Source organism: Streptomyces sp. NPDC110618 (genome assembly GCF_055657065.1).
The window spans coordinates 1-57671 of the sequence record NZ_JBVKBN010000021.1 but is presented as its reverse complement, the minus strand read 5'-3'; the positions used below and the strand labels follow the sequence as shown (position 1 = coordinate 57671).

35 protein-coding genes and 1 pseudogene (1 of these 36 running past the window's edge) are annotated in these 57671 nt (G+C 72.2%); 17 read left to right on the top strand and 19 right to left on the bottom strand.

Annotated elements, in window-relative coordinates:
* On the top strand, positions 1–226 hold the 3' portion of the coding sequence (locus tag ACZ7L7_RS29625) for a hypothetical protein (protein WP_453599725.1). It extends 455 nt beyond the left edge of the window; 226 of the gene's 681 nt are visible here — the last part of the coding sequence; the start codon falls outside the window, past its left edge; its stop codon occupies positions 224–226.
* Between the two features lie 17 nt (positions 227–243).
* Here the strand turns inward: ACZ7L7_RS29625 and ACZ7L7_RS29620 are convergent.
* Positions 244–573: pseudogene (locus ACZ7L7_RS29620) on the bottom strand (GNAT family N-acetyltransferase); the annotation flags it as partial.
* A gap of 185 nt (positions 574–758) precedes the next feature.
* Here ACZ7L7_RS29620 and ACZ7L7_RS29615 point away from each other — a divergent pair.
* The gene (locus ACZ7L7_RS29615; RefSeq protein WP_472077640.1) at positions 759–4016 is read left to right on the top strand and encodes an ATP-binding protein; all 3258 of its coding nucleotides are present in this window, start codon (positions 759–761) and stop codon (positions 4014–4016) included.
* 10 nt (positions 4017–4026) lie between these two features.
* On the opposite strand, the gene ACZ7L7_RS29610 is transcribed toward ACZ7L7_RS29615, so the two are convergent.
* A complete protein-coding gene (locus ACZ7L7_RS29610; RefSeq protein ID WP_285514647.1) occupies positions 4027–5463 on the bottom strand; it encodes a PLL family lectin in 1437 nt (478 codons plus the stop codon).
* Positions 5464–5668: 205 nt separating this feature from the next.
* Between ACZ7L7_RS29610 and ACZ7L7_RS29605 the strand changes: the two genes are divergently transcribed.
* On the top strand, positions 5669–7348 hold the full coding sequence (locus tag ACZ7L7_RS29605) for a carboxylesterase/lipase family protein (RefSeq protein ID WP_471431191.1): 1680 nt from the start codon (positions 5669–5671) through the stop codon (positions 7346–7348).
* 50 nt (positions 7349–7398) lie between these two features.
* Here the strand turns inward: ACZ7L7_RS29605 and ACZ7L7_RS29600 are convergent, their stop codons facing one another.
* Positions 7399–10653 (bottom strand): hypothetical protein, encoded by a 3255-nt coding sequence (locus ACZ7L7_RS29600; protein ID WP_471431189.1) that lies wholly within the window; start codon positions 10651–10653, stop codon positions 7399–7401.
* 510 nt (positions 10654–11163) lie between these two features.
* Here ACZ7L7_RS29600 and ACZ7L7_RS29595 point away from each other — a divergent pair.
* On the top strand, positions 11164–12411 hold the full coding sequence (locus tag ACZ7L7_RS29595) for a globin domain-containing protein (RefSeq protein ID WP_285514606.1): 1248 nt from the start codon (positions 11164–11166) through the stop codon (positions 12409–12411).
* Between the two features lie 34 nt (positions 12412–12445).
* Here the strand turns inward: ACZ7L7_RS29595 and ACZ7L7_RS29590 are convergent, their stop codons facing one another.
* The 3 genes from ACZ7L7_RS29590 to ACZ7L7_RS29580 all read right to left on the bottom strand — a co-directional run bounded on the left by ACZ7L7_RS29590 (position 12446) and on the right by ACZ7L7_RS29580 (position 16322).
* Positions 12446–12787: a fic family toxin-antitoxin system, toxin component gene (locus ACZ7L7_RS29590; protein ID WP_285514607.1), complete on the bottom strand. Its 342-nt coding sequence runs from the start codon at positions 12785–12787 to the stop codon at positions 12446–12448.
* 100 nt (positions 12788–12887) lie between these two features.
* Positions 12888–15044: a bifunctional lysylphosphatidylglycerol flippase/synthetase MprF gene (locus ACZ7L7_RS29585; protein ID WP_471431187.1), complete on the bottom strand. Its 2157-nt coding sequence runs from the start codon at positions 15042–15044 to the stop codon at positions 12888–12890.
* 138 nt (positions 15045–15182) lie between these two features.
* Positions 15183–16322 carry a PucR family transcriptional regulator gene (locus tag ACZ7L7_RS29580; protein WP_285514609.1) on the bottom strand — a complete coding sequence of 380 codons (1140 nt, stop codon included), beginning with the start codon at positions 16320–16322 and terminating at the stop codon, positions 15183–15185.
* 131 nt (positions 16323–16453) lie between these two features.
* Between ACZ7L7_RS29580 and ACZ7L7_RS29575 the strand changes: the two genes are divergently transcribed.
* Positions 16454–17464, top strand: coding sequence for a ferredoxin reductase (locus ACZ7L7_RS29575; RefSeq protein ID WP_453599920.1), 1011 nt, complete (start codon positions 16454–16456; stop codon positions 17462–17464).
* Between the two features lie 7 nt (positions 17465–17471).
* Positions 17472–18590 carry a fatty acid desaturase family protein gene (locus ACZ7L7_RS29570; protein ID WP_285514610.1) on the top strand — a complete coding sequence of 373 codons (1119 nt, stop codon included), beginning with the start codon at positions 17472–17474 and terminating at the stop codon, positions 18588–18590.
* Positions 18591–18720: 130 nt separating this feature from the next.
* Here the strand turns inward: ACZ7L7_RS29570 and ACZ7L7_RS29565 are convergent, their stop codons facing one another.
* Both ACZ7L7_RS29565 and ACZ7L7_RS29560 read right to left on the bottom strand, forming a co-directional pair.
* Positions 18721–19326 carry a dihydrofolate reductase family protein gene (locus ACZ7L7_RS29565; RefSeq protein WP_285514611.1) on the bottom strand — a complete coding sequence of 202 codons (606 nt, stop codon included), beginning with the start codon at positions 19324–19326 and terminating at the stop codon, positions 18721–18723.
* A 232-nt stretch (positions 19327–19558) separates the two neighbouring features.
* Positions 19559–20173 (bottom strand): class I SAM-dependent methyltransferase, encoded by a 615-nt coding sequence (locus ACZ7L7_RS29560; RefSeq protein WP_285514612.1) that lies wholly within the window; start codon positions 20171–20173, stop codon positions 19559–19561.
* A 553-nt stretch (positions 20174–20726) separates the two neighbouring features.
* Between ACZ7L7_RS29560 and ACZ7L7_RS29555 the strand changes: the two genes are divergently transcribed.
* The 8 genes from ACZ7L7_RS29555 to ACZ7L7_RS29520 all read left to right on the top strand — a co-directional run bounded on the left by ACZ7L7_RS29555 (position 20727) and on the right by ACZ7L7_RS29520 (position 37247).
* Complete coding sequence (locus ACZ7L7_RS29555; protein ID WP_285514613.1) at positions 20727–21935, top strand: ATP-binding protein; 1209 nt, start codon at positions 20727–20729, stop codon at positions 21933–21935.
* Positions 21936–22112: 177 nt separating this feature from the next.
* A complete protein-coding gene (locus tag ACZ7L7_RS29550; protein WP_285514614.1) occupies positions 22113–22868 on the top strand; it encodes an SDR family NAD(P)-dependent oxidoreductase in 756 nt (251 codons plus the stop codon).
* A 39-nt stretch (positions 22869–22907) separates the two neighbouring features.
* Positions 22908–23909, top strand: a complete 1002-nt coding sequence (locus ACZ7L7_RS29545) for a TauD/TfdA family dioxygenase (protein WP_285514615.1) — start codon at positions 22908–22910, stop codon at positions 23907–23909.
* A gap of 46 nt (positions 23910–23955) precedes the next feature.
* Complete coding sequence (locus ACZ7L7_RS29540; RefSeq protein ID WP_472077639.1) at positions 23956–34578, top strand: amino acid adenylation domain-containing protein; 10623 nt, start codon at positions 23956–23958, stop codon at positions 34576–34578.
* Positions 34579–34627: 49 nt separating this feature from the next.
* Positions 34628–35398, top strand: coding sequence for a CatB-related O-acetyltransferase (locus ACZ7L7_RS29535; RefSeq protein WP_471592907.1), 771 nt, complete (start codon positions 34628–34630; stop codon positions 35396–35398).
* Entirely contained in the window at positions 35395–36600 is a 1206-nt protein-coding gene (locus ACZ7L7_RS29530; protein WP_472077638.1) for a cytochrome P450, read from the top strand. Before ACZ7L7_RS29535 ends, ACZ7L7_RS29530 begins: the two co-directional genes overlap by 4 nt.
* Before the next feature lie 39 nt (positions 36601–36639).
* Positions 36640–36852, top strand: a complete 213-nt coding sequence (locus ACZ7L7_RS29525; RefSeq protein ID WP_285514619.1) for an MbtH family protein — start codon at positions 36640–36642, stop codon at positions 36850–36852.
* Positions 36853–36887: 35 nt separating this feature from the next.
* The gene (locus tag ACZ7L7_RS29520) at positions 36888–37247 is read left to right on the top strand and encodes a nuclear transport factor 2 family protein (RefSeq protein ID WP_453606945.1); all 360 of its coding nucleotides are present in this window, start codon (positions 36888–36890) and stop codon (positions 37245–37247) included.
* 81 nt (positions 37248–37328) lie between these two features.
* Here the strand turns inward: ACZ7L7_RS29520 and ACZ7L7_RS29515 are convergent, their stop codons facing one another.
* From ACZ7L7_RS29515 to ACZ7L7_RS29465, 11 genes are read right to left on the bottom strand one after another with little or no spacing between them, the layout of a single operon-like run.
* Positions 37329–41873, bottom strand: coding sequence for an amino acid adenylation domain-containing protein (locus ACZ7L7_RS29515; protein WP_472077637.1), 4545 nt, complete (start codon positions 41871–41873; stop codon positions 37329–37331).
* Positions 41870–42943, bottom strand: a complete 1074-nt coding sequence (locus ACZ7L7_RS29510; protein WP_472077636.1) for a branched-chain amino acid aminotransferase — start codon at positions 42941–42943, stop codon at positions 41870–41872. The genes ACZ7L7_RS29515 and ACZ7L7_RS29510 overlap by 4 nt, the downstream gene beginning before the upstream one ends.
* Before the next feature lie 23 nt (positions 42944–42966).
* Entirely contained in the window at positions 42967–44331 is a 1365-nt protein-coding gene (locus ACZ7L7_RS29505) for an amidase family protein (protein WP_472077635.1), read from the bottom strand.
* Positions 44328–45617: a glutamate synthase-related protein gene (locus tag ACZ7L7_RS29500; RefSeq protein WP_285514624.1), complete on the bottom strand. Its 1290-nt coding sequence runs from the start codon at positions 45615–45617 to the stop codon at positions 44328–44330. The genes ACZ7L7_RS29505 and ACZ7L7_RS29500 overlap by 4 nt, the downstream gene beginning before the upstream one ends.
* Positions 45614–46627 (bottom strand): asparagine synthetase A, encoded by a 1014-nt coding sequence (locus ACZ7L7_RS29495; protein ID WP_285514625.1) that lies wholly within the window; start codon positions 46625–46627, stop codon positions 45614–45616. The genes ACZ7L7_RS29500 and ACZ7L7_RS29495 overlap by 4 nt, the downstream gene beginning before the upstream one ends.
* A gap of 16 nt (positions 46628–46643) precedes the next feature.
* The gene (locus tag ACZ7L7_RS29490) at positions 46644–47897 is read right to left on the bottom strand and encodes a methylaspartate mutase (RefSeq protein WP_472077634.1); all 1254 of its coding nucleotides are present in this window, start codon (positions 47895–47897) and stop codon (positions 46644–46646) included.
* The gene (locus ACZ7L7_RS29485) at positions 47894–48379 is read right to left on the bottom strand and encodes a cobalamin B12-binding domain-containing protein (protein ID WP_285514627.1); all 486 of its coding nucleotides are present in this window, start codon (positions 48377–48379) and stop codon (positions 47894–47896) included. Before ACZ7L7_RS29485 ends, ACZ7L7_RS29490 begins: the two co-directional genes overlap by 4 nt.
* Positions 48376–49413: a 2-ketoarginine methyltransferase gene (locus ACZ7L7_RS29480; protein ID WP_285514628.1), complete on the bottom strand. Its 1038-nt coding sequence runs from the start codon at positions 49411–49413 to the stop codon at positions 48376–48378. Before ACZ7L7_RS29480 ends, ACZ7L7_RS29485 begins: the two co-directional genes overlap by 4 nt.
* Positions 49414–49419: 6 nt before the next feature.
* Positions 49420–50418, bottom strand: coding sequence for a pyridoxal phosphate-dependent aminotransferase (locus ACZ7L7_RS29475; protein ID WP_453606956.1), 999 nt, complete (start codon positions 50416–50418; stop codon positions 49420–49422).
* Positions 50387–51199, bottom strand: a complete 813-nt coding sequence (locus tag ACZ7L7_RS29470; protein ID WP_453606959.1) for a thioesterase II family protein — start codon at positions 51197–51199, stop codon at positions 50387–50389. Before ACZ7L7_RS29470 ends, ACZ7L7_RS29475 begins: the two co-directional genes overlap by 32 nt.
* Positions 51186–54314, bottom strand: coding sequence for an amino acid adenylation domain-containing protein (locus tag ACZ7L7_RS29465; protein ID WP_472077633.1), 3129 nt, complete (start codon positions 54312–54314; stop codon positions 51186–51188). The genes ACZ7L7_RS29470 and ACZ7L7_RS29465 overlap by 14 nt, the downstream gene beginning before the upstream one ends.
* Positions 54315–54578: 264 nt before the next feature.
* Between ACZ7L7_RS29465 and ACZ7L7_RS29460 the strand changes: the two genes are divergently transcribed.
* From ACZ7L7_RS29460 to ACZ7L7_RS29450, 3 genes are all read left to right on the top strand, one after another.
* Positions 54579–55172: an ArsR/SmtB family transcription factor gene (locus ACZ7L7_RS29460; RefSeq protein ID WP_285514632.1), complete on the top strand. Its 594-nt coding sequence runs from the start codon at positions 54579–54581 to the stop codon at positions 55170–55172.
* 33 nt (positions 55173–55205) lie between these two features.
* Positions 55206–56486, top strand: a complete 1281-nt coding sequence (locus ACZ7L7_RS29455) for an MFS transporter (protein ID WP_285514633.1) — start codon at positions 55206–55208, stop codon at positions 56484–56486.
* 289 nt (positions 56487–56775) lie between these two features.
* Entirely contained in the window at positions 56776–57567 is a 792-nt protein-coding gene (locus ACZ7L7_RS29450) for a helix-turn-helix domain-containing protein (RefSeq protein WP_285514634.1), read from the top strand.
* Positions 57568–57671 lie beyond the last annotated feature (104 nt).

Genomic DNA, 57671 nt, shown 5'->3' with positions numbered 1-57671 from the left:
GAAGGTCGTCGTGGGCGGCACACTCGCGACCGACCTGGGTACGAACACCCCGGACGTCAACACGTTCGTCAAGCACCTCGCCGAGATGGAGGGCAACGGCGAACTCGGCGGCCCCAGGTCCCCGCAGTTCTACTTCCGGATCGACGGCACGTCCGACGACGTGAACACGATGCCGGACAACGAGTCCCACATCATCTACCTCCACCAGGTCAACGACGGCGACTGAGGAGGCCGACGTCGGTTTCACTCCCAACCGCCCTCCCCGCGAACGTCCGCAATCCTCTTCACATGTGGGAGGAACCGGGCACCTGGCCGGCGCAGCATGAAGGCATCGATCGGGTCCTGGTCCTCGACGGTGAATCCATGCCGTTCGTACAGCCGTTGGGCGGGGCTGCCCCGCAGGACGTTCAGGCGGACCGGCACATCGTCGGCGTCGGCCCGCTTCGGCAAGGTGCGCAGGACAGCCGATCCGAGGCCCTGGCCCTGGCCCTGGAGGTCAGGGCTGAGGCAGAAGTGTTCCAGCCACAGCCCGCTGTCCGCCGTCCGCAAGGTGACACAGCCCGCGAAGTCCCCATCAGTTGATCATGTGGGTGCGGTCAGCGGTGCGGGCCGGGCCGTACCTACGCATGCTTTGGTGGATTTGATCCAGTTTTCGAACAGCAACTACGCTTCCGTTCGCATGTGACGGCTGTGGCCGGAGGGGTCGCAGACGGTGCGGGGGTGGTGGGCATGGATTGTTCGGGGCGTGGGTGCCGGGCGTGAGCGGACCGTTGTCCGGGCTGCTGTTGGGGCGTGAGGACGTCCTGCGTGCGGTGCGGGGGCATGTGGAGCGGGCGGTCGGCGGTCACGGTGGTGTGCTGCTGGTGACCGGTGAGGCGGGCATCGGCAAGTCGTCGCTCGCCGGCTGTGTCGTGGAGGAGGCGCGGGGCCGGGGCGGAGGCCTGACGGTGCTGCGCGGGGCGTGCTGGGACGCGGACGGCACTCCTGGGCTGTGGCCGTGGATGCAGGTTGTCCGGACCCTGCGCAGATCCGTACCGGCCCAGACGTGGCAGGCGGCCTCTGATGCGGCCGCGGTCGCCTCGGAGGTCCTGTGCGGGGGCACCGGCGGGGGCGGGTTGGGGCCCGGGGGCGTGGATCAGTTCCAACTGTTCGACGCGGTCACGACGCTCCTGACCGCTGCCGCCCAGCAACAGCCGGTGCTGGTGGTGCTGGAGGATGTGCACTGGGCGGATGCGGCGTCGGTGGCGTTGCTGGACTTCGCCGCGCAGCATCTGTCGCTGGAGCGGGTCCTGGTCCTGGCCACGTGCCGGGATGTGGAGATCGAGCGGCCCGACCATCCGCTGCGCGACCGGCTGCGCTCCCTGATGACGCGGGCCGTGACGCTCGCGCTGTCGGGGCTGGGAGCGGCGGATGTCGCCGAGCTGATGCACCGTACGGCGGGCAGGGCACCGGACGACGGGCTGGTCGCCGAGGTGTTGCGCCGTACCGGGGGAAACCCGTTCTTCGTCCAGGAGATCGCCCGCCTGTGGGCGGGCGGTCATGAGGTGACGGCGGTGTCACCCGGCCTGCGCGCCTCGCTCCAGGAGCGTCTGCGCCTGTTGGAGAGTCCTGTGGCGGACTGCCTGGGCGCGGCGTCGGTGCTGGGGCGTCGGTTCTGCCCCGACGTCCTGGCCCGGGTGCTGGATTGCCCGTCGGCGCAGGTACGCGGCTGGCTGGCCCAGGCGGCCAATGCTCAGCTGGTCGAGCAGCAGAGCCCGGGGATGGTGGTCTTCAAGCACGATCTGGTGCGCGAGACGCTCTACGGGGACCTGGACGCACAGCGGGTCCGCTGCCTCCACGCCGCCGCGGTGAACGCACTGCGCGAGACGGCCGGGGCCTTGGCGGACGTGATACTCCCCGTGGAGCTGGCCCGCCATGCCCACCTCGCCTTCGAGGAACTGGACCGGGACGAGGCGGTGGAGTTGATGCTGTCGGCGGCGCGGCACGCGGAGCACCGGCTGGCGCACGAGGAGGCGGTGGGCCATTACGGGCGTGCTCTGGACCGCCTTGCCGGAGCGGACCCCGCCCGACGCGTGCTGGTCGGCCTTGATCTCGGGCTCGCACTCCAGGTGACCGGTGAACAGGAGGGCTCCTGGCGGGTGTTCGAGGGCGCCGCCACACTGGCAAGGTGCCTGGCCCGGCCGCTGCTGATGGGACGCACCGCACTCACCCTCTACGGCGCCGACGGCCGCGGCGACACGACCCGGCTGAGGCAGAGTGCCCTGGGCTGGGCGCACACGCAGTTCACCGCTTCCGGCACGACCACGACCCCGACGGCATCGAAAGCCGAAGCGCGTACGGCGGCCGGGGGACGGGTCGGCTCCTGCGACTGTCACGGCACCGAACTCCAGCTCTCCGAGTCCGACTTGGCCCGTGGCGTGGCGGCGGCAGTGGTCGCCCAGGCCCGTGCCGAGGGCGACGACGATGCCCTGCACGTCGGCCTGTGGGCGCGCATGCAGGCGGAGTGGGGTCCGCAGGCCGCGGGCGGCCGACGCGACCTGGCCGCCGAGCTCGTCCAGGTGTCCCGGCGACGCGGCGACCGCTGGACGGAGCATGTGGCGATGTCGATGTGCTGGGTCGCGGCGCTGGAGGCGGACGACCCGCACTTCCTCGAAGCCTTGCACGCCATGGTGGCTGTGGCCGCCGCCGACGGCTCCGCCCGGCTGCGGCTGACCTCCGTCATCGACCGCTGTGTCGTCCACGCCATGGCGGGCCGGTTCGCCGAGGCGGAGCGACTACTGGTCGAGTCGGAGTCCCTGAGCGTTTCCGGCCCCAGCTACCTCCGGCACTTCCAGGCCCATCACCGGTGGGCCTTGTTCGTCCTGCGGGGCGAGTTCGCCGAGGCCAGACGGTCACTGGAGACTTTGCGAAGCGGAGAGCACCCGTACGCTCACGTCCTGGAGGCCCTCACCGGCCTGGAGGCGGGGGAGAGGCCGACTGGTCCCGTTCCCCGGCCGGGTGTGGGGGCCGACGAGGACACGGCACTGTTCCGGATCCTCGCTCCGCTCTGGCTGCGCTGCCAGGCGCAGGCTGCTGCCGCTTCGGGCGAGCCGGCGTGGTGCGACGACGCCCGTGCCGCGCTGGCCCCGTACGAGGGCCAGTGGCTGGTCTCGCTGCTGGGCTGGGACATCAGCGGTCCGGCGACGCTGTGGCTGGGCGTCCTCGACGCCGCCCGCGGGGACTGGGACAGCGCGGTGCACCACCTCACCGCGGCCCTCCGGTCGGCCGAGCGGCTGCACGCGCCGCCCTGGGCGCTACGGGCCCGCATCGAACTGGTCCGCGCGCTCGTCGAACGGGGCCCCGGCAGCGGCCATGACCTTGCGGCGCTGCTGAAGGAGGCGACGTCGCAGGCGCAGCACCTGGGCATGACCCACCTGCTCACCCGCATCGAGCACCTCCCCACGCATGCGTCCGACAGGCAACCGCCCTTCCCGTCCTGCGAGTTCCGCTGCGACGGCCAGGTGTGGCACCTGACATACGAGGGCCACACCGTGCACCTGCCGGACGCCAAGGGTCTGCGCGACCTGCACGCGCTGCTGAGCCTGCCCGGCCAGGACATTTCCGCGGTCCGCCTGTTGAACCCTCAGGACGAAACAGTGGCTGCCGCGCACGGGGTGGGCGCCGACGAGGTCCTGGACGAGGAGGCCCGCCGACGCTACCGCCGGCACCTGGAACGACTGGAGACAGAGATCGACCGCGCGGTCGAGAGGGGCGACGACGCCCGCGCGGCCGCCTACGACCGGGAACGCGCCGCCCTGCTGGACGAACTGCGCCGACACGCGGGCCTCGCGGGCCGCCCACGCCGACTGGGCGACCCGCGCGAACGCGCCCGCAAGAACGTCACCGCCCGCATCCGCGACACCCTGCGCCGTCTCGACGAACAGCATCCCGCCCTCGCTGCCCACCTGCGCCGCACCGTCGCCACCGGGACGATGTGCCGCTACACCCCGGATGAGGACATCCACTGGCACCTGTGAACCGGAGACATCACAGCGGCTGCCAGTCGTGCCAGGTGCTGCCGGGCTGGTGCTGCCAGCGGTGGTGGACTCCGCCGGGGTTGTTGGCGACGATCTCCAGTCGTCCGTCGCGGTTGCGCAGTGCCTGGATGAAGTAGCCGCCGCCTCCGAAGTCCTGCCAGGTGCGCCAGGCTCCGGACTGGTCGACCTGGTAGTTGTGCTGGAGGAGGTCGTCGTTCATGGCGAACACCTCCAGCCGCCCGTCATGCGACGCGACCGAGGCGAGCCGCGCGTCGGCGGGCCCGCCCAGCGGCTGCCAGTCGTGCCAGTCGCCGCCGGGTGTGTTCTGCCAACGGTGGTGCACGCCGGAGGAGTTGGAGGCGAAGACCTCCAGCCGCCCGTCACGATTGGTACCCACCGCGAGATGCTGGCCACCGCCTCCGAAGTCGACCCACTGGCGCCACGTGCCCGACAGGTCGGTCTGGCAGGTGTGCTGGAAGATGACGTCGGTGAGGGCGAAGACTTCGAGCCGCCCGTCGGAGGCGGGCGCGACCGAAAGCCGTGCGTCGGCGGGGCCGCCGAGGGGCTGCCAGTCGTGCCAGGTGCCGCCGGGCGTGTGGTGCCAACGGTGGTGCACACCCGAAGGGTTGGAGGCAAAGACTTCCAGCCGTCCGTCATGATTGCTGCCCACGGCCAGGTGCTGGCCGCCGCCTCCGAAGGTGTACCAGTCGGCCCATTCGCCGGACGTCTTCGCCTGGTAGCGGTGCATGAAGGTCTGCCCGTTCATGGCGAACAGCTCCAGCCGCCCGTCCGGTGCCGCAGACAGTGCGATGGTCGCCGACGGGGGACCTCCGAAGGCCCGCCACCCCGACCAGGCGCCGCCCACCGTCACTTGGTAGGTGTGGTAGATCTGGTCGATCGCCGCATGGAACACCTCCACGCGCCCGTCCGCGGACATCCCCACCGCCAGCCGCTGCCGCCGGTCCGGCACCACCGGGGCGTTCCACCAACTGGTCTCCTTGCGGGCGCCGGCCCAGGAGAAGCTGAAGTGGATGTGGTCGGTGTGGGGGTTGGCGCCGCGGTAGGGCTGCCAGCCGGCGTCAGGACGGTTGGCCATCCAGATGCGCCGGTTCCAGATCATGTACATGATGCCGAAGCGGCGAGCGAGGGCGTGGGGGTTGCCGTGCCGGTCGGTGGCGTGGAGCCATCCGATCAGGTCGTCGGCGAGGTGGCTCTGGCTGTGGACACTCACGCCCCAGTCCCAGGCGCGGCCTTCCTTGTGCTCGCTCTGGCCACCGCTGCCGCAGGCCCTGCTGATCCCCATGCTGGTCGTGCCGGGGTAGGCGGTGAGCACAAGGTCGCGGAAGGCGAGCAGGCCGGGTTTTGCGACGGGGTCGCAGTCGCGTTGCGGGTCGTAGGGCGCGTAGGGGTCGATGCCGGGGCCGAAATCGGGTGTCGTCGGCGCCATGCCGGGCTCCTTCGGACTGGTCCCCCGCCCGGTGCGAGGGGCTCTACCCCTGATGCGCGTGATCGCAGGACGCGGCCCGCCAGACGCGATCACGCGCCTCTTCCACGACGAACCCGTCCGGCCGGGGCCGCGAGCCACAGCCGATCAGGCGCGCTCCCGGGCGCGCCGCGCGCCGCAACCCCTGGCCACCAGGAAGGCTCATGCCGTGACCAACCGCAAAACCCGCCGACCGCACGCCGCCGCGATGACGGTGTGCGCCCTCACACTCCCCGCGCTGCTGTCCACCCTCACTACCCCCGCGGTACACCCCGCCGACGCGACCGCCGACGCCCGTCCCCGTGCCGCGGCCGACGCCGTCGGCGGCGAGACGGTACGCACACAGGCGGGCCTGGTGCGCGGAACCCGCTCGGGCCCGTACCGGATCTTCCGTGGCATCCCCTACGCGGCCGCGCCCGAGGGACGTCGCCGATGGGCCCCGCCCCGGCCCGCACAGCCCTGGAAGGGCATCAGGGACGCCACGAAGCCGGGCCCGCTGTGCCCGCAGGTGCCCTCTCCGTACGCGCAGATCGCCAGCACCAACGAGGACTGCCTGGTCCTCGACGTCACCACACCACCGGCCGCCGACCGGAGGCGGCCCGCGCCCGTACTCGTATGGATCCACGGGGACGGCGCCGTGGGCGGCGGCTCCTTCTTCGACGGACGGCGACTTGCGGGGCAGGGGCTGGTGGTCGTCAGCATCAACTACCGCCTCGGCGTCTTCGGCGGGCTGGCCCTGCCCGGGCTGGAAGGCTCCGGCACCTTCGGACTCCAGGACCAGCAGGCGGCGCTGAGGTGGGTGAGGGACAACGCGCGCGCCTTCGGCGGCGATCCCGGCAACGTCACCGTGGCGGGAGTCTCGTTCGGCGCGTCCGCCATCGCCGGGCACCTGACGTCCCCCGGGTCCAAAGGCCTCTTCCACCGGGCGATCATGGCCAGCGGCGAAGGCATGATGGACATGCCGGCCGGCGCGATGGGCCCGGGCGTGCCGGGGTACCCCTGGTACGTCTGGCGCAGCGGCCGCGAGATGGAGGACATCACGACCGAGATGACCTCCTCCCTCGGCTGCCGTGACGACCGGCCCCAACGCACCCTGGCCTGCCTGCGCGCCCTGCCGGTCAAGACGATCCTGAAAGTGCCGTACATCATGAACGCCTTCCAGGCCTTCGGCTACGGCAACCCCACCCTGCCCCAACTGCCCCCGACCGCCCTGCGCGCGGGCCGCTTCCACGCCGTACCCGTCCTGTCGGGCGCGACCCTCGACGAACACCGCACCTTCGTCGGCATGCTGTACGACGCGGTGGGCAAGCGGTTCACCGAGGACGACTACATCCGCGCGCTGCGCACCGCGTTCGGTCCACGCGCCGCCCGGCGGGTCCGGGCCGAGTACCCGCTGAGCGCCTTCCCTTCTCCCGCCCTGGCCTGGGCCACCGTGATCACCGACCGCATGTGGGCACGCGGCACCCACACCCTGCACGACACCCTGGCGCAGCAAGTCCCGGTCCACGCCTACGAGTTCGCCGACCGGGAGGCGCCGATGTTCCTGCCGCTGCCGGGCAGGTTCGACTTCGGCGCCTTCCACGCGGGAGACATTCCTTACCTGTTCGAGGACGAGGCCGCCGAGCCACTGTTCACTCCGGCGCAGCGCAGACTGTCGGCGGCGATGACCACGTACTGGTCCTCCTTCGCCCGCACCGGCACACCGCACGGCCCAGGGCTTCCCGCCTGGCCGACGTATCGCCCGGAGGACACGAACGGGCCCTACACCCAGTCCCTGGCCCCGGACCGCATCGGGCCGGTCGACTACCACCGCACGCACAACCTCGCGTTCTGGAGCCGTATGCCCTGACCTGGGACCGCTCTCGGCCACGCACCCGTGGCCGAGAGCGCCCGCACCACTCAGTCCGCTTCCTGCGCGTCGGATCCGGGCGTCGCCGTGTCCGTCCTGAGCTGCACCGGTCGTTTCAGTGTGTCGATCAGGTCGTTGAATCGCCGGGCGACCAGTCTTCCCTCGGTGGGCTCGACGAGGGAGCGAGCGGCCTTCGGATCGAGCTGGCGGCGCATCGAGTGCATGCTCATCTCGGAGAGCACCCAGCCCAGCGGTGCCGCGACCTGCGGCTCAGTGCGCGGCGCGACAAGGAAGCTCCGGACGGGCGACGCCGCGGGACGTGTCGTCCCCGGCACCGGACCGGTGAACCGCACCAGGGCGGCCTGTTGCAGGGTCGCCAGGCGGGCCGCGGTGGTGTGCGCCCGGTTGCCGACGAGGGGGGCCACGAGTTCGTTCACCGGATCGACGTCGGGGTCGGGCGTCTGCACGGAGTAGTGGTTGTCCAGGAGAACGGCGAGAGGCACGACGTAGGCCGCCTTCTCGTCCTGCGGGCAGGCGGTGGGCCGGCGCTCGGAGTCGGCGGCCTCGGCATCGAGTCGCGCCGTCACACAACGGTTGTGCGCGGCGACCTCTGGCTCGACGGCGGACCACAGCTCCAGCAATCCCGCCATCCCGCTGGCCTCCAGATAGCCGCCGTCGATCGTGGAGATCGCCGGCGGGTCGTTCTGACCCCCGTGCGCGCAGCCGTACATCGTGCCGCTGGGCGAGATGTAGGTGAAGCGGGCCGAGAGGTGGGCGGCGGTCGACATCCGCAGCCCCTGGTCCAAGTCCTCCGCCCGGCAGTCCTGCGGGTCGTTGAACGCGGAGGCGTCGACCGTGGCAGTGGCGAGCTGGTCGCCGTTGGCGGCGATGGTGGGCTTCTGGCAGCGCAGCCGCTCGTCGGACTGCACCTTGCCGGTGAGCGGTTGCGCGGCGACGGCGACGCGGCAGCCGGTGACCACGTCGGTGCCGTTCATCAGGAGGAAGGGCCGCCACTGTTCCGTTCGTGCGGTGGCCGAGGTCAGTTCGCGCTTCCAGCCGTCCCAGTCGGCCTCCCAGGCGCTTTCGAAGACAGCGGCCCGGTCGCCGACGGTGCGGCCGAAGACGTCGTTGAGGCCGTGGAAGGCGTGGGTGCCGTCCCTGTACAGCAGGGCAGCGATGTCCGCGGCCAGGGCGTCCTCGTCGGCCAGGTCGCGCACCTTGTCACTGCTCGTCTCGGTTGTCCCGCTGGTCAGGGTGTATGCCGCGAGTCCGAGGCTTCCCCCGGAGACCCCGCTCAGAGCGAAGACGGAGGACGGAGCGCAGGGGGAGCTGTCCGCCAGCCGGTCCATCGCCGTACTCGTCCAGTAGGCCGCGCGGATCCCTCCGCCCGCGGCGGCGACGAGGACCATGGGGATGGCCTCGCCCTTCTTCACCTGCCAGCACTTCGCGGCCTGCTGGTACCAGGCCGCGAAACGCTGTTGGGCAAAAGGCTGTTGACTGGACGACTGCCCTGTCGGGACCGCCGCCTGCGGGCGCTGGTCCGTCTTCTGCAATTGGACCGCGTGGTAGAGCCCGGAGTTGTCGAGCATGGACTGGGTCGCCAGGACAGCGACCGCGGGCAGCCAGATCGGGGTGAATCTGAACCGCAGCACACTGAACGCCCTGTACGGCTCGCGCTTTTCGGTGTGACGGATGAACAGCGCGGCCAGCAGGACCACCGTGGTGAGCCCGAGCGACAGGGCACCGAGGGTGCGAAGCCTTGCTCCCCAGAAGAGCGGATCCCACGCCGTTGCCACCCCGAGCGCACACACGACCGCGAGCAGGACCGTCGCCACGCGCCGCGGGATCTGCCGCAGTCGCGGCTCGTACGCCAGCGGCACGGTTGGTGTGGGACACAGCTTGGTTTCGGCCTTTTCGAGCAGCCAGTAGCACAGGGGCGGGACGAGGAGGGCCAGCGCCATTCCGACTGCGAACCACGTCCACAGCGCGCGGGTGCTGACTCCGGTTTCGACCACTGGTTGGACCAGAACGGGTTTGGTGAACGCCCGCACCAGGCCCAGTCCGGCGATCACCAGCGGAACCACGGTGAGCGCGCGGCCGATGGTCTCGGTCTTCACCCGGTCCGCGGGTGGCCGCACCGGCTGCTGGGGGACCGGGGAGGTGGCGAAGGCACTGAGCAGGAGGGCAACGGTCATGACGACGGGAATGGCCAGCGCGCCTGCGTTGCGTGCCCCCTGCCAGCGCCACGGGCCGTCGGACCAGACGGGTCCGACGGCGAGGACGACGAGCACCACGGCGAACACGCACAGCGTCAGAACGAGGAAGCGCAGCCTTGTACGCGCCTCGCGCCGGGTTCCCTCCAGGCCGTCCAGGAGGGCCCACCGTCCCGCCACCCACAGCGCGACGCACAGGCCTGTCAGTGTCAGGACAGGGCCGGCCATGTCGCCCACGTAGCCTTTCGCGCTGGCCCACCAGCCGTCGTGCACCTGGGTGTCGACCCAGGCCCGCTGGATGTCCGGGACCTGCTCCAACGGGCCCCCGCCGGGCAGGACGATCAGGGCGGCCAGCACGATCAGCGTGATCAGTTGCACGCGGTGGCGGGTCCAGCATCGCGAGGCTGTGGAAGTTCCCGCCAGCCAGTTGCCGAGCCAACTCCTCAGTACCTGGGGAAGGACGTCGACGACGAAGACCGTTGTCACGAGCAGCAGCACCGTCGCCACGAGCAACCACTTCAAGGCCGAGAGCCATGTCACGACGGAGGCCAGCGCAGCGATGTCGTCCGGATCGCCGTAGACCAGGCCGATGGTGAGAGCCGTTTCGGCCCAGTCGGCGGACAGCAGCCCGGACGCCAGGACAGCGATTCCCCGCGGGCCGAACGGAACGACGTCACTGCCCTCTTGAGCCGCGCGAAGCGCCAGCAGCCGGTGCGTCAGCAGATACAGCCCGATGACGTACGCCGGGGCAAAGATGACGAGGTCGAGCAGGATGTGCGTCATCAGCCACGCTTCGAGCGCGTCCTCGCGTACCTCGGTCAGTGCCGGCACTGCCTTGGTCCAGGCGTCCCAGGCCGCGAAAGCGCTCTGTCGGCTCGTGTCGTCCCAGGGAGTGCCGGGCCAACCCGTGAACGCGTGGGCGCTGTAGGAGAACCCTGTCGAGGTGAGAGTCGCCAACAGCCCGGAGATCTCACCCATGACCAGAGCAGCCGAGGCTGCCAACGGGAGCAGCCAGAGCAGCCGCGCGCTCGTGGGAAGCAGCTCCCAGAGGCCGACCAACTGTTGGGCGATCGACGCCAGTCGGGCTGCCACCCAATTCTTGATCGTTTCCAATAGTGTGAGCACACGAGCACTTACTCACAGGCGAGGCAGTCCGTCACTCAACGTGACCGGCGGTGTCACGCGGATTCACCCCCTTCCGGGGCAACCTGAGCAGTCGCGTGATGATCACCCCGTAGCAAGATCGATGCGGCGCATGCCGCCCCTGCGTGCTCTCCTGCACTGGCCCCGCACATGGTCCGGCCGTTTGTCCAGGGCCGTAAGTCCCGCGTCACCCGGTCCCGTTCGGGCACGATGCCCCACTGCCATACTGCTTGCGGTCCACGCCTGACCAGGCAGGACACCGTCTTTGACGGTCCGTCTGCCAGCCCGCACACCCACTGGAGCACCTCCGATGACTCGACCGTCGCGCCGACACCCCGGCGGCACCCCGCCATGGCGCGCCCGCCGCGCCAACCGGCGACACACATGTACCCCGTGGACCCACGCCACAGCGCGGACCTCCACCCCGATAGAGCACGCAATGCCGCAGGAGCCCCAGCCGTGAACGCAAGGATCGACAGCTACCACACCCTGCGCGCGCGACACGAAGCGATGCGCCTGCGCCGTCAAATGCTTTCCCCGACCGGCCCCGAGCGTCCCGCAGGCTCCTCCCTGGCGCTCATCGAGGTGTACGACGGCGCGGCCGACAAGCGCATCGTCCTCGAACACCTCGACGCGGTCGAGCCGTTGGAGGAGCTGATCACGCACCTGTACCGGGCGCTGTTCGCCCGGCACCCCTCCATGCGGGCGATGTTCCCCGCGTCGATGGCCTTCCAACAGGCCCATCTCGCCGCCGCGTTCCGCTATCTCATCGACCACCTCGACCAACCCGCCGCCATCACGGGGACCTTCGCCCGACTGGGCCGCGAACACCGCAAACTCGGCCTTCTTCCCGGCCAGTACACGGCGTTCGAGTCGGCCCTGCGCGAGGCCTTGCGCAGCCACGTCGGCCGCTACTGCACCACCGAGCTGGAGCAGGCCTGGGTGAGGATGCTGCGGGCGGGCGTGGACGCGATGGTGCGCGGCGCCGACGAGGCGCTGCACGAACCGCCGTTCTGGTCGGCGACGGTGACGGAGCATGAGCTGCGTGCCCCGGACCTGGCGGTCCTCCGCGTCCGCCCCCATGAGGAGTACCGGTTCCGCGGCGGCCAGCACATCGCGGTGGAGTCTTCACTGCTTCCCCACACCTGGCGTCGCTTCTATCCCGTCGCCGTGCCCGGTGGGGAAGGGGAGCTGGAGCTCCACATCCGCTGTACCGGGCCGGGAGGGGTGAGCGAGGCCCTCGTCCGCGGCACCGGTCCGGGGGACGTCCTGCGCATCGGCCCGCCGGAGGGCAACCTGGACGCCGGAGACCCCACCGGTGCGGGGGTGCTCCTGGTGGCCTGGGACACGGGCTGGGCCGCCATGAAGGCGCTCCTGCGGGACCTGGAGTCCAGCCGCAGCCGGCCCGGCCGGGTCCGTCTGTTCGTCGGAGCCGAGGTGTTCTTCGGTTTCTACGACGCCGACTGCCTGGCCGGCCTGGAGCGGCACCGCTCGTGGCTGACCGTGGTCCCGGTGACGGGCGGCAGGCCGGGGGAGGACCCCCACGACCGCCTCGTCCAAGCGGTGACGGCCGCCGGTCCGGTGACGGCGGACCGCGCCCTGGTGGCGGGCCCTCCCGCACCGGTCCGCGCGATCACCGCCGCGCTCGCCGATGCCGGTCTGGAACCTGAGCAGGTACTGCACGACCTGCCCCCGGGCATCAGGTAGGCCCTACCCGCCCGCTCCCGTCCAGCAGCAGGGGTCAGGCGACGCTCCAGGAACGAAGCCGCCGCCCGATCAGAGCCACTCCCAGCGCGCCGGAGGCAGCGTCACGGGCCAGGGCAACCGCCTCCTTCGGCGGATACTCCAGACGGCACCCGTTCAGCGCCAGGTACGCCTCCGCGCAGTGCCAGGCGAAGGCCTCGTTGGAATGCTCCAGGCACGGCAGCCGCGCCAGCGTCTGCAGCAGTGCCGCCGCCTTCACGTACAGGGACCCGTAGACGCTGCGCTCCATGGCCCGGGCGTTGACCCGGGCCACCGCCGCATACAGCGGGCCGTAGTCGTCCACCTGCGGATCGCCGGGAAGCAACTCGGCGGCGTGCACGCGTCCTTGTTTCCACGCTCATGCATCCCCCCGTCCGGATCAAGTCCTGCTGCCGGAACCCTGGTTTCCCGGACAGGAGGGGCCGGGGTTCGGGCCGGGCTCACTCGGGCTTGCGCAGGGCCCGTAGCAACTCGCGGCTGCTCGCCTCGGGCATGTAGGCGCGGACGAGGGCGACACCGATGCGCGGCAGGTCCGCCTCGTCGCGGTACAGCAGGTACAGCGGCTCGTACCGCGGGTTGAACTTCTGCTTGAAGGCGTGCAGAGACCGGAACCCGTAGTACGGCTCCAGGAAGACGCCCAACTGGTCCAGGAGCCGGTCGAAGGCGGTGGCCGACTGCGACCAGTCGCTGTCGCCGTGGGCCAGCGGGGCCCCGGACAGGGAGACGAACTCCGCTTCCTCCTCCTGGAAGGCGAGCATCGCGGAGGCGATCATGAACTCGACCACGGGCGGGAAGGGCCCGGACGCACGTCGGCGCATGACATCGAGCGTCCACCCGCGGACCTGGCCGTCGCCGGCGTACACGGGGAGCCACGAGGTGACCCCGAGCACGGTAGAGCCTTCCGTCGCCAGGCCGACGCGTACCCGGGGGTCGAGCGCCTCCTCGACGCCACCGAGGGTGAAACCCATCTCCGGCAGCCCCTTGTCACCCACCCACTCCTCGGAGATGGCCCGCACCTGGCTGACGACCTGGCGCGGCTGCTCCGCCAGCCGGACCAGCTCGAAACCGACGTCGAGCTTCTTGCCGCGGTTCAGGGCGCTGCGGACCTTCTGCCACCGCTTGCCGGTGAGTTCCAGCCCGGCCAGGGGCACCACGGTGTCCTCCGCGACCTGGACGCTGTGCCAGCCCAGCGCCTCGGCGGCCTCGGCGACCGGTCGGGTCGTGGAGAACAGGCAGGGGATCGTGCCCTGGTGCTCGCAGAAGTCGACGAAGTCCCGTACCGCCGCCGGCCGGTCCTCGGGTGCCCCGGCCGGGTCGCTGAGAGCGATGCAGACGCCCGCGTGCTCGCGGTAGGCGACGTAGGCCTGGCCGGACGGGGCGAAGAAGTAGGAGTTCTCGGGCCAGGTGGTCATCCAGGAGAGGTTGGTGCCGCCGTGCCCGACCAGCAGGTCCATGGCCCGCTCGTGCTCTTCCCGCGCGGTGGACTGGCCCGAGCGGCGAAACCTGCTGAGCCATGGGGTGGGGACACGGAACGCGGACCGGCCCGCCAGCAGGACCACGAGTTCGGCGGCCCAGACGATTCCCGTCGGTACCAGCACCGGCAGGTCGTCGAATGCCTCGCGCCGGTCGGCCTGGTCCGCCGACGCGTACGCCACCGCGATCAGTACCCCCAGCAGCACCGACAGCACCGCCAGGACGGTGGTGATCCACCAGGCCGCGCGCCGGCCCTTGCGCAGCCCGTCGAAGAGGACTACGGCCACCAGTGCGTGGACGGCGGCGTGCAGCGCGGACCCGCCCAGGTCGTACGTGGACCCCATGGGCCCCTCGGCGGGGACCAGCCACACGGTGACGGTGATGGCCAAGAGCAGCACGACGCCGGAGGCGGCGAGCAGGCGCCACTCGCGGCGGCTCACCCGGCCGGAGGCCGGGGACCGGCCCGGTACCGGCAGCCACCGGGCGGCCGCCAGGCCCACCGCGACCCCGAGCAGGTGCTCCAGGTCGGCGACCCGGCCCACGAACAGGAAGCCCACCAGCGCATAGCCCGACAGGACCAGCCGTGCCCGTAGCCGCCAGGGGGAGGGCAGGGTCGCGGTGGCCAGGGCCGCGGCGGCCAAGGCACCCGCCGACGGCCCCACGTCCAGGTCCCGGGACACCAGCTCCGCCCACGACCAGTTCACACCCCGGCCCAGCCACAACAGCCCGGCACCGGCGAGCACCGCCACGAGATGGCCTACGAGCGTGGCGGCCGCCGTCCACCGGGTACCGAGCCGCCACTCGGCGAAGCCCACCAGCAGGATCACGGCGGCCACGATCACCACGACGGCGCCGGGCCGGTTACCGAACACGAACCCGCTGAACGGCGTCCACCAGCGGTTCGCCTCGAACGACGGCAGCCCGTAGGCGACCTGCGGATACCAGGAACGGTCCTCCGCGGGCCGCCACAGGGTCTGTGTGGCCAGCGCCGCCACGAGCACGGCCACCACCAGCCCGCAGGTGAAGGGCAGCCTGCGCACCACTCGCAGCACCCGGCCTCCGCCGCCGGCGTAGGCGACGCCGTCCGTCGGCCGGACCGAACGGTCTGCCCCGAGCTGTCTCATGCCCACAAAGACATTAAAGGCGGCAGCCGGACGCCGTGCGCGTCGGTGACCCGGGGCGTGTGTGACCAGGCCGTACGTCCCGCGACGCCGTCAGGAGGTCGGGGCGGGAAGGCGCCCCGGGCCCGGTCGAGGCATGCGTCAGCCGGGCCGCAGAGCAACCGCCAGCGTCAGTTCGAGCACGCGGTGCGGGGACGCGAGATCCGGGAACAGCTCCCGCAGCTGTGCCATCCGGTACCGGACGGTCTGGGGATGGACGAACAACTCCGCCGCCACCTCGTCCCGCCTCCCCTGGTGCAGCAGCCACGCCCGCAAGGTCTCCTCCAGCCGCTGCGCGGTCGCGGCGGGCAGGGACCGCAACGGTGCGAGGGCTCGGGCACGCAGGTCCGCGAGCGCGTCCAGGTCGGCGCTCAGCACCAGCTCGGGCAGGTGTTCCTCGGTGTCGCGTATCTCGGGGGAGAGGGAGCGCGCGCGTACGGCGCGTGCGTACGAGGCGGACGCACGCGTCCATGGCCGGGCCGGGCCGACCACGGCGGTGCGGCCGGTCAGCTGCCGCAGGAGATGGGACCGGTCGGCATCGGGGACGAGCAGCACACCGGTGGCGTCCGGCAGATCGTCCAGGACGAGGGTGCTCGGATCGAGGGCGCGGTAGGCGGGCCGGGCCTGGGCGGCGGGCAGCAGGACCGCGGTCAGCGACACCGGGGGCTGCCACCCGGCCCGCTGCGCGGACACCAGCAGCACGTCCGGGCTGGCACCGGCGAGGAGGTCGCGGGCCAGGTGCTCAAGGTGGCGCTCGTGCTCCCTGCCCCGGGCGGCGAGCTCGTCGGCGTGGCCCGCGGCGCTCGCGGCGGAGAGCTCGTCGATGTACGCGAAGGTCAGCTCCGCGAACTTGGCGACCTCGGCCGCGGGCAGACCCGCCGATACGGCGCCGGCCGCCAGGCATCGCCAGGCCACGCGGGCACCGACACGGTAGGCGCTGAGCAGGGCGTCCATCGAGCGGCCGTCGCGGACCTCGCCGCGGCCCAGCTCGTAGGCCGCGTCACCGCCGTCGTCGCCGGTGGCGTTCCCGCTCGCGAGGTCCAGGTAGTGCCCCAGGGCGGTGCGGACGGCCCGGCGGATGGTGGCGCCCATGTGGCCCGAGAGGGCGTTGGCGTAGGGCGGGACCTCGTCGATGATCGCCTGGACGACCTCGTCGGCGGTGGACTTCAGCGCGGCCCTCAGCGCCGTGACCGTCGTCTCGTCCAGGGTCAGCTCACTGGCTCTGCGGATCACCTGGCTCACGTTCTATTCCCTACGAACAAATCAGCGGATCAGATTCACGTCCTGCGGTCAGGACTTTACGCCCTGAGGCACAGCAAGCTGGACCCATGACGAGTACAGCCCTCCGCAGCAGGGCGTGGAAACTACTGGAGATGGTCACGACACCGCTGTTGCCGTCCGACTATCTCGACCTGGTCAGCCCGCTGCGGGCGGGTGCTGACCTGCGGGGCCGCATCGAGGCCGTGCACCCCGAGACGCGTGACGCCGCGACGGTCGTGATCAGACCGGGGCGGGGCTGGCGCGGTCACACACCCGGCCAGTACGTGCGGGTCGGAGTCGACGTCGACGGGGTGCGCCTGTGGCGCGCCTACTCGCTCACCTCGCCGCCTCACCGCCAGGACGGCCGCGTCACCATCACCGTGAAGGCGATCCCGGACGGCAAGGTCAGCAACCACCTGGTCCGCCGGGCGACACCGGGCACACTGATCCACCTCGACCAGGCGACCGGTGACTTCGTACTGCCGCGGGCCAAGCCCGCCAAGGTTCTCTACCTGACGGCCGGCAGCGGCATCACACCCGTCATGGGCATGCTGCGCGCCACCCGCTTCGACGACGTCGTCATGGTCCACAGCGCGCCCCGCCCGCACGACGTGATCTTCCGCGAGGAACTGCACGGCCTGGCCGCGGATGGAAAGCTGAAGCTCATCGAGGTGCACACCGACACGGACGGCATGCTCGACATCGCCCGTATCGACGAACTCGTGCCCGACTGGGCCGAGCGCGAGACCTGGGCCTGTGGGCCCGCGGGCCTGCTCGACACCGCCGAGGAGCACTGGGCCGAGCACGGCGTGCGCGAGCGCCTGCACACCGAACGCTTCCGCCCCAGCATCGTCGTCGCGGGCGACGGCGGCGAGGTCACGTTCAGCGCCACCGGCAAGACCGTCGACGCCGACGGCGCGACGCCGCTGCTGGACGTCGGTGAAGAGGCCGGTGTGCTCATGCCCTCAGGGTGCCGCATGGGCATCTGCTTCGGCTGCGTCACAACGCTCAAGGCGGGCGCCGTCCGCGACCTGCGCACCGGAGAGATCACCGAAGCCGAACCGGGCGTCCTCATCCAGACCTGTGTGTCCGCCGCCGCGGGCCCCTGCGACATCGAACGGTAGGAACAGCTTGACTGCCATCGACCCCACCGCCCACCTGACCGCGGAGCAGATCGAGGAGCTCGGCCGCGAGCTGGACGCGATCCGCGACGAGGTGATCGCAAGCCGCGGCGAGAAAGACGCCGCCTACATCCGCAAGGTCATCAAGGCGCAGCGCACGCTGGAACTGGCCAGCAGGGGCGTGCTGCTGTTCTCGTTCTTCCCGCCCGCGTGGATCATCGGCACCGCCGGGCTGTCCGTGGCCAAGATCATGGACAACATGGAGATCGGCCACAACGTCCTGCACGGCCAGTGGGACTGGATGCGGGACCCGAAGATCCACTCCACCACCTGGGACTGGGACCACGTCTCACCGGCCGACCAGTGGAAGCACTCGCACAACGAGCTGCACCACACATACACGAACGTGCTCGGCAAGGACAACGACCTCGGCTACGGCATCATGCGCGTCGACGAGGACCAGCCCTGGCACCCCGTCCACCTCGGCCAGCCGCTGTGGAACTTCATCAACGCCTGCTTCTTCGAGTACGGCATCGCGGCCTACGACCTGGAGCTCGGCAAGAACCTCAGTAAGGAGCGCCGCAAGAACCCGGCGTTCCGGGCCCGTGCCAGGGCCGTGGGCCGCAAGATCCGCAAGCAGGTCCTGAAGGACTACGTGATCCACCCGCTGCTGTCGGGCCCGTCGTTCCTCACCACACTCGCCGCCACCTTCACCGCCAACGTGGTCCGCAACATCTGGTCCCACTCGGTGATCATGTGCGGGCACTTCCCGGAGGGTGTGAAGGTCTTCGAGCGCCGGTCCATCGAGGGCGAGACACGCGGCCAGTGGTACCTGCGCCAGATGATGGGCTCGGCGAACATCAGCGGCAGCAAGGCCATGCACTTCATGACCGGCAACCTCTCCCACCAGATCGAGCACCACCTCTTCCCGGACCTCCCGAGCAACCGGTACGCCGAGGTCGCGGTGAAGGTGCGCGCACTGTTCGAGAAGTACGAGCTGGACTACGTCACCGGGCCGCTGCCCAAGCAGGTCCTCTCCGCGTGGGGCAAGGTCTTCCGGCTCTCCCTTCCGAACAAGAAGCGCACGGTCAATACGCCGGAACGCGAGCGGGAACTCCTCGCGGCCTGATTCCCGGTCCGGATTCGGCCCTGTCGGAATGCCGGCCGTTTGCCCGCTGCCGCACCCCGCCCCCGCATCCCGCCACAGTGTCCGGTGACGCCGTCCTGGCGGCTCTCCGGACCGGCGGACGGGGGCGCCGTCAGGCGGGGGCGCCGAGGGGCGGGTGCTCCAGTACACGGGGCTTGTATTCGACCAGCTGGGTACGGCCGTCGAAGGTGCGGTGGTCGGTCATCTCCAGGGCGACGTCCGGATAGCCGTCGTAGATGCGTTCCGCGCCCGTGGCCCCGGTGATCACCGGGAACATCACGACCCGGAAGCGGTCGACGAGTCCGGCGCGCAGCAGGGACCGGCACAGGCTGAGGCTGCCGATCGTGCTGAGGATTCCCGAGCCGGTCGCCTTCATGCTGCGGACCGCTTCGACGGCGTCACCGCGGACGAGCGTGGAGTTGGCCCACGTCAGGGGCTCCTCAAGAGAGGAGGAGAACACGACCTTGGACGCTTGCGTGAGCTCGTCGACGGACGCCTCTTCCTCCGGCCTGAACTCATCCTGACCTCCGGGGACTTCACCTGCGGCGAAGCCCGACATCAGACGGTAGGTCTTGGCGCCCATCAGGTACGTGACCTCGGGCTGCTCACCCAGCCAGGCGAGGTACTCCGGGCCCTCCAGCCCCCAGAAACCGGGCCACCCTTCTCCCGAGGCGTAGCCGTCGAGGGAAGTGATGAAGTCGACGAGAAGCTCCGACATGACGGTGTCCTTTCCTGGTCCTGTCCTGTGATGTCACGAGCTTGGACCGCCCGGGAGCCACAAAGTCATCGGCCGCGCCGTGCAGAAGCGGGAAATCCCCTGACGCCGCAGCGGCCCGGGGAACCATCAGCAGTACGGCGGCTGAGCGCCCAGAGCCGATGCCACTCGCATCCACACACGGCACCTCGTCCGGGTCTGTTCGGAGAAGGTGCACGGCGCTGTCGATGCCGTGTCAATGGGCGGGTTTGTGCCACGTCAGTGAGTAGCGGCGCAGGACGTGCCGGTGGTAGCGGACGCCGGGCAGCAGCCGTTGGGCCGCAGTCCGTACCTGGCCGTAACTCATCTGTGGGTCGGCGACCGGCATACCGTGGGGGTCACGCGCGCGACGCAGGACTTTGGTGATCCGCATGACGGGGGCGGCCGCGACGAACGCCGCCCACTCCGTGGGGCTTGCCTCGCGGGCCAGGCCGACCACGACCATGGTGCCGCCCGGCCGCAGCAGGTCGCGCATACGGGCGAGGGCTGCTTCGAAGTCCATGTGGTGGATGGTGGCCAGTGAGCAGATGAAGTCGTACCCGGCTCGGGGGAGTGCGGCGGTGAGGAAGTCGCCCTCGACGAAGGTGAGTCGGGGATGGCCGGAAGTGGTCTGGCGCGCGCGGGCGATCATGTCGGGGGAGTTGTCGATTCCGGTGACGTGCGCGGCCCGGGCGGCTAGTTTGCGGGCCAGCAGGCCGTCCCCGCAGCCGATGTCCAGTGCGTCGCGGCATCCTCCGGGAACGGCGCGGAGGATGCCGGGGTGCCGGGCGACGTTGGTGTTCCAGTACGGCTCTGCGGCAGGCTGACCCATCGGATCATCGTAGGGGCCGGGCGCGACCTGCTGAACTCGCATGGCCCCTCCCGTCCACGCGGCCATGGCGCACCGAGCCAGGTGGCATGGCCCGTGCAAGCCCACCTGCCGGGGGCAGGCAGCACGGCAAGGGACGTAGGCGCGTTGTGGGTGGTGATCCGCAGCGTGGCGCGGTCGCGGTCGTGTTGTGTTCCGGCCGCCGCCGATACGCTTCAACAATCGTTGACAGACATGCTTTTGGTGCTCAAGGATCGGTGTGTCGCTGATCACCTCACGGCGCCTGCGGCGCGTCGTGTGCACCTTGCGCAACCCGTCGGGCGGAAGCTGTCGTTCCCCCGACTCATGGCCTTGGTGGCCGATGAAATGCCGGATTCACGCGGGCACGTCGAGCCATCGAGGGGGACGCGGTGATGAAGTCATCCGATCGCCGACAGGCGGCGGCCGCCGGCCCGAGCCGCGCACACACCGCACCTCACATCCCTCACCACCGCACGTGCCCCGTCCCGATCGGACAGGCGCGTGTGCATCCGAGCCGAGAAGGGTTGAACAGACCTTGAACAAAGAGGCGCTTAGGCATCTGCGTATCCAGCGGGGCCTGACCCAGGAGGAGCTGTCGCACCGGTCCGGTGTCAGCGTCCGCACCATCCGCAACGTCGAAAGCGGGCTGATCAAGCGGCCCCGGCGCACATCGGTCGACCTGCTGCTCGCGGTGCTCGACCCCGAGCAGAAGCACCTGCGCAGGGCGACCGCGGACGAGATACGGCTGGGGACGGGAGCGTGGCGCGGTGCCAGGTCGCCGCACACGTCACTGGTGGGGCGCGAGGACGAGGTGCGGGAGCTGGGCGAACTCGTCCTGGCCAACCAGGTCGTGATGGTGACCGGTCCGGGCGGGGTCGGCAAGTCGCGGGTCGCGCTGGCGGCAGCGGAGAGCGTCGGCTCGCGGTTCTCCGACGGCGTGGCCGTCGTGGAGATGGGCCGGGTGCCCAGAGAGCAGGATCTCGACGCGGAGTCGGCGGTGAAGTACTCCCTGGAAGCGGTGCACGGCCTGCTGAGCGGCGAGGACCGGCCCGACAGCCTGAGCCTGCTGCTCGTCCTCGACAACACCGAGCACCTGGCGTCCACCGTGCCCGTGCTGGTCAAGGACCTGCTCAACGACTACCCGACGCTGCACGTGCTGATCACCTCACGCCGCGCCACCCCGCTCTACGGCGCCAGAATCCTGGAACTCGGACCGCTGTCCAACGAGGACGCGGTGCAGCTGCTGACCGACCGGGTACGGATGAGCTGCCCGAGCCTGGACCTCTCCGACGACCTGCCACGGCTCACCGAACTCGCCTGGCGGCTGGACTGCCTCCCGCGATTACTTGAGTTCGCCGCGCACCGACTGCGGACGGCGCCGCTGTCCGCCCTGCTGTCCCACCCTTACGGAATGAAGCTGCTCGGCTCCACGGACTCCTCGGCACTGCCGCACCAGCGCAGCGTCCAGGACAGCCTGCGCTGGAGCCTCGAACTGCTCGACGAACGGCACCAAGAGGTGCTGATCCGGCTCGCGCAGCGCCCGGAGGGCGTCTCCTTCGACGCCGGGGGCACCGTCGAGGACGAGTTCACCACACCGGAGACGATGGCACTTCTGGCCAATCTGGCCGACGCCTCGCTGCTCCAGGTCAACCGCGGCCGTAGCTACGAGTACCGCATGCTGCGTCACGTCAAGGAGTTCCTGACGGACGTCGGCGCTCACGCGCACGGTTCGGCGACGCCGTAGCGTCCCGCCGCGAACGGCGCGAACGGCTCCCGGTTGCCCGTCATTTGCCTGCCGCGTTGCCGCTGCTGCCCATACTGCCGGGCGCGCCGTCGAATAGCCGGGGTTCTGCCTGTAACGACGTGCTGCCTCCGACGACGATGAAGCGGGGCCAGCCACTCATCAGGATGGAGCACGGTCATGCGCATCGTTGTGGTGTCCGGCGCGTCGAGCGGAATCGGATTCGCCGCCGCGGAACGATTCGCCCGGGCCGGCGACCAGGTCTACAACCTGGACGTGAAGCCGCCGGAGACGGCGGTGGAGAACGTCACCTGGCTGGAGACCGACGTCGCCGACTGGTCCGCCGTGGAACAGGCCGTCGCGCATGTGCACGGCGCGCACGGCCGCATCGACGTCGTCATCGCGAACGCGGGCATCAGCCTTCGCCGCGGCGTCCTGGACATCACCGTCGACGACGCCCGCCGCGTCGTCGACGTCAACCTGCTGGGCGTACTGGGCCTGTGGCGGGCGGCGGCGCGCCACATGGTCGACCGGGGCGAAGGAGTGCTGCTGGCCACCGCCTCGGTCAACGCCCACCGCGGCTTCCCCTACTACGCGGACTACAACGCCACCAAGGCGGGGATCACGGCACTCTGCCGCACCTTCGCGATGGAACTGAGCCCGGCCGTCCGGGTGGCGTGCGTCTCACCGGGCGCCGTGCTCACCCCGATGCAACGCGCCGAGTACACCCCGCAGATGCTGGACGACGTCAACGCGCGCATTCCGGCCGGGCGGCACGCACAGCCGGAGGAGATCGCGGAGGCCTTCCATTACCTCGCGTCCGCCCAGGCGCGGTTCATCACCGGTCAGGAACTCGTCATCGACGGCGGCGAGATCACCGGGTCCCTGACAACCGAGTTCGGTACGGCGATCTCCGTGGAGCCGCGTCATCGGTAGTTGAGTTCCCTGCGATCGAGGAAGGATCAGGCAACCATTGTGCGCACCGACGAGTACACGCTGAGCGGCGACGAGGTCGACGACCTGCAGGCCACCCTGGACGAGCTGAGCGTGGGCGGGCTGTCCCCGACCGAGCCCGACTTCTACGAGAAGTACCGCGGCTGCCACGAGCTGCTGCCGAGCGGGCTGCGCCGCTTCCTCGCGGACTTCCGTGACGACCCGTCGTCCACCGCGTGCGTGGTCAACGGCTTCCCGATCCACGACGCGGCCGTGGGGCCGACGCCCCGCCACTGGGAACGCCCCGAGGGCTGCGACGCGACGATCAGGCCGGACACCTACCTGGCGATGTGCGCCTCGACGCTGGGCGAGCCGTTCGCCTGGGCGACGCTCCAGTACGGCCGTCTCGTCCAGGACATCTTCCCCATCCAGGGCGACGAGCGGCGCGAGAGCGGGCACGGCAGCGAGGCGTTCCTGACGTTCCACACCGATGACGCGTTCCGCCCCGACTCGCCCGACTTCCTGCTGCTGTTCGGCATCCGCAACCCCGACGCCGTGCCCACGTTCGTCGCCCCGATACGCGACATACGGCTCAGTGACCGCGACCGGGGCGTGCTGTCGGAGAAGAGGTTCCACATCCTCCCCGACGACGAGCACATCCGGCAGCTGGAGCTGCGCGCGCCCGGCAACCCGGCCCTGCTGCGGGCCATCGAGATGCGCGACCACCCCCGGCCCGTCCCGGTGCTCTTCGGCGACCCGGCCAACCCGCGCATCCGGCTGGACACCCCGTTCATGCGCTGCGCCGACGACGATCCCGAGGCGCAACGCGCGCTGACCGCCCTGCTCACCGAACTGGAGCGGGTCCGGCGGCCGTTGGTCGCCCACGCCGGCTCGCTGCTGATCCTGGACAACGGCAGAGTCGTGCACGGGCGGGACTCCTTCACCGCGCGGCACGACGGCACCGACCGCTGGCTGCGCAAGGCCATCGTCAGCCGCCGGTCCGCCGCGCACGGGGCCGAGCCGCTGGACCGCGTACGGCTCTGACCACCGGCTCGACCGCCCACCGCCGACCACCCGAGAAAGAGACGAGATGAACCAGGCCAGCCGTATCGCCGAACCATCGAAGTCCGTCGCGTCGGAGGCGTCGCGCAAGGCACACGAGGAGCTCCTGCGGGAGTTGTTCGCGGAGGTTCTGGGCGTCGCGGAGGTCGGGGCCGACGACGACTTCTTCGAGCTGGGCGGCGACTCGGTCGCCTCGATCAGGCTGCTGGCCGCAGCGGTCCGGGCGGGGCTCGCCCTGGAGTACCGGGACGTCTTCGAGCTCCGGACGGTGGCGGAACTGGCGCTGGCCGCACGGGAGATCCCCGCAGGGGAAGCGGAGCCGGACGGGCCGACGGGTGTGGCGGATCCGCTGGCGGGCCTGGACGCGCAGGAGCGCGCGGAACTGCTGGCCGGGTTCGGTCCGGGGGCCGAGGTCTGGCCGGTGACCCCGCTGCAGGAGGGACTGTTCTTCCACGCCGTGTACGACCGGGAGAACGCCGACCCCTATCTCATGCAGCGACCGCTGCTGGTCACCGGCGCGCTGGACGTGCCACGGTTGCGGGAGGCCTTCCGGGGGCTGCTGCGGCGCCACCCCGGCCTGCGGGCCGGGTTCGTCACGCGCCCGACCGGCGAGGCGGTCCAGGTCGTTCCGGCCGAGGCGGAACTGCCCTGGCGCGAGGTGGACCTGACCGATCTGGCCGAGGACGAGTACCAGAAGCGGGTCGCCGAACTGCTGCGCCAGGACCGGCTGGAACGGTTCGACCCGCAGCGGCCGCCGCTGATGCGGGTCACCGTGGCCCACCTCGGCGGCCCCCGGCATCTGGTTCTGCTGAGCAGCCATCACATCCTGTGGGACGGCTGGTCCACCACGCGGGCGCTCACCGAACTGTGGCGGCTCTACGACGGGCGCACCGACCTGCCCGAAGCGGTGCCCTTCAGCACGTACCTGTCCTGGCTGGACCGCCAGGACACCGAGAAGGGCCTGGCCGCCTGGGACGAGGCGCTGGCGGGCCTGGCCGAGCCGACCCTGGTCGCACCCGGCGCGGACGGCGCGCTGACCGAGCCGCCCGCACGAGTGGTCGACGAGCTGAGCGAGGAGCTGACCACGGCGCTGCTGGACGTGGCGCGCGGGCGCGGCCTGACCCTCAACACGGTGATGCAGGGCGTGTGGGCGCTGCTGCTCGCGGACCTGACCGGGCAGCGCGACGTCGTCTTCGGCGCCACCGTCTCCGGCCGGCCGCCCGAGGTCCAGGGCGTCGAGGACATCGTCGGCCTGCTCATCAACAACGTCCCGGTGCGGGTGCGGCTCGACCCGGCCCAGCCGCTCGACGAACTGCTCGCCGAGATCCAGCGGCAGCAGGTCGCCCTGACGCCGTACCACCACATGGGCCTGCCCGCCGTCCAGCGGCGGACCGGGCACGGCAGGCTGTTCGACACCTCCACGGTCTGCCAGAACTCGCCGCGCGACATCCGGTCGCACCAGGCGTCGGGCCTGGAGATCAGCGGCCACGACGCCGACGAGACACAGGGGTTCACGCACTTCCCGCTGAGCTTCGAGGTCTTCCCCGGCGAGCGGCTGCGCATCGAGATCAGCCACCGGGCGGAGATCTTCGACACCGGCTTCGCCCGGCGCCTGGCCGACCGGGCCAAGCGCGTGTTCGAGCTCGTCGCCACCGACCCGGGCCGGCTCACCGGGCGGATCGACCTGCTGACCGAGGAGGAGCACCGGCTCCTCGACGCCTGGAGCGGCGAGGACGGCGCGGACTGCGAGGGCACCCTCCCCCCGCTCTTCGAGGACCGGGCGGCCGAGACCCCCCACGCCATCGCCCTGGTCGCCGGCGAGCAGGAACTGAGCTTCGCCGAGCTCAACGAGCGCGCCAACCGGCTCGCCCACGCACTGATCGCCCGGGGCGCCGGCCCGGACGACCTGGTCGCCGTGATGCTGCCGCGGACCGCTGACGCCGTCGTGGCCTGGCTCGGCGTCCTCAAGGCCGGGTGCGCCTACCTGCCGGTCGAACCGGGCTGGCCCGCCGACCGCATCGCCGCGCTGCTCGCCGACGCCCGTCCGGTGGCCGTCCTCACGGACGCCGGCCACACACCGCCCGAGGGACCGCCCGTACTGCGCGTCGAGGACATCGGTTCCGGCCTGCCGGCGCACAACCCGACCGACGCCGACCGGGTCCGCCCGCTGCTGCCGTCGCACCTGTCGTACGTGATCCACACCTCGGGCTCGACCGGGCTCCCCAAGGGCGTCGCGCTCACCCAGCGCGGCATCGTCAACATGTTCCACGCGCAGAACGACGGCTACATGCGCGCCGCCGTCGAGGCGGCCGGAGGCCGCAGGCTGCGCGTCGCGCTGGTGTCCGGCTTCGGCTTCGACGCCGCGTGGGCGGACCTGCTGCGGATGGTCGACGGGCACGAGCTGCACCTGATCGGGGAGGAACTGCGCAAGGACGCCGCCGCGCTGATCGACTACGCGGCACGGCACGCCGTCGACTCGCTGAGCGTGACCCCGCTGTACGCCGCCCAGCTGCTCGCGGCCGGGCTGCTGAACCGGCCCGGCTACCGGCCCCACCTCATCTCGCTCGGCGGCGACCTGGTCGACGAGGCACTGTGGACCGAGCTGGCCGCCGGGGAGGTGCCGAGCTACAACTTCTACGGTCCCACCGAGTGCACGGTCGACTCGACGTTCAGCCGGATCGCCGGCGACGTCCGCACCCATATCGGCCGTCCCGTCGCCAACGCCCGCGGCTACGTACTGGACGGCGCGCTGCGGCCGGTGCCGCCCGGGGCCCAGGGGGAGCTGTACCTCGCCGGTCCCGGCCTGGGACGCGGCTACCTGAACCGGGCCGGGCTCACCGCCGAGCGGTTCGTCGCGTCGCCATTCGGACCGCCGGGGGCACGGATGTACCGCACCGGCGACCTGGTGCGCTGGACCGAGGACGGCGAGCTCGAATTCCTCGGCCGCGCCGACGACCAGGTCAAGATCCGTGGCTTCCGGATCGAGCCCGGTGAGGTCGAGGCGGTGCTGCGGACGCACCCCGGCGTGCGCGTGGTCGCGGTGGTGGCGCGGGAGGACCGGCCGCGGGTCAGGCGGCTGGCCGCCTACGTGGTGCCCGCGGACGGCAGCGTCCTGGACGTCGCGGAGCTGCGCGCGTACGCCGCCGCGCGGCTGCCCGAGTACATGGTGCCGGCGGCGTTCGTCACGCTGGACGCGCTGCCGTTGACGAGGACCGGGAAGGTGGACCGGCGGGCGCTGCCCGCGCCGGAGTTCACGGGGTCGGGCGCGACCCGCCCGCCGCGCGACGCACGCGAGGAACTGCTGTGCGGCCTGCTCGCCGACGTCCTGGGCGTCACCGATGTCGGCGTCGACGACGACTTCTTCGAGCTGGGCGGCGATTCGATCACCTCGATCCAGCTCGCCGTGCGCGCCCACCGCGCCGGCCTGCCTCTCTCCCCGCGCGATGTCTTCGAGCGCCGCACCGTCGCGGAACTGGCACTGGTGTCACGGGAGACACCGGCCGAGGAGGACAGGGCGGCGAGTGGACCGGGCCCGCTGGCGGGCCTGGACGCGCGGGAGCGCGCGGAGCTGCTGGCCGGGTTCGGTCCGGGGGCCGAGGTCTGGCCGGTGACCCCGTTGCAGGAAGGGCTGCTGTTCCACGCCGTGTACGACCGGGACACCGCCGACCCGTACACCACCCAGTCCCCGCTGGACCTCACCGGCGCGCTGGACGTGCCACGGCTGCGAGAGGCCTTCCGGGGGCTGCTGCGGCGCCACCCCAGCCTGCGGGCCGGGTTCGTGACCCGCCAGAGCGGCGAGACGGTCCAGGTCGTTCCGGCCGAGGCGGAACTGCCCTGGCACGAGGTGGACCTGACCGGTCTGGCCGAGGACGAGCGCCGGGAGCGGGTCGCCGAACTGCTGCGCCAGGACCGGCTGGAACGGTTCGACCCGGCGCGGCCCCCGCTGCTGCGGGTGACGCTGATCGGCCTGACGCACGACCGGCACCTGATGCTGCTGACCAGTCATCACATCCTGTGGGACGGCTGGTCCATGACGCGCGTACTCGCCGAGCTGTGGCAGATGTACGAGGGGCGCACCGAACTGCCCGAGGCGGTGCCCTTCAGCGCGTACCTGTCCTGGCTGTCCCGCCAGGACCTCGGCGAGGGACTGGCCGCCTGGGGCGAGGCGCTCGCCGGGCTGCCGGAACCCACGCTCGTCGCACCGGGCATGGACGCCGCGCTGCCCGCACTGCCCGGGCTCGTCGTGGGCGAGCTCGGCGAGGCGGCGACCGCGGCGCTCGTCGCGGCGGCCCGCGCCCGCGGGCTGACGCCGAACACCGTCGTCCAGGGCGTCTGGGCGCTGCTCCTCGCGAGCCTGACCGGCCGGCAGGACGTCGTCTTCGGCGCCACCGTCTCCGGCCGGCCCGCCGAGATCCCGGGCGTCGAGGACATCGTCGGCCTGCTCATCAACACCATCCCGGTACGGGTCCGGCTCGACCCCGGCCAGCCGCTCGACGAACTGCTCGCCCGGATCCAGCGGCAGCAGGCCGCGCTCAGCCCGTACCACCACATCGGACTGCCCGCGATCCAGCAACAGGCGGGCCTCCACGCGCTGTTCGACACCTCCACGGTCTTCCAGAACGCGCCGCGCGACAGCCAGTCGCACCAGGCCCCGGGCCTCGCGATCAGCGACCACGACGCCGACCTGCAGCCGCCGGTCGTCCACTATCCGCTCAGCCTGGCCGTCATCCCCGGCCCGAGCTGGCGCGTGGAGCTGGGGTACCGGCAGGACGTCTACGACCCGTCCACCGCCCGGCAGTTGCACGGGCGCCTCATCCGGCTGCTCGAAGCGTTCGCGGCCGAGCCCGTGCGGCCCACCGGACAGCTGGAGCTGCTGTCCGAGACCGAACGCGCCCTCGTCCTGCGGCACTCCGGCAGGACCGGCCGCGCCACACCGGCCGGATCGGTCGTGGACCTGTTCGCGGCCGCGGTACGGCGCAACCCGTCGGCGATCGCGGTGGAGTGCGCGGACACGCGAGTGTCGTACCGGGAACTGGACGAACGCTCCGACGTACTCGCCGCCGAGCTGGCCGCGCTGGGCGTGCGCGCCGAGGACCGGGTCGGCGTGCTGCTCGACCGGTCCGTCGAGGCGGTGGTCACCGTGCTGGCCGTGGCGAAGGCGGGCGCCGCCTATCTGGCTCTGGACCAGCGGGCGCCCGAGGACCGGCTGCGGTTGATGCTGACCGAGGCGGGCGCCGAGGTGCTGATCACCGATGCGATGTGGCGGGCGACCGCCCAGCAGGTCCACGACGGCCGCCTGCTGACCTTCGGCGAATCCAGGACGCAGCCCGCCCCCGGCACCGCCCCGGACTCGGCGATCCACCCCGACCGGCTGCTGTATGTGGTGTACACGTCCGGGTCGACCGGCGTCCCCAAGGGTGTGGCCGCCCGCCACCGGGACGTGGTCGCCCTCGCGTTCGACGGGCGCTTCGACGGCGGCGCGCACGACCGTGTGCCGATGCACTCGCCGCTGGCCTTCGACGCGTCGACATACGAGCTGTGGGTGCCGCTGCTGCGCGGCGGCACGGTCGTCGTCATCCCGCCGGGCGACGTGGACGCGCGCACCCTGCGCCGGGCGATCGCCGACCACCGACTGACCTCGGTGTTCATGACCACCGGGCTGTTCCGGATGATCGCCACCGACGATCCCGGTGCCCTGGCGGGTGTGCGCGAGGTGTGGACGGGCGGCGAAGCCGTCCCCGCCGACGCGGTCCGCTCCGTCCTCGACGCATGCCCGGGGACCGGCGTCATCGATGTGTACGGGCCGACCGAGACCACCACCTTCGCCACCGCGCACGTCCCCCTCACAGCGGCCGAAGAGGTCCCGGAGCACCTGCCGATCGGCGGACCGCTCGACCACACGCGGGTCTACGTGCTCGACGGGTGGCTGCGTCCGGTGCCCGTCGGCACGCCCGGCGAGCTGTACATCGCCGGCGCCGGGCTCGCCCGCTGCTACATCGACCGGCCCGCCCTGACCGCGGAGCGCTTCGTCGCCGAGCCGTTCGGGCCGCCCGGGTCGCGGATGTACCGCACCGGCGACCTCGTCCAGTGGGACGAGGACGGCGACCTGCTCTTCGTCGGCCGGGTCGACAGCCAGGTGAAGCTGCGCGGGTTCCGGATCGAACTGGGTGAGGTCGAGGCCGCGCTGGCCGCGCACCCCTCGGTGCGGCAGGCCGTGACGGCGGTCCGCGAGGACCGTCCCGGCGACCGGCGGCTCGTCGGATACGTCGTCCCGGCAGCGGGTGCCGACACCGCGGCGCTGACCGCCGAGGTGACCGAGTTCGTACGGCGACGCCTGCCGAACTACATGGTGCCGTCCGCTCTGGTGGTGCTGGACGAGCTGCCGATGACGATCACCGCGAAGGTCGACCGCAAGGCGCTGCCGGCCCCCGGGACCGGCGCCGCGACCGACGGACGGGCCCCGCGCACCGTGCAGGAACAGGTCCTGTGTGACCTGTTCGCCGAGGTGCTCGGCGTCGAGCGGGTCGGCATCGACGACGACTTCTTCGATCTGGGCGGGCACTCCCTGCTGGCCATGCGCCTGGCCGGCCGGGTGTGGTCGGCCCTCGGCGTGCAGCTGACGATCCGGGCGCTGTTCGAGGCCCCGACGGTGGCCCGCCTGGTCAAGCGGCTGGAGGACCAGCAGTCGGCGCGGCCCGTGCTGCGGGCGGCCGCCCGGCCCGACCGTGTCCCGATGTCGTTCGAACAGCGCCGACTGTGGTTCCTGAGCGAACTCGACGGCGGCGTCGCCTACAACATCCCCCTGGCGCTGCGCCTGTCCGGTCCGGTCGACGGCGACGCCCTGCGGGCGGCACTGGCCGACGTCGCGGACCGGCACGAGGTGCTGCGCACGGTCTTCCCCTCCGTGGACGGCGAACAGTTCCAGCAGGTGCTGACCGGTCGGGCGGCCCGCCCGGAACTGAGGATCGTGCCGACCGACGAGACCTTGCTCGACGACGAACTCGCCGCGGCCGCCGACGAACCGTTCCACCTGACCCACGAACTCCCGCTGCGCGCCTGGCTGTTCGAGCTCGGGCCCACGGATCACGTGCTGCTGCTGGTCGTGCACCACATCGCGTGCGACGAGTGGTCGCTGGAGCCGATGCTGCGGGACCTGGCCGACGCCTACGCGGCGCGCCTCGACGGCAGGGCGCCGAACCCGCCCGCGCTGCCGGTCCAGTACGCCGACTACGCCCTGTGGCAGCGGGAGTTGCTCGGCAGCGAGGACGACCCCACCAGCCCGGCCGCCCGGCAACTCGACTACTGGCGCGAGACGCTGGCCGGCATCCCCGACCGACTTCAGCTGCCGTGCGACCACCCGCGGCAGCCGGGAGCGGCACCGGTGGCCGGCATCGTCAGGTTCTCGGTGCCCCCGCAGGCCGCCGCACGCCTCGCCGCGGTGGCCCGCGCCGCCGACGCGACCCTGTACATGGCGCTCCAGTCCGCGGTCGCGGTGGTGCTGTCCCGGTCGGGCGCGGGCCCGGACATCCCGCTGGGCACGGCCACGTACGGACGGCCCGACGAACTGCTCGACGGCCTGGTCGGCTTCTTCGCGAAGACCGTGGTCCTGCGCACCGACGTATCGGGGAACCCGACGTTCGCCGAACTGCTGAGGCGCGTGCGGGAGACCGACCTCGCGGCGTTCGCGAACCAGGACGTGCCGTTCGAGTCCCTGGTCCAGGCGCTCAACCCGCAGCGCGTGCCCGGCGTCAACCCGTTGTTCCAGGTGAGCGTCTCGATGCAGACAGGGGGCTGGACGCAGCCGACCCTGCAGGACGTTGAGGCCGACTGGAAGGGGGTGGGCCCCGGCCTCGCACCCTTCGACCTGTCGTTCGTGTTCCAGCACGTCCAGCAGCCCGGTGCGGCGGACGGCGCCGGGGAGCCGATCACCGCGTCGATCCGGTACCGGGCCGATCTGTTCGACGAGGCCACGGTGGAGGCGATGGCAGAGCGCCTCGTCCGCGTCATCGAGAAGGTGTCCGCCGACGCGCAGACCCGGGTCGGGCAGCTCGACGTGCTCACCCCCGAGGAGCGGCGGCGGGCGCTGGTCGAGTGGAACGACACGGCCCGGCCGGTGCCGGACACCACGCTGCCCGGCCTGTTCGCCGCCCAGGTGGCCCGGACCCCCGACGCGACGGCCGTGGTGTTCCGGGACGTCGAGCTGACGTACGCCGAGCTCAACCGCGAGTCCAACCGGCTGGCACACGAGCTGATCGCACGCGGGGTGGGCCCCGAGCAAGTCGTCGCCCTGGCGCTGCCCCGTTCCGAGCGGCTCACCGTCGCCATGCTGGCCGTGCTCAAGGCCGGAGCGGCGTACCTGCCGATCGACCCCGGACTTCCCGAGAGCCGCATCGGCTTCATGCTCGGCGACGCCCGGCCGGCGTGCGTGATCAGCATGGCGGCGGTGGCGCCCGCGCTGCCCGTCGAGCCCGGCGTACCGGTCCTCGTCCTGGACGACGAGTCGCTCGCCCGGTCGCTGCGGCAGCGGCCCACCGACGATCCTTCCGACGCGACCCGTATCCGGCCGCTGCTGCCCGCCCATGCCGCGTACGTCATCTACACCTCCGGCTCCACCGGCCGGCCCAAAGGCGTGGTCGTGTCCCACGCCGGGGTCCCCAGCATGGTCGCCTCCCAGGTGGCGCAGCTCGCCGTGGACTCCGAGGCACGAGTGCTGCAGTTCGCACCGGTCAGCTTCGACGCCTCCGTCTGGGAGACGTGGATGGCGCTGGCGAACGGCGCGTGCCTGGTCGTGGCACCGGAGGCAGACCGTACCGCCGGACCCGGGCTCGTCGACTTCGTCCGGGCCCACCGGATCACCCACGCGACGCTGCCGCCGGCCGTGCTGCTCGGCACGGACTTCGACACCGAGGCCGCCGGGGTCACCCTGGTGACGGCCGGCGAGGTGTGCACCCGCGAGGTCGCCGAGGCGACCAGTACCTTCGGACGCGTCGTCAACGCCTACGGACCCACCGAGTCGACGGTCTGCGCCACCATGCACCGGCTTCGGCTGCCCGAGCCGACGGTGCCGATCGGCCGCCCGCTGGCCAACACCCGGGTCTACGTACTGGATCCGATGCTGGCCCCGGTGCCGCCCGGGGTGCCCGGAGAGCTCTACATCGCGGGCACCGGTCTGGCCCGCGGCTACCTGAACCGGCCCGGGCTGACGGCGGAGCGCTTCGTCGCCGATCCGTTCGGCGCACCCGGCGCCCGCATGTACCGCACCGGAGACCTCGTGTCCTGGTCCCGCGAGGGCGAGTTGGTGTTCCTCGGCCGGACCGACGAACAGGTGAAGATCCGGGGGTTCCGGATCGAGCCGGGCGAGATCGTGTCGGTGCTGACCGGGCACCCCGCGGTGGGCCGGGCCGCAGCGATCGCACGGGAGGACCGTCCCGGGGACGTCCGCCTGGTCGCGTACCTGGTGCCCGCCGCAGGCGCGGACCCGGTCGCGCTCGACCCGGCGGAGGTACGGCGCTTCCTCGCGGACCGGCTGCCCGAGTTCATGGTGCCGGCGGCGACCGTCGTCCTGGACGCCCTGCCGCTGACGCCGAACGGCAAGCTCGACCGCGAGGCCCTGCCGGCGCCGGACACCGGCCCCGCCTCCCGCCCCGACGAGCGGCCGGCCCTGGACCCACGGACGAGGATGCTCGCGCGGCTCTTCGCCCAGGTGCTGGGACGGGACCGGGTCGGACCGGACGACGCCTTCTTCGAGCTGGGCGGACACTCACTGCTCGCCGTCCGGCTCATCAGCCGCGTCCGTGCGCTGCTCGGCGCCGAGATCAGCATCAGCACCCTGTTCGAGGCGCCGACCCCGGCCGCGCTCGCCGCCCGGCTGGACGGCACCCCGAGCGACCCGTTCTCCAACGTCATCGAGCTGCAGCGGGACACCGGCCACGGCCGGCCCGTCTTCTGCATCCACCCGATTGGCGGGCTCGCCTGGTGCTACGCGGCGCTCCTGCCCCACCTGGACCGCGGACAGCCCGTCTACGGCATCCAGGCGACCGAGAGCCACGGCCGCTTCCGCGCAGTGGAGTCGATGGCGGAGCTGGCCGAGCGCTACGCCGACCTGATCACCTCCACGCACGCCGACGGGCCGTACATCATCATGGGCTGGTCCCTCGGCGGCGCGCTGGCCTACGAGGTGGCGAGCCGGATCGAAGCATCCGGCGGGCAGGTCGACCTCGTCGCCATGTTCGACTCCCGGCCGTACGAGAAGGCGCTCGTGCGGGGTGCGGACACCGACGAGTTCGTGGACTGGGTCACCGGCGAAGTCCTCAGCAGCGGGGGAGAGGACACCGTCCTCGGCGACCGGCAGAGCAAGGCGCTGATCAACGCGGCGCTCGCCGTCTCCGCCGTTCTCGGCCCGCCCACACCGCACGGATACCGGGGCCGGGTGCTGAGCATCGCAGCGGCCCGCTCGGTCGCGGACCTGGGCTCCGCCGAAGCCGCCTGGAGTCCGTACCTCCGCGAGGTCGAGCACCACACGGTCGACGCCGAGCATGGCTCGATGATGACGAAGGCGGCGATGGACCAGATCGGACCGATCCTGCGGACCGCGCTGTCCAAGCTGCCCGCCCTGCCCCACGGACCGGCGGACCGCCCGTCCAACGGCTGACGGGGCGCCGGCCCTCCGGAACAGTCCTCAGGAAGGTGGATTCACACGGGTGTCACGACCACACGAACAGACGGGACGGGACGGCCGGGCCGCGCTGATCGACGCCTGGCGCACCGCCGGCGGCCACGGCCTGGACATCCCCGACCCCGACGAGCCCCGCCCGCTCGGCGACGACCGGTGCGTCTTCATCCGGCCGGTGCTCGCCCCCGGCGCCAAAGTCGTCGCGGGCGCCTACTCCTACTACGACGCCTCCGAGGACACCGGCGGCTTCGAGGAGGAACGCGTCCGCTACGCGTTCGGACCGCAGCGGCTGCGGATCGGGAAGTTCTGCTCCATCGCCGCCGGCGTCACGTTCGTCATGGCGGGCGCCAACCACATCTACGACGGGCCGACCGCGTTCCCGTTCGCCACGTTCCCCGGGGACTGGCAGGACCGCCTCATCGATCCGCTGATCGAGCGCGGCCCGGCCGGAAAGGGCGACACGATCATCGGCAACGACGTGTGGATCGGCCGCGACGCCACCGTCATGCCGGGTGTCACCGTCGCCGACGGCGCCATCATCGGCGCGGGCGCGGTCGTCGCCTCCGACGTCGGCCCCTACCGGATCGTCGCGGGCAACCCGGCGAAGGCCCTACGGTCCCGCTACACGCCCGACGAGGTCGGCATGCTCCTCATGGCGAGGTGGTGGGACTGGCCGATCGAGGTCGTCTCCCGCCATCTCCCGGAACTGGTGCTCGGCACCCCCGCCGGCGTCCTCGCCGTCGCCCGGGCCGAACGCCTCGTCGACGAGCCGGGTCCAGCGCAGGACGGTGGGTCATGACGACGGACGCCCACGCCGCCCTGGCCGGGATCGACCTCGCGGACGAGGACTTCGCCACCCGCGGAGATGCCGAAGAGGTGTGGGCGCGCCTGCGCCGCGAGCGGCCGGTCCACTGGAACACCAGGCCCGACGGCAGCGGCTTCTGGGCCGTCACCCGTTACCGGGACGTCATCCGCGTCCTCAAGGACGCCACGACGTTCGAGTCCGGGCGGGGCATGCGGCTGGACCACAACCCCGCCGCCACCGAGGCCGCTTCCGGCAAGCTGATGATCGTCACGGACGCGCCCCGGCACGCCAGGATCCGACGGGTGATCAGCTCCGCGTTCACCCCGCGGATGGCCGCCCGCCTTGAGCGGAACATGCGCGCCACCGTACGGGAGGAGCTGGCCGCGGTCCGGGACGGTGAGCGCTGCGAGTTCACCGACGTCGCCTCCGTGCTGCCGCTGTCCGTCATCTGCGACATGCTCGGCGTGCCCAAGGCCGACTGGCCGTTCATGCTGCGCTCCACCAGGGTCGCGTTCGGCGAGGGGGACGCCGATCCGCTGGAGCGGCTCCAGGCGCACGCGGGCATCCTGGAGTACTACCAGGAGCTGGTCGCCGAGCGTCGGCGTACGCCCCGCGAAGACGTCATCAGCACCATGGTCAACGGCACCGTCGACGGGGTCCCGCTCACCGACGAGGAGATCTTCCTCAACTGCGACGGCCTGATCTCGGGCGGCAACGAGACGACCCGGCACGCGAGCGTCGGCGGCCTGCTGGCGCTCGTCGACCGCCCCGACCAGTGGCGGGCCGCGGCCGACGCACCCGACGGCCTGGACACCCTGGTCAACGAGATCCTGCGCTACACCAGCCCGGCCATGCACGTGCTGCGGACACCACGCGAGGACACCGAGATCGGCGGACAGCCGATCCGCGCCGGTGAACCGGTGACGGTCTGGATGCCCTCCGCCAACCGTGACGAGACGGTCTTCGACGACCCCGCCCGCTTCGACGGGTCACGCACCCCGAACCCCCACCTCGCCTTCGGGAACGGCCCGCACTACTGCCTGGGCGCCACGCTGGCGCGCATGGAGCTGCGCGTGCTCTTCGGCGAGCTGCTGTCGACGTTCTCCGGCGGAGAACCGGCGGGCCCCGCGCGGCGGCTGCGCTCCAACCTCATCTGGGGCTTCGAGTCGGCGCCGGTCCTGCTGCACCACCGCTGACCCCGACCCCCCGCGGATCCCACCGAAAGGACAGAGACGATGACCAACCCGTTCGACGACGACGAGCAGTCCTTCCTCGTACTGGTCAACGACGAAGGCCAGCACTCCCTGTGGCCCGCCTTCGCCGAGGTGCCCAAGGGCTGGGACGCCGTCTGCGGCCCCACCGACCGGCAGTCCTGCCTCGACTACGTCAACGAGCACTGGACCGACATGCGGCCCAAGAGCCTCATCGCCGCGATGGACGCCGACTGACAGCGACCGACAGGAACGGAGTACCTGGTAGCGCCATGGGAGACACGACGTACACCGACACCGTCCGCCACTGCTACGAACTGATCGACGCCGGCCGTCTGGAGGAGTTCCTCGCGAACTTCCACGACGACGTCGTCTACGAACGCCAGGGCATGCCCGACATGCACGGCGCGCTCGCCCTGCGCCGCTTCTACGAGCACGACCGCGTCATCGCCACCGGCCGGCACTCGCTCGACCAGGTCATCGCGGACGGCCCCTGGGTCGCCGTCCGCGGCCGTTTCACCGGAACCCTCAAGGACGGCTCCGACGTCGACTTCCGGTTCAGGGACTGGGTGCACTTCCGCGGCGGCCGCATCGACCACCGCGAGACGCTGTTCCCCACCTTCAAGGTCTGATCAGGGGTCACCGCCGACACACACATGCCGGTCGTGGGAGGCCACGACCGGCATGTGTGTGCCGGCATTCCCCGTCGGGCGTCAGGGCGCGGGCAGGGCCGGGCGATCCACCGTGCCGTGCGGGCCGAGCGGGAACCCGGCCAGCTCGACGACGGCCGCCGGCACCTGGTGGCGCGGCAGCCCGGCGAGACAGAACCGGCGCAGCGCGGCCGTGTCGACCGGCGCTCCGCCGCGGCCGACCACGTACGCGATCAGGTGCCGCTCACCCCCGGGCGCCTCCCGGTCCACCACCAACGCCTGCCCCACGTCCGGGTGCGCGTACAGCCGGGCCTCGGTCCGGGCCGGGTCGGCCGGCAGACCCCGGACGGCGCCCCGGTCGCCGCGGCGGCCGAGGAACTCGATCGTGCCGTCGGCGCGCACCCGGACCAGGTCCCCGGTACGGACCATCCGCTCCCTCGGCACGAAGGGGTCGGCGACGAAGTGCAGCGCGGTCAGGTCCGGCCGGCCGGCGTATCCACGGGCCAGGCCGCGGCCGGCGACCATCAGCTCGCCCGGCACGCCGACCGGCACCTGGGCGAGACGGTCGTCGAGCACGTAGAGCCGGATCCCGGGGGCGGGCCGACCGATGAGCCGGCCGCCGTCCGTGGGGCCCAACTCCCCCTTCACGCAGGCGAATCCGGTCGCCTCCGCCATCCCGTACACGTTGTCCACCCGCACGCCGCGGCCGAGCAGCTCCTCGACGAGTACCGGGCTGAGCGGCTCGCCGCCGGTGACGAGACGGCGCAGACCGTCGAACGCGTCCGGCCGGGTCCTCAGCAGAGCGTGGAGGCGTCCCGCGGCCTGCCACGTCGAGGTCGCCCCGGACCCCGCGACCGCCTCGCGCAGGACGAGCCGGGCCCCGTTGCCGAGCGCACCCCACATCGCGAGCACCGCAGCGGCAGAGCCCAGCGGGACGGTGAGCGCGAGTACCCGATCAGGATCGCCGAAGAGCGCGGGAGCCAGCCGTGTGACGCCCTCGTGGGTGAGCTGTACGGCCTTGGGCGCCCCCGTCGCGCCGGACGTGAACACGACGTAGGCGGCGTTGGCTTCGCGGACGGTGCCCGGTGAGGCCGTGGCAGCGGCGCCCAGCTCCTCCCAGATCAGCACGGGAGCGAGCGCCCGCGCCTCAAGTCCCTCCGCGAGGGTGCGTCGCGTCAGCACGATCGCGGGCCGGGTGGCGGTGAACACCTGCGCGACCCGGTCGGCCGGTTCGTCGGGATCGAGCGGTACGACGACCCCGCCGGCGCGCAGTACGCCCAGCGCGGCCACGACCGCGTCGCAGCCAGGCGGCAGGCACACCGCGACGCGGGCCTCCGGCCCGGCCGCGGCGGCGGCCACGTGCGCGGCGATCCGGGCGGCTTCGGCGTCCAGCTCGCCGTAGGTCAGCTGCCGGGTGCCGTCGTCCACCGCGATCGCCTCCGGGCGCAGCCGCACCTGCCGCGCCACGAGCGCGGGGAGGGTCGCTCGCTCCCCATCGCTCTGTTCGGGGCCGCGCAGCACGTCCGCCAGCCACTCCCGTTCCGTGCCGGGCAGCAGCGGCAACCGGGCCACCGGCAGGTCGGGCCGCTCGATCGCATGCTCCAGCACCCTGAGGTAGTGGCGGATCAACCGGTCCACGGTCGCCTTCTCGAAGAGGGCCACCGGGTACTCGGCCACTCCGGCCAGGCTCCCGTCGGGGCGCTCCTCAAGGTCGAGCAGCAGGTCGAACTTACTGGTGCGGGTGTACGCGGGCAGCCGTCGGACGTCGAGTCCGGGCAGCGGCCACGAGGACGTCTCGGCCGTCCGCACCGCGAAGTCCAGCTGTACGAGCGGGTTGCGCGAGGCGTCGCGTACGGGCTTCACCTCGTCGACGAGGCGGTCGAACGGCAGCTCCTGGTGGTGCAGGGCGTCCAGGACCGTCTCGCGGGTCCGGGCCAGCACGGTGGCGAAGTCGGGATCGCCCGACAGATCGGCACGCAGCACCAAGGTGTTGACGAAGAAACCGATCAGCGACTCGGTGTCCGGGTGATCGCGCCCGGCCACCGGAGTGCCGATGCCGAAGTCACGCATGCCGGTCCAGCGTTGGACGAGCACCGTGAACGCGGCCAGCAGAACCATGAAGCCGGTGGCATGGTGCGCCCGCCCGAAAGCGGCGACACGCTCGGCGAGTTCGGCCGGCACGGTGAACTCCCGGCGGTCGCCGCGGATGTCGCGCCGGATCGGCCTGTGGTGGTCGGCGGGGAGTTCCACGACGGTGGGCATGCCGGCCAGCCGCTCGCGCCAGTACGCGGCCATGGCGTCGAGGTGGCCGCTGCGCGCGTGCTGCCAGGCGGCCACGTCGCGGAAGGCGACGGGGAGTTCGGGCAGGACGTCCCGCCGCGGACCGGCGAGGCCGGCGGCTTCGGCGTATTGGTGGGCGAGTTCGGAGGCGAGCAGGGACACGGACCAGTCGTCGGCCACGATGTGATGCACGCACAGCGTGAGTACGTGGTCGTCCGGCGCGAGGCGGCCCAGCGCGACGCGCAGCAGCGGGCCGCTCGCCAGAGCGATGCCCTGCCCCGCCTGCTCGGCGACGAACCGCCCGGCATCCGTGATGTCGGTGACCGCGAGGGCCACAGGGCGGGCCGGGTCGACGACTTGGACCGGCTCTCCCTCGGCCTCGACGATCCGGCTCCGCAGCGGTTCGTGCCGTGCCACGATCGCGGTCAGCGCCGCCGCCAGCGCCGCGCGGTCCAGCGGCCCGCCGATCCGCAGGGCGATCGGGATCACGTACTCCGCGGTGCCCGGGTTCAGCCGGTCCGCGATCCACAGCCGGGTCTGGAGCGGGGACAGCGGCGCCGGACCGTCGTAAGGCCGTCGCTCGATGCGGTCGGCCGCCCCGGCCGTGGCGTGCCCGGCCCGCCGTGCGTGCTCCAGCTCGACCGCCAGCCGCGCCGCGGTCGGCGCGTCGAAGACGGTACGCGCCGGCAGCCGGACGCCGTCGAGCCGCAGGAGCCGGCCGACCACTTTCGCGGCGGCCAGTGAGTGGCCGCCCAGAGCGAAGAAGTTCTCCTCGGGACGCACCTCGGGCAGGCCGAGCACCTCGGCGAAGAGGCCGCACAGCAGCCGCTCGTCCGCCGTCGCCGGCGGGCGTCCGGCCGGCTCGGGACGCGTCGGCGCGGGCAGCGCGGCCCGGTCCAGTTTGCCGGTCGCGGTGCGCGGCAGGGCGGGGAGCCCGAGGAACCGGGCGGGCACCAGGTGTGCGGGCAGCCGCCCGGCCGCGTGCGCGCGCAGCTCCTCCTCGTCCGCGCCGCCGACCACGTACGCGACGAGCTGCGTTGCCGTGCCCTCGCCGAACGGGACGACAGCGGCCCGGGACACCCGCGGGTGGGAGGTCAGCACGGCCTCGATCTCGGCGGGCTCCACCCGGAACCCGCGGATCTTCACCTGCTGGTCGGCGCGGCCGAGGAACTCCAGGGCGCCGTCCGCCCGTTCGCGCACCAGGTCCCCGGTCCGGTACATCCGCCGTCCGGGCGGGCCGAACGGGTCGGCCACGAAACGCTCGGCGGTCGGCGCGAGGGCGCCGACATAGCCGTAGGCCAGCCCGTCACCGGCCATGTACAGCTCACCGGCGACGCCGGGCGGCACCGGGCACAGCTTCTCGTCGAGCACGTACGTGGCCTTGTGCGCGATGGCCCGCCCGACCGGGATCGACGCGGCCGCGACATCGCTCGCCTCGATGGTGTGACAGCAGGTGAAGATCGTGTTCTCGGCGGGGGAGTACCCGTTGACCACGCGCAGCCCGGGGAACTCCCGCAGCAGCCGGTCGACGTGGGGCAGCGAGGCGGGCTCCCCGCCGGTGAGCACCTGCCTGAGGCCGGTGAACATCGACGGGTGCTCGTCCAGCAGGAAGTTCATCAAACTGGCGGAGACGTACACCGTCGTGATGCCGTGCTCCTCGACCAGAGCGGAGATCTCCTCGGGCTCCGGGGCGCCGCCGGACTGCAGGATGCACACGCCGCCGGTGATCAGCGGGCCGAACAGCTCAAGGGCGAAGGCGTCCCACGACACCGGCGAGCACTGCAGCCACACCTCCTCCGGGCCGAACGCGGCGTAGTCCTGCCCGACGAGCGTGGCCGTCAGCGCGGAGTGCGGGGTCAGGATGCCCTTGGGCGCGCCCGTCGAGCCGGAGGTGAACATCACGCACGCCGGGTCGGCGGCGCGGGTCCGCACCCGCGGCCCGGAGCCTTCGTACGCGGCGACCTCCGCGAACGATACGGCGCGGGGGAGCGTACGGCGCTCGGTGAGCACCGTCGCGGCGTCGGCCGAGCCGATCACCTCGCTGAGCCGCCGGTCGGGGAACGCCGGATCGAGCATCGTGTAGGCGCACCCGGCCTTGAGCACGCCCAGCACGGCCACCACCAGGTCGATCCCGCGGTCCAGGCAGATCCCCACGGTCCGGCCGGGCGGCACACCGCGCGCGGCCAGACCGCCCGCCAACCGGTCGGCGCGCGCGTTCAGTTCCGCATAGCCGATCCGCTCGCCGGCGTGGACGAGCGCGGTCGCCCCGGGGCGAGCAGCCGCCTGCCGCTCGAACAGCACGTGCAGGCATCCGGCGTCCCGGCTCACCGTGCGGTGCCCGGCAGGCGCACCGGGTGCAGCCAGCCGTCCGGGTCGGGGGAGCGGCCGTGCTGGACGTCGACGAGCCGGTCCCGCAGGGCCGTCGTCGTCGGGCCGGCCTGACCGTCGCCCACCGTCCACTCGCTCTTCTCGTCCCGAAGGACCCCGATCGGGGTGACGACGGCCGCCGTGCCGCAGGCGAACATCTCGGTGACCACCCCGGACTCGCAGTCGGCACGCAACTGGTCGACCGAGATGCGTTCCTGCCGCGTCCGGTAGCCCATCCGCGCGGCGAGGGCCAGCAGCGAGTCGCGGGTGACGCCGGGCAGCAGTGTGCCGGTCAGCTCGGGAGTGACCACTTCCGCCCCGGGTCCCTCGCCGCGGACGAGGAAGAGGTTCATCCCGCCCATCTCCTCCACCCAGCGCCGCTCCTCCGAGTCCAGCCACAGCACCTGCTGGCAGCCCGCTGCGGCGGCCTCCTGCTGGGCCATGAAGGTGGGCCCGTAGTTGGCGGCGCACTTGACGTCGCCGGTGCCGCCGGGCATCGCGCGGCTGTGCGTGCGGCTCACCCACACCGACAGCGGGGCGGACTGCTCGCCGAAGAAGCCGCCGGCGAGGAAGGCCAGGACCAGGAAGTGGAACTCCCGCGACGGACGCAGCATCAGGTTGGGCTCCGACCCGTACATCACCGGCCGGATGTACAGGCTCAGTGTGTCGTCGCCGGCGGGCAGCCAGGACGCGTCCGCCGCGACCAGCCGCTCGATCGCGTCGATGAACATCCGCGCCGGCAGCTCCGGCATCGCCAGCCGGCGCGCCGAGCGCTGGAACCGGCGGGCGTTCTCCCACGGCCGGAACACGGCGATCGAGCCGTCCTGCTGCCGGTGCGCCTTCAGGCCCTCGAAGATGACCTGCGCGTAGTGCACCCCGAGCGTGCCGGGGTGCGTGGGGATCGGCGCGAGCGGCACCAGTTCGGCCGGCCGCCAGCCGTCCGGCCCGGTCCAGACGGAGCTGATCATGTGGTCGGTGAACATGTCACCATGGCCGACTCTGGTCAGAGCCGCCGGAGTTGTCTGCGACACGGTGATCTCCTCGGGTGGGTGGCTCACGGCAGGGGCCCGGTGAGCGCCGGAGCGCGGTAGGCCGGGCAGGACTGTTCGACGGCGGCGGCCAGGGGGAGCAGGCCGGCCAGGTTCGCGGGCCCGAAGACGGACACGCCGAGCGGCAGTCCGCCGTCCTCGGCCGCCGGGACCGACACGATCGGGTATCCGGCCAGCGCGGCGAGGACGGAGCTGGTCGCGGGGCGCGGATCGGGGCGGCCGGGCTCCAGCCGCCAGGCGGGCGGGTTCGTCGGGGCGAGCACGGCATCCACACCGCGCAGCGCGCGGTCGAGCAGTTGCCGGGCCCGGGTCCGGGCCTGCCGGCCCGCCTCGGCGCGCAGGGAGCGGTCCTCGGCCGACAGGGCGGCCGACGTCTCGAAGACGCTCTGGTCGAACAGGCGCAGCTCCTCGGGGTCGGCGCGGTTCGCGGCGATCAGCCCGGTCAGGCTGTCCGGCGCGCCGGGGCGGGTCCGTAGATAGCCCGCCACCGCCTCGGGGAACTCGGCCTGCAGGGCGACCACTTCGGCGAGCAGGAGGCCGGAGTGCTCCAGGAAGTCCACCTCGACCAGCTCGGCGCCCGCCGCCCGCAGCGCGAACGCTGCCGCATCCAGCGCGGGACGGGGCAGACCCGGGGTGTGCCAGAGCCCGAACCGCCGCCCGGCGAGCCGTGCCGGGGCCGCCGACAGATCGTTCCGGCCGGTCAGCTCGGCCAGGCAGAGCGCGGCGTGCGACAACGTGGTGGCGAGGACCCCCACGGAGTCCTGGGCGGGGGATATCGGCACGACGCCGCCCGAGGGCAGCAGGCCCGGCTCGGGCTTCACGCCGACCACGCCGTTCGCCCCGGCCGGGCAGACGATCGATCCGTCGGTCTCCGTGCCGAGCGCCAGCGGCGCCATCCCGGCCGCCACGGCAACGGCCGATCCCGCGGACGACCCCCACGGGCTGCGGTCCGGCGCGTGCGCGTTGCGGGTCTGCCCGCCGACGGCAGACCATCCCTCCGGCGCGTCCTGGGAACGGAAGTTGCCCCACTCGCTCAGGTTGGTCTTGCCCAGGACGACCGCGCCGGCGGCCCGCAGCCTCCCGACGACCGGCGCGTCCCGGGCGGGCGGGGTGCCGGTGAGGAGCCGGGAACCGGCCGTGCAGTCCAGCCCGGCCACATCGATGTTGTCCTTGACCAGCACCGGCACCCCGGTCAGCGGCGTGCGGTCGCGCCGCCGCTCGGCCCGTACGGCCTGCTCCAGGGCGGTCGGATCCACGGTCAGCACGGCGTTGAGCAGCGGGTCGTACCGCTCGATCCGGTTCAGGCACCGCCGCGTCAGCTCCAGCCCGCGGTGTGCCTGTCCGGTCATCGCCCGGTCGGTGACGCTCATGGGCGGCGCACGCCTTCCGCGCCGGCCGGGGCCGGGGCTGCGGGGGATCGGACGTCGTGCGGCAGCCAGACGTCCTCGGGCCCGAGGTCTCCCGGCGCGTACCGGCCCAACGCGCTGATCAGCAGCCGCATCTCCAGCGCCAGGCACTGCGCGAAGTGCCCCAGCCCGTCCGTGCGGTCCTCGTCCGCGGCGAGCAGCGCCGCCCGCCCGAGTCCGACCGCCCGGCAGCCCAGCGCCAGCGCCTTGACGCACCGGGCGCCCTCCCACATCCGGCCGGACGCGAGCAGCGCGCCCCCGCCCCGGCCGATCCGCAGCAGGCACTCGCCGAGCGGCAGCCCGACGTGGTCCAGGAACGCGTTGGGTGCCCAGCCGGTGCCGCCCTCCGCCCCGTCCACCGTGACCGCGTCGGCACCGGCCTGCCAGGCCAGCGCCGCCGCGGCGGCGACGTCCCGGGCCGGGGGCAGCTTCACCCACACCCGGGCGCGCGGGAAGTTGTTGCGCATCAGCCGGATCTGCTGGCGCAGGATCTCCTCGGTGTACGTGCCGGGGCTGCTGCTGCGCAGCAACGCGCCCGTGCCGTGCACCGGTTCGAGCGGGTAGTGCTCGCGCAGCCGGGCCGCGGTACCGGGGTCCACCAGGGTCATCCCGCCCAGACCCGGCTTCGCGCCCTGGCCGACCTTGAGCTCGAACGCCAGCCGCCCCGACTCCAGCAGGGGCAGCGCCGAGGGATCGCTGTAGACCAGGTTCCACACCTCGGCGTCGGCGTCCTCGGTGCTCTGCTGTACGGCGACGCCGCCGAGTCCGTCCGGCAGCGCCTCGCCGTACGCCCGCAGCCGCCGCAGCATGGACCGTTCGGGCGCGTCGTCGGTGCGGCCGTAGCCGCCGTGCGCCACCACGTTCTCGCCGATCACCATGGGCAGACCGAGCCGTCCGGCCTGCCGGCTCACCGCCTCGCCGACCTCCGCGCTCGCCGCCCTGGTCGACCCGAACGCGGACAGGTACACCGGGAGCGGCGAGCGCAGGCCGCCGATGTCGGTGGTCAGTTCCACGTCGCTGTACAGCGGTTCCCGGCCCAGGTCGACGAGCTTCTCCAGGCGCTGCGGCATGAACACCGGCGGCACCAGGCGGGCCAGGTCCAGCAGGTCCGCCGCGGCCCGCTGGGGTGCCGCGGCGCCGAACAGGGCCGCACCGTAGTCGGCGCCCTGCGGAAAGGCGGCCGCGGAGCCTTCGCGCGCCCGGTGCCGTACCTCGGCCTCCGGGAATCCGTCCGCCCGCAGCGCGCTCACGCCGAGACCACCCCGGGCAGCTTGGGGAACAGGCTGGCCTGCCAGACGGCGTCGAGTCCGGCGACGTAGCGGGTCAGCCGCTGCACCCCGATCCCGAAGCCGGAGCTGGCCGGGATGCCGCCCCGGACCAGCTCCAGGTACCAGCCGTACTTCGCCGGGTTCTCGCCGGTCTCGCGCATACGGGCGACCATCCGGCGGTAGTCGTACTCCCGTTCGCTGCCGCTGCACAGCTCCCCGTACCCCTCCGGCGCGAGCAGGTCGAAGTTGCGCAGTGAACCCGGCTCGGTGGTGCTCTCCCGGTCGTAGAAGCCGCGGGAGCCCTTCGGATAGTCGGTGACGAAGAAGGGACGCTTCTCACTCTCGGACAGCAGGCGCTCGCCCGCCCAGTCGATCTCGGTCTGCGCGTCCTGCGCGTGGCCGAGTTCGTGCAGCCGCCGGACCGCCTCGCGGTGCGTGATCCGGTCGAAGGGGCTGTCCAGCCAGACGGCGAGCGCGTCACGGTCGCGGCCCAGGTCGTCGAGGTGGCCCGCCGCCTTGTCCAGTACCTGGCGCACGGCGTGTGTCACGACGCCCTGCGCGACCTCCGTCGCCTCCTCGCGGCTCGCGCCCGCGATCTCCACGTCGAGCTGGTGGAACTCGGCGAGATGCCGGTCGGTGTTCGCGGTCTCCAGCGGTTCGAGCCGTACGTTCGGCGCGATGCAGAAGATCTTGCCGAAGGACAGCAGCGATGCCTGCTTGTAGAGGATCGCGCTGGTCATCAGCTTGTAGCGGTGGCCGTAGTAGTCGATGTCGACCTGCTTGGACCCGCGCGCACCGGGGTCGGTGACCGGCCCGATGACCGGCGCGAGGAGTTCGGTGAAGCCCTCACCGGTCAGGTACTCCCGGGCCGCCTGCAGGATCGCCTGCTGAACGGCGACGGCGCTGCGCGTCCGCAGTGCGGACAGATGCGTCCGCAGGTCCGGCGGTGCCGCGGCCGGGGTCGCGTCCGAGGCGAACGGAAAGCTGGTCACGGGTCACTCCCAAGGGTCAACGGGGTACGGGGTCGAGCCGGCGCCGGTGGAACTCCAGGTCGGCCAGCAGCGCTTCGAAACCGGCCGGGCCGCGCCGGCGGGTCGCGGCCGGCAGCGGTACGCGGCCGGTGTCGCACCACTCCAGCCGGCCGTCCGGTCCGAGCAGGCACCTGGCCTCGTTCCGGTTGTCCGGGTGCAGGCAGTACGGCACGTCGAGCAGCCCCCGCTCGAACGCGATCGGCAGGGCCTGCGCGACGCTCGGCGCGAGCCCGAGAACGGTGTCCACGAGGATCCTGGCCTGCTGGTACACCTCCGTGTCGCGGTCGGCGGGCGGGCCCGTCGGGGACGGTTCGGCCTCAGCGGTGCGGTGCGCGAGCCGCAGTGCCTCGACGTTCTCCGCGATCGTCGGGATCCGGTGGGCCTCCGCGACGGTCTTGACGATCAGCCGCTCTGTCCCGGTGCGCACCGCGAGCCTGGCGCTCTGCCGCAGCAACTCGTTCGCGCCGTCACGGCTCCGCGGATACAGGCCCATGAACGTGTACAGCACGACATGCCAGTCGACGCCCGGCAGGTACTCCGCGCACAGCAGGCGCAGCGCGCCCAGCGCCTCCGCGTCCTGCTCGGGGCAGGTCTGCTGGGCGTAGCTCGCGGACATGCTGGTGATGCCGTGCTCGGCGAAGAACAGGCACTCCAGCACCGAGATCGCGGCGAGCAGCGAGGGCGGGCACAACTGGCCGAGCATGCACCCGCCGAAGGTCTCCAGATGGCAGCGCACGCCCCGGTCGGTCTGCCGGGCCAGCAGCCCGACCGCGCGCGACCAGGCCCGCACCGACTCCCGCAGCGGCACCCGGCTGTACGGCAGGCAGTACGACACCGGCCCGCCCTCGGTGGCCTCCACGCCCGCCGCGAGCATTGTGCGGAAGATCCGCTCGGGGCGCGGCGAGCCGTGCCGGACCTGGATGGGGAAGCCGGGGCCGCCGATCCCGTCGAGCATCCGGGCGGTGCGTTCCGCGCCCATGGCCACCAGGGCGTAGCCGTTGAGCTCCACGTTCGCCTCGCGGGCCAGCGCGGCGCGATCGTGCTCGCCCTGCCGGGTGAAGCTGTCCAGCGTCACCGTCCCCACTGCGGGCACACCGGCCGCGCGTACGGCCAGCAGCCCGCGGCGCATCACATCCGGATCGCTGAAGCCCATCCGGGGCTGCACGATCAGCGTGTTCGTGCGCCGCCGGGCGGCCACGAACGCGCTGAACGGAGCGTGCTCACCGGTCATCGGGCCCGCTTCAACGAGGTAGCCACGAACGCGCGGAACCCGGCCAGCGCCTGCTCGGCGGACTCGCCGACGGGGAAGACCCCGTCGTAGCCGAGCCGGCGCAGCTCGGCCGTGGGGTCGGTGTCACCCCGGCCCCGCAAGCCGAGCTTGCCGCCGATCACGACGGGCAGCGCGGCCAGGTCCGGCTCGGCGCGCAGGGCCGTGATCAGCGCGGCGCCGTCGATGCGGCCGAGCCCGTTGACGGTGCTGACCACGACGCAGTGCGGCCGCTCGGCCCGGCTGGTCTCGATCACCAGCGGCACGGCCGTGCAGGCACCGAGGTTGACCACCCGGTGCCCCATCTCCTCGATCAGGAGCTGGAGCGCGACCAGGTTCCACATGTGGGAGTCCGACGGCACGGTGCACAGCAGGAAGGTCAGCTGCCCGTCACGGGTCCGCTCGCCGCGAGGGGCCCGGGCGACCTTCACGGTCGGCCCACTCACCGCCGCTTCGCCAGCAGCACGCCGAACTGCAAGCCCGTCGAGTCGGCGCGCGGGTCCGGGGTGGACGCCGCCTCGACCGTCAGACCCAGCCGGTCGAACATGGCGTCCCACCACTCGCGGGTCTCCAGCCGCTGCTGGGTGATCGAGTGGATCAGGAAATAGGGGTTGTAGAAGTTCAGCGCCAGGCCGTGGCTGCCCATCACTGGGGAAAGCGGCTTGTGGTCCATCTCGACGATCAGCCAGCGGGCCTTCGGGTGCCGCTCGAACACGGTGGCCAGCAGGTTCTCGACGGCCTGCGGGCTCTCCTGCTGCATGACTTCCTGGAGCACGAAGGCGGTCATGAAGCAGATCCCGTCGCCGCCGTCGGCCAGGTCCAGCCCGGCCGCGTCGAGGGCGCCGCCCTTGACGAGCTCCATGCGCTCCTCCAGGCCGAGCTGGGCGCGGCGGCGCTCGCCGAGGACGATCGACTCCTCGTGCGGCTCGACACCGACGCCGTTCAGCTTCGGCCGGGTCGTCAGCACGTCCATCAGGAAGCTGCCGTCGCCACAGCCCAAGTCGATGATCTTGTGCAGGCTGTCCCCGGCCGAGTCGAGCAGCGTCTGCACCAGCGGCAGCGCGTCGTACGTGCCGATGCCGCAACTGCCCTCGCCGACCTTCGTGGTGTTGCGCGAGGCGTAGCGCGAGCCGTCCTTCAGGACGTCGCCGAGCTGGTCCATGGACGGCGCGTAGCCGCCGACCAGCATCTCGTACCAGGGCGCGAACGTGCGGACCTCGCGGCCCTTCGCGCTGAGTGACCAGCCGCCGTCCTCCAGCGTCGTGTAGCCCTCGTTGCGCAGGTAGCGCAACAGCGCGCCGGTGCGGTACGCGTCCAGGCCCAGGCGCTCGGCCAGCGTGTCGGCGTCGGCGCCAGGCTCGTCCTCCAGAGCGCCGAACAGGCCCTCGTGCAGGGCGTGGTGCAGCGCCTGGGCCAGGAAGAACTGGCGGACCGGCTGGGTGTGTTCGATCAGGCGGCGCTCGAAGTCGTCCGTGAGCATGAGGTGTCAGCCTTTCTCTGTGGTCGTCACGCGGCCGAGGGCGTCGGCCAGGCGCGTCTGGTCGTCCCGGGAGCCGACGCTGATCCGCAGCCAGCCGGGCAGGCCGAGCACGGCGCAGTCCTTGACCCGGACCAGGTCCTGGCCGAGCCGCGGGACGATGCGGTCACGGGCCGCCTCGGTGGGCCTGGCCAGCACGAAGTTCGTCTCGCACTCGATGACTTCGGCGAACAGTCCGCTCTCGCGCAGCAGCGCGCACAGGGCGGGGCGGGCCTGGAGTACGTGGGTGGTGAGCCGGGTCATGAACTCGGGCTCTTCGAGCAGACCGACGACGGCGTTGAGGCTGACGGCGTCGATCGGCATGAAGCGGCGCAGCGGCTCCAGCCGGCCGATCGTCGCCGCCTCGCCGATCAGGCAGCCGATCCGGATGCCGGCCAGGCCCGCGGCCTTGGAGAAGCTGCGGTAGACGAGCCTGCCGGGGCGCCCCGGGCGGGTCAGCACACTGGGCCGGGAGGAGAAGTCGAGATAGGTCTCGTCGATCAGGAGGTGCTCGCAGGTGAGTGCGTCGATCCACTCGTCCGGCAGCAGGAGGCCGATGGGGTTGCCGGGCTGCGCCAGGTAGACGATGTCGCCCTCGCCGAGCTCTGCGGGAGGCCGCGGCGGCTGCCACCGCGCGTCGAGCTCGATTCCGTGGAACGGCTTGCCGTTCGCCTCGGCGCGGTCGGGGTATCCGTCGAAGCCCGGCCGCAGTCCCCAGGCGCGCCGGGCCAGCGACAGCGTCAGATCGACCGCCTCGTCCACGCCGGCGGTGAGCAGCACTTGCTCGGGTGCGACCCCGACGTGGGCCGCGGTGAGCGCGGTCACCTCCTCCATGAGCCCGCGCGGGTACCGGTGCAGCCGCCCGGCGGCCTCGACGACGCGCTTGACGGCCATCGGGGGTGGGCCGATGGGGCTCTCGTTCCAGTCGAGCAGTGCTTCACGGTCGCCCGACTCGTGGGCTGCCACCACGTTCGCCTCCTGTGCTCGCCGGCGCGCCGAGGACGAGGTCGCCCAGGGCGCGCGTGATGACCGGGATGTTGGGCGGATCGATGACGAAGAAGTGGTCGCCGGGCAGTACGAGCACGTCGCACCGCCCGCTGGTGCGCGCCGCCCACGAGTCCAGCCCGCCCGGGGAGACGTACGGGTCGTCGGCGCCGCCGAGCACCAGCAGGTCCTGGCCGAGCGGCCCGGCCTCGATGACCTGGGACGCCTGTTCGCCCAGTTCGGCGTCGCTGCGGAACAGCTCCAGCAGTTTGTTCCGCCAGAATGCGTCGGCCAGGAGCTCCGGAGCGGTGTTCCCGGCGGATTCCAGGAAGCCGACGATGTCGGCGTCGTCCATGGGCCGGTACGTCGACCTCGGCACGTCCGGGGGGTTGCGCCCGCTGACCACCGCCCCGCGGACGAGGTGCGGGTGCGCCAGTGCCAGGACGAGTGCCATGCCCGCGCCCATGCAGTGGCCGAACACACAGGTCGGCACCGGCTCGCCGGCCGTCAGCTCCGTGGCCACCGCGTCCACGATCTCGTCGAGCGCGCTCGCCGGTGGTTCGCTGAAGCGGCGCTCCCGGCCGGGCAGCGCGACGCCGAGGAGTTCGATCTCGTCGGGCAGGCCGGTCAGTACGGGACGCAGGGCCGTCGCTCCGGCGGCGGCGTACGGGAACACGACAAGCCGGGCCCGAGGCTGGGCGGCGGTCTTGCGCAGCGGATACAGCCAGTCGGGCCGTCCGCCGCTTCGCGGGTCACGCCGGGGCATGGGCGCTCTCCTCCTCGGCGGAGTCCTCCGCGGACTCCTCGCGCAGCACGGCGACCAGGTCGTCGATCGCGGGGTAGGTGTAGAGGTCGCTGATCGTGATGTTCCAGGCGGGCAGCGTGCGGCTGAGGATCGCCTGGACCCGGATCAGCCGCAGCGAGTCGCCGCCGACGTCGAAGAACCAGTCGTCGTGCCCGAAGTCGCGGTGGCCGAGCACCTGTTCCCAGGCGTCCGCGATGGCCTCCGCGAGGCGATCCGCGTCCGAGGGCCGGTGGGCCGTGGGTGCCGGCTCCGGAGCCTTGTGCGGAGCGTCGGGGAACGGGCCGGCGATCGCGGCCAGCCGGGCGATGTCGAGCTTGCCGTTGCGCGTCACCGGGAACTCCTCGACCGCCGCCCACTGCTTGGGCTGGGCGTAGCCGGGAAGCCGCTCAGCAGCGAAGGACCGCAGGTCTGGTGGCAACGCCCCGCCCTCGTGCGGGATCACGCCCGCGAGCAGCAGTTTGTCGCCGTTGTTCTCGGCCACGACGGCGACCGCCGCGTCGCGCACCGCTGGGTGCGCTCGCAGCACGCCCGCCACGTGGTCGGGTTCGACGCGGAACCCGCGGATCTTGACCTGCCGGTCGCGTCGCCCGACGTACCGCAGGTACCCGTCGCCGCCCCACCGGACCAGGTCACCGGTGCGGTACAGCCGCCGCCCGCCGGGCCGGCCGAAGTCGCCGAACGCCTCGGCGGTCTCGTCCCGCAGGCCCGCGTAGCCCTGCGCCAGCCCGTCGCCGTAGGTGAACAATTCCCCCACGGCACCGGGCGGGACGGCGCGCCCGGCGCTGTCGAGCACGAGGACGCCGGTGCCGTCGATCGGCCTGCCGACCGGCAGGTCGGCGCCTACCTGGGCCGGGTCGTCGACGTGATGCACCACGGTGAAGCTGGTGTTCTCCGAGTGGCCGAAACCGTTGGTGACCGTCAGACCGGGGCAGGCGCGCAGCACCTGCCGCACCTGACCCGGGGGCACGACCTCGCCGCCGGTCAGGACCTGCACGGCGCTGCGGAAGGCGTCCGGCCGGAAGTCCGCGACCAGCCGGAACAGCCCGGACGACAGATACAGTCCGGTGATCGCGCGCTCCTCCAGGAACGCCGTCAACGCACTCACGGTGATGTGCTCGTCCGCGAAGACCTCCAGCGTCCCGCCCGCCAGCAGGACGGGGAACACCTCCAGCGTGAACGCGTCGAACGCCATGGGCGCGATGCGCAGGAACCGGGCGGTGGCGCCCGGCAGGAGCCAGCTCGGCCGGCGGGACAGCCGCACGACCGCCCGGCACGGGATCACGGCCCCCTTGGGCCGCCCCGTGGTCCCCGAGGTGAAGGTCAGATACGCGGTGCGCTCCGGGGCCGCGACGGCCGGGGGCGGCACCGGCCGGCCGGTGTGCGGGCCGGCCGTGGGCAGCGTGACCCTGCCTTCCGCCGCGGCGCCCAGGCCCGCTGTCCGGTCCTCGTCGCCGAGGATCACCCGTACCCCGGCGGTGTCCAGCACCAGGGCCGCCGCCGCGGGCGGCATGTCCGCCTCGATACCGACATAGGCCGCCCCGATCCGGACGATCGCGGCGACGGCGACGATCTGGTCGACGGACCGGCGGGCGGCGACGGCCACCCGGTCGCCCTCGCGGACCCCGGTGGCGGCCAGATCCGCGGACAACCGCTCGGCGGCCGCGATGAACTGGTGGTAGGTCAGGGAGCGCTCCGGGTCGCGCACGGCCACCGCGTCCGGGTGGCGGGCGGCGGCCTCCTCGATCAGCTGCCACAGCCCGGCCGAGCAGTCGACGTCGGGTCCCTGCTCGACGTCCTCAAGACGGCGACGCTGGGCCGGGGTGATCGTGGTGAGGCCCGCCAGTGAAGCCCGTGGATCCGCGGCCATGTCCGTGAGCGCCTGTACGACACCACCCGCCAGGTCCGCCGCCTCCTGCGCGGACAGGGCCGACGCCGCGTACTCCAGTTCCAGCCTCCCGCCCCGGGCACGCAGCACGGCGTCGTGGGCGAGCCCGCCGAGCCGGGCGGTCCGCACCTCGAACCGCACCTCGCCGACGGCGAGGGCATGTGGTCCGCCGACGCTCTCGTACGCGAACTGCACCAGCGGGTGGCGCGACGGGTCACCGCCCGCCGCGAGGGCCTCGGCCAGGTCGTCGAACGCGACGCCGTCGTACCGCGCCGACCGCGCCATCTCCCGGGCCGTGCGCGTGACATACGCGTCGACGGTGTCATCGTCTGCGATCTCGCACGCGACCAGGCCCGCGCCGGCGGTCGGCCGCGTCTCGACCAGGAGCCGGTCGACCCCGGCCCGGCGGGCGACGGCCAGGGCCCAGCCGGCGAGCAGTACGGCGTCGTGCGGCACGCCGAGGCGGTGTGCGAGCCGTGTGCAGTCGGCGAGCACGGGCTGGGGGAGGGTGAAGGGCAGCCGGGCGCCGGTGAACGTCCGCGTCGGCGGCCGGGTGAGGTCGCTGGGCAGCTCCACCACGCCGGGCCAGTCGGCGAGGCGCCGCACGCGTTCGGCGAGGAGGTCCGCGGCCGGTAACGGGGCTGTGTTCGGCGGGAGTTCGGCCGCTGGCAACGGGGCCGTGTTCGGCGGGAGTTCGGCCGCCGGGTCACGGTAGGCCGCGACGAGGTCCTCCCACAGGCATGCGGTCTCCCGGACGCCGACGACGGCCTGGTGCGCCAGCACCGACACCACCGCCTCCCGCGGCCCGGCGTGGGTGAGCGCGAACACGACGGGCGGGCGCTCGTACGGCCGTAACAACTCGGGCGCGGCGGGCAGCAGCAGGCTCTCGGCCACCTCGACGAGGTCGGCGCCTTCCGGCACCGGCGGAAGGTGCTGCTCCAGGAGGGGCGGCCGCCAGCCGGGGGCCACCCGGCTCCCCGGCACTCCGCCGTCGGCGTCGCGGGTGAACAGCGTGCGCAGCGCCGGGCGTTGCCGGGCGAGCCCACTCACCGCCTCGCGCAGCCGGTCGGTGTCGAGCGGACCGGTGACGGCGGCGCTCGCCACGAGGTGGTAGGGCGAGGCCCCACCGGCGGCGTGGCCGGTGAGCATTCTCTCCTGGGCGCGGCTGACACCGCTGTCCGACGCATGCATGCGTGACATCCTTCGTCGATTCAAGTTCGGCCCACGGGCTCACCACCGGATCGGCGCTCGACCGATTAGATGCCGTGCCCGGAGACAACTGCCAGGCAACGCATCGGCAATACCGGCCGCGATCGCTGCGGGCAGATGCCGGGTCGTTACCGGCACGACCGCCGTTGCCGGGCCGGCTGTCCACGAATGTTGCCGAGGGACGCCCAGGCGGGCAGATGCGAAAATCTTATTGCGCAACTTGTGCTTCATATCTAGGCTGCGGCCATGCCGTCACAGCGCAAGACCGAGCGGATCACCGACCTCTCCCGGCTGAAGGCGTTCACGAACCCGCTGCGGATGCGGCTCTACCGGCTGCTGTACGCCACCGGCACCGCCACCGCCTCCCAGCTCGCCGAACAGGTCGGTGAGGCGCCGTCGTTGGTCAGTTACCACCTGCGCAAGCTGGCCGAGCACGGCTTCCTCACCGAGGCGAGCGGGCACGGCACCGACGGCCGCGAGCGGTGGTGGCGGGTGGCGACCGAAGAGGGCTGGGGATTTCGCGACTCCGACTTCGCGGACACGCCCGAGGGAACCGCCGCCGTCGGCGCGGTGACCCGCGGCCTCGTCGACACCCGCGTCGCCCAGTACCGCGCGTACCTGGACCAGACCGCCGCCTGGGGCACGGCCTGGACCGACGCCGCGTTCAGCTCCGAATGGATGCTGGAACTCAACCCCGGGGAACTCGCCGAGCTGGGCGAGGAACTCGACGCGCTGGCCCGACGGTGGCGAGAGCGCGGCAAGGCCGCCAAGGCGGCCGGCGACACCACGGACCGCGAGCACGTGTCAGTGCACCTGTACGGCTTCCCGTTCCGGCCCTGACCGGACCCGTACCCCCATCGATTGGAGCCAGCCGTGGCCCCCACGGAGACGCCCCCGCGCGCGCACGCCACCGAGGCCCGCCCGGCCTATCGCGACGGCAACGTGCTGCGGTGGCTCACCGCGTACACCGCCTCGCTCGTCGGCGACAGCGTCTATTTCGTCGCCCTCGCCTGGTCCGCCGAGAAGGTCGCCGGGCCCACCGAAATCGGCCTGGTCATGGCGACGGGAGCACTGCCGCGCGCGCTGCTCATGCTCGGCGGCGGCGTGGCGGCCGACCGCTTCGGCCCACGGCGGGTGGTCCTCGGCAGCGACGCGGTGCGCTGTCTGCTCATCCTCACCGTGGCCGCGGCCATCGCGCTGAGCGGGCCCGCCCTGTGGATCCTCATAGCGACGGCACTGATCTTCAGCACGGTGGACGCCCTGTTCATGCCCGCCGTAGGCGCCCTGCCGCCCCGGATCACCCGTGCGGACCAACTGGCCCGGGTGACCGGCATGCGCTCGCTGACGATCCGGCTCAGCCAGATCGCCGGCCCGCCGATCGGCGGCCTGGCCATGGGACTCGGCGGCGCGGCGGCCGCCTTCGCCGTCGCGGGCCTGCTGTTCGCCCTGTCGTTACCCCTGCTCCTGACCGTACGACTGCGGCCCCTCGAACCGCGCGACGAGGAAGAGCCGCCGGCGCCGGCCGGCAGCGCATGGCACGACATCACCGACGGCCTGCGCTACATACGCCGTCAACGCCTCGTCTTCCCGCTGGTACTCGTCGGCGCGATCAGCGAGTTCGCACTGACCGGGACCCTCAACGTCGGCATGGTGCTGCTCAACGACGAACGCGGCTGGGGACCTTCCGGCTACGGCTTCATCATCAGCGCCTTCGGAGCCGGAGCGGCGGCGAGCGCCGCGCTGCTCGCCGTCGTCGGCTGGCTGCCCCGGGGCGGCCTGACGATGTCCGCCGCGCTGCTGGTGAGCTGCGCCGGCGCGGCCTCCCTCGGACTGGTGCCCGACCTGTGGCTCGCCGTGGTGGTGGCCGCGGTGACCGGGCTGAGCGCGGGCGCCTTCGGCAGCCTGAACAACACCCTCGTGCAGACCGAGGCGAACCCCGCCTACCTGGGCCGCGTCACCTCGGTCGTCATGATCACCGCGGTCGGCCTCGCGCCCCTGACCTACCCGCTGGTCGGCGCCGCGATCGGAGCCTGGGGCGCCGCCCCGGTGTTCGTGGCCTCCGGCGCGCTCGCCGGCGTGGGCGTGCCCATCGCCCTGTCCTGCGACGCGATACGGCACGCCGAACTGCCGCGCAAGCCGAAGGCGCCGGCGTAGGTCTGTCCGGGCCATGGGTGGTGTCACTTCATTGGTGCTGGTTCGATATGAACTGCCGGATGATGCACAGGCGTTCATGACGCCCGGGGCCGCACGCTCACGTTCGCACCGACCGGCGGGAGGCGGGAGGCCGACGACCGCCCCCAGCCCGCCCCACCGTGCACCGGACCAAAAAACGCCCGCCAAACGGGCCTCCGAGCACGCACGAGATGCGGGCGACTCGATAGCCTTCCGGCACACGCGCCGGCCCGACCCAATCCGACTTGACCCACCAGGAGACCGCTCGGCCATGGACCACACGCCTGACCTTCAGGTGGATGAGCTCGCGATGGCCGTCGCAGCGATCGACGAGCTGCTTCACGTACTCGACCTGGATCGCGGCGCCATCGACATCGACAAGCTCTCCCACGAGACCGGCATCCTCACCGAGAAGGTGAACGCGCTGCTCGACGGAACGGACGTGGACCCTGGAGACGTGCAGCAGAACTTTCAACAGCGCCTGAACTTCCTGCGCGAAACGCGTCTCAAACCCGACGGCAAGCAGTACACCCTCGACGAGATCGGCGCGGGCGCGGGAATCTCCCACGGCTCGGTGGGCTATCTGCTGAAAGGACAGCGCAGCCCAGGACTCGCCGCCCTCGCGAGCCTGGAGAGCTTCTTCGGCGTACAGCCCGGCTTCTTCACCGCGACCGAACGCCAGGCGCTCCTACGGGCGTTGGGCCCGATCCGCGACCAGCTGACCCACCTCGCACTGCTCAGAGGCAAGTCCGTCCCCCGCCTCGCGATGGGGAACGGCGCGTCCCCCCTGTCCAAAGAACTAAGGGATGCCCTCGAAGACACCCAGACGCAACCGAACGACGAGGACCCCGAAGTCCGAATCCTGACCGACACGGTTAAGTCCCTCCCCGACCGGAGCAGAAAGCGAATTCTCCCCGTGGTCTGGGGAGTTCTGGACCTGGTACGCGAGGAAGACGACGAACCGGACCGGGCGCCCGACACCCCGGAGGGGACGTGCCCGCTTCCGTGCAGACGAACGCCACCGCATCCCGTCGGCCGTTCACCCTCGACCGGCCAAGGCTGAACAGGCAACCTGAGCTGACCCCGGATTCGTGGAGTCCCTGAAGCCAGGCTTATGATCCTGGCCCGAAGGAGAACCACGAGCAGTGCCAGCACCACGTAAGTACC

What these genes read in the sequence shown, in the direction of transcription:
- ACZ7L7_RS29610 (WP_285514647.1), bottom strand. Translation starts at nt 5,463, where the DNA reads ATGGCGCCGACGACACCCGATTTCGGCCCCGGCATCGACCCCTACGCG.
- ACZ7L7_RS29585 (WP_471431187.1), bottom strand. Translation starts at nt 15,044, where the DNA reads ATGAGACAGCTCGGGGCAGACCGTTCGGTCCGGCCGACGGACGGCGTC.
- ACZ7L7_RS29575 (WP_453599920.1), top strand. Translation starts at nt 16,454, where the DNA reads ATGGTCACGACACCGCTGTTGCCGTCCGACTATCTCGACCTGGTCAGC.
- ACZ7L7_RS29565 (WP_285514611.1), bottom strand. Translation starts at nt 19,326, where the DNA reads ATGTCGGAGCTTCTCGTCGACTTCATCACTTCCCTCGACGGCTACGCC.
- ACZ7L7_RS29560 (WP_285514612.1), bottom strand. Translation starts at nt 20,173, where the DNA reads ATGGGTCAGCCTGCCGCAGAGCCGTACTGGAACACCAACGTCGCCCGG.
- ACZ7L7_RS29550 (WP_285514614.1), top strand. Translation starts at nt 22,113, where the DNA reads ATGCGCATCGTTGTGGTGTCCGGCGCGTCGAGCGGAATCGGATTCGCC.
- ACZ7L7_RS29540 (WP_472077639.1), top strand. Translation starts at nt 23,956, where the DNA reads ATGAACCAGGCCAGCCGTATCGCCGAACCATCGAAGTCCGTCGCGTCG.
- ACZ7L7_RS29530 (WP_472077638.1), top strand. Translation starts at nt 35,395, where the DNA reads ATGACGACGGACGCCCACGCCGCCCTGGCCGGGATCGACCTCGCGGAC.
- ACZ7L7_RS29525 (WP_285514619.1), top strand. Translation starts at nt 36,640, where the DNA reads ATGACCAACCCGTTCGACGACGACGAGCAGTCCTTCCTCGTACTGGTC.
- ACZ7L7_RS29520 (WP_453606945.1), top strand. Translation starts at nt 36,888, where the DNA reads ATGGGAGACACGACGTACACCGACACCGTCCGCCACTGCTACGAACTG.
- ACZ7L7_RS29505 (WP_472077635.1), bottom strand. Translation starts at nt 44,331, where the DNA reads ATGAGCGTCACCGACCGGGCGATGACCGGACAGGCACACCGCGGGCTG.
- ACZ7L7_RS29490 (WP_472077634.1), bottom strand. Translation starts at nt 47,897, where the DNA reads ATGACCGGTGAGCACGCTCCGTTCAGCGCGTTCGTGGCCGCCCGGCGG.
- ACZ7L7_RS29480 (WP_285514628.1), bottom strand. Translation starts at nt 49,413, where the DNA reads ATGCTCACGGACGACTTCGAGCGCCGCCTGATCGAACACACCCAGCCG.
- ACZ7L7_RS29470 (WP_453606959.1), bottom strand. Translation starts at nt 51,199, where the DNA reads ATGCCCCGGCGTGACCCGCGAAGCGGCGGACGGCCCGACTGGCTGTAT.
- ACZ7L7_RS29465 (WP_472077633.1), bottom strand. Translation starts at nt 54,314, where the DNA reads ATGCATGCGTCGGACAGCGGTGTCAGCCGCGCCCAGGAGAGAATGCTC.
- ACZ7L7_RS29460 (WP_285514632.1), top strand. Translation starts at nt 54,579, where the DNA reads ATGCCGTCACAGCGCAAGACCGAGCGGATCACCGACCTCTCCCGGCTG.
- ACZ7L7_RS29450 (WP_285514634.1), top strand. Translation starts at nt 56,776, where the DNA reads ATGGACCACACGCCTGACCTTCAGGTGGATGAGCTCGCGATGGCCGTC.